At 61.4% G+C, this 57,053-nt stretch carries 54 protein-coding genes and 1 riboswitch (1 of these 55 running past the window's edge); of the genes, 9 read left to right on the plus strand and 45 right to left on the minus strand.

The genetic code is table 11. The features are described from left to right. Nucleotides 1-194: 194 nt before the first annotated feature. Nucleotides 195-1,091 (minus strand): nucleotidyltransferase-like protein, encoded by an 897-nt coding sequence (locus PTZ19_RS21930; protein ID WP_276357776.1) that lies wholly within the window; start codon nucleotides 1,089-1,091, stop codon nucleotides 195-197. A gap of 211 nt (nucleotides 1,092-1,302) precedes the next feature. Here PTZ19_RS21930 and PTZ19_RS21935 point away from each other — a divergent pair, with 211 nt between their 5' ends. Continuing rightward, a complete protein-coding gene (locus PTZ19_RS21935) occupies nucleotides 1,303-1,683 on the plus strand; it encodes a DUF2614 family zinc ribbon-containing protein (RefSeq protein WP_276357777.1) in 381 nt (126 codons plus the stop codon). 67 nt (nucleotides 1,684-1,750) lie between these two features. Here the strand turns inward: PTZ19_RS21935 and PTZ19_RS21940 are convergent, their stop codons facing one another. The 8 genes from PTZ19_RS21940 to gatC form a co-directional block, all read right to left on the minus strand. Next, entirely contained in the window at nucleotides 1,751-3,493 is a 1,743-nt protein-coding gene (locus PTZ19_RS21940) for a glycosyl hydrolase family 18 protein (RefSeq protein WP_276357778.1), read from the minus strand. Between the two features lie 141 nt (nucleotides 3,494-3,634). Next, nucleotides 3,635-4,066, minus strand: coding sequence for a Fur family transcriptional regulator (locus PTZ19_RS21945; RefSeq protein WP_276357779.1), 432 nt, complete (start codon nucleotides 4,064-4,066; stop codon nucleotides 3,635-3,637). Between the two features lie 118 nt (nucleotides 4,067-4,184). Continuing rightward, nucleotides 4,185-5,354, minus strand: a complete 1,170-nt coding sequence (locus PTZ19_RS21950) for a DUF4097 family beta strand repeat-containing protein (protein WP_276357780.1) — start codon at nucleotides 5,352-5,354, stop codon at nucleotides 4,185-4,187. Next, entirely contained in the window at nucleotides 5,338-6,102 is a 765-nt protein-coding gene (locus tag PTZ19_RS21955) for a TM2 domain-containing protein (RefSeq protein ID WP_276357781.1), read from the minus strand. Before PTZ19_RS21955 ends, PTZ19_RS21950 begins: the two co-directional genes overlap by 17 nt. Before the next feature lie 153 nt (nucleotides 6,103-6,255). Next, on the minus strand, nucleotides 6,256-6,717 hold the full coding sequence (locus PTZ19_RS21960) for a GNAT family N-acetyltransferase (RefSeq protein ID WP_276357782.1): 462 nt from the start codon (nucleotides 6,715-6,717) through the stop codon (nucleotides 6,256-6,258). A gap of 110 nt (nucleotides 6,718-6,827) precedes the next feature. Further along, nucleotides 6,828-8,267 (minus strand): Asp-tRNA(Asn)/Glu-tRNA(Gln) amidotransferase subunit GatB, encoded by a 1,440-nt coding sequence (gatB, locus tag PTZ19_RS21965; RefSeq protein ID WP_276357783.1) that lies wholly within the window; start codon nucleotides 8,265-8,267, stop codon nucleotides 6,828-6,830. Between the two features lie 17 nt (nucleotides 8,268-8,284). Then, nucleotides 8,285-9,745 (minus strand): Asp-tRNA(Asn)/Glu-tRNA(Gln) amidotransferase subunit GatA, encoded by a 1,461-nt coding sequence (gene gatA, locus PTZ19_RS21970; RefSeq protein ID WP_276357784.1) that lies wholly within the window; start codon nucleotides 9,743-9,745, stop codon nucleotides 8,285-8,287. Nucleotides 9,746-9,774: 29 nt separating this feature from the next. Then, nucleotides 9,775-10,062 (minus strand): Asp-tRNA(Asn)/Glu-tRNA(Gln) amidotransferase subunit GatC, encoded by a 288-nt coding sequence (gene gatC, locus PTZ19_RS21975; protein WP_276357785.1) that lies wholly within the window; start codon nucleotides 10,060-10,062, stop codon nucleotides 9,775-9,777. A gap of 199 nt (nucleotides 10,063-10,261) precedes the next feature. On the opposite strand from gatC, the gene PTZ19_RS21980 reads away from it, so the two are divergent. Beyond that, nucleotides 10,262-11,326 (plus strand): EAL domain-containing protein, encoded by a 1,065-nt coding sequence (locus PTZ19_RS21980; protein WP_276357786.1) that lies wholly within the window; start codon nucleotides 10,262-10,264, stop codon nucleotides 11,324-11,326. Nucleotides 11,327-11,414: 88 nt separating this feature from the next. On the opposite strand, the gene PTZ19_RS21985 is transcribed toward PTZ19_RS21980, so the two are convergent. From PTZ19_RS21985 to uptA, 14 genes are all read right to left on the minus strand, one after another. Next, nucleotides 11,415-11,795: an ATPase gene (locus tag PTZ19_RS21985; RefSeq protein ID WP_276357787.1), complete on the minus strand. Its 381-nt coding sequence runs from the start codon at nucleotides 11,793-11,795 to the stop codon at nucleotides 11,415-11,417. A 228-nt stretch (nucleotides 11,796-12,023) separates the two neighbouring features. Then, on the minus strand, nucleotides 12,024-13,247 hold the full coding sequence (locus tag PTZ19_RS21990) for a M24 family metallopeptidase (RefSeq protein WP_276357788.1): 1,224 nt from the start codon (nucleotides 13,245-13,247) through the stop codon (nucleotides 12,024-12,026). A gap of 84 nt (nucleotides 13,248-13,331) precedes the next feature. Further along, on the minus strand, nucleotides 13,332-13,817 hold the full coding sequence (locus tag PTZ19_RS21995) for a hypothetical protein (RefSeq protein ID WP_276357789.1): 486 nt from the start codon (nucleotides 13,815-13,817) through the stop codon (nucleotides 13,332-13,334). Between the two features lie 73 nt (nucleotides 13,818-13,890). Then, entirely contained in the window at nucleotides 13,891-14,319 is a 429-nt protein-coding gene (locus PTZ19_RS22000; RefSeq protein WP_276357790.1) for a hypothetical protein, read from the minus strand. After that, complete coding sequence (locus PTZ19_RS22005; protein WP_276357791.1) at nucleotides 14,316-14,462, minus strand: hypothetical protein; 147 nt, start codon at nucleotides 14,460-14,462, stop codon at nucleotides 14,316-14,318. The genes PTZ19_RS22000 and PTZ19_RS22005 overlap by 4 nt, the downstream gene beginning before the upstream one ends. A 16-nt stretch (nucleotides 14,463-14,478) precedes the next feature. Further along, nucleotides 14,479-14,637: a hypothetical protein gene (locus tag PTZ19_RS22010; protein ID WP_276357792.1), complete on the minus strand. Its 159-nt coding sequence runs from the start codon at nucleotides 14,635-14,637 to the stop codon at nucleotides 14,479-14,481. Nucleotides 14,638-14,658: 21 nt separating this feature from the next. Continuing rightward, the gene (locus tag PTZ19_RS22015; RefSeq protein ID WP_276357793.1) at nucleotides 14,659-15,552 is read right to left on the minus strand and encodes a hypothetical protein; all 894 of its coding nucleotides are present in this window, start codon (nucleotides 15,550-15,552) and stop codon (nucleotides 14,659-14,661) included. 65 nt (nucleotides 15,553-15,617) lie between these two features. Beyond that, on the minus strand, nucleotides 15,618-16,556 hold the full coding sequence (locus PTZ19_RS22020) for a type II secretion system F family protein (RefSeq protein ID WP_276357794.1): 939 nt from the start codon (nucleotides 16,554-16,556) through the stop codon (nucleotides 15,618-15,620). Further along, nucleotides 16,553-17,962, minus strand: a complete 1,410-nt coding sequence (locus PTZ19_RS22025) for an ATPase, T2SS/T4P/T4SS family (RefSeq protein WP_276357795.1) — start codon at nucleotides 17,960-17,962, stop codon at nucleotides 16,553-16,555. Before PTZ19_RS22025 ends, PTZ19_RS22020 begins: the two co-directional genes overlap by 4 nt. Further along, complete coding sequence (locus PTZ19_RS22030) at nucleotides 17,959-18,795, minus strand: CpaE/TadZ family protein (RefSeq protein WP_276357796.1); 837 nt, start codon at nucleotides 18,793-18,795, stop codon at nucleotides 17,959-17,961. Before PTZ19_RS22030 ends, PTZ19_RS22025 begins: the two co-directional genes overlap by 4 nt. Next, entirely contained in the window at nucleotides 18,792-19,514 is a 723-nt protein-coding gene (locus tag PTZ19_RS22035; protein ID WP_276357797.1) for an SAF domain-containing protein, read from the minus strand. The genes PTZ19_RS22030 and PTZ19_RS22035 overlap by 4 nt, the downstream gene beginning before the upstream one ends. A 173-nt stretch (nucleotides 19,515-19,687) precedes the next feature. After that, on the minus strand, nucleotides 19,688-20,317 hold the full coding sequence (locus PTZ19_RS22040; RefSeq protein ID WP_276357798.1) for an MBL fold metallo-hydrolase: 630 nt from the start codon (nucleotides 20,315-20,317) through the stop codon (nucleotides 19,688-19,690). A 6-nt stretch (nucleotides 20,318-20,323) separates the two neighbouring features. After that, on the minus strand, nucleotides 20,324-20,890 hold the full coding sequence (locus PTZ19_RS22045; RefSeq protein WP_276357799.1) for a thioredoxin family protein: 567 nt from the start codon (nucleotides 20,888-20,890) through the stop codon (nucleotides 20,324-20,326). 68 nt (nucleotides 20,891-20,958) lie between these two features. Further along, a complete protein-coding gene (gene uptA, locus PTZ19_RS22050; RefSeq protein WP_276357800.1) occupies nucleotides 20,959-21,600 on the minus strand; it encodes an undecaprenyl phosphate transporter UptA in 642 nt (213 codons plus the stop codon). A gap of 149 nt (nucleotides 21,601-21,749) precedes the next feature. Between uptA and PTZ19_RS22055 the strand changes: the two genes are divergently transcribed. Both PTZ19_RS22055 and PTZ19_RS22060 read left to right on the plus strand, forming a co-directional pair. Further along, nucleotides 21,750-22,214 (plus strand): cupredoxin domain-containing protein, encoded by a 465-nt coding sequence (locus PTZ19_RS22055; protein WP_276357801.1) that lies wholly within the window; start codon nucleotides 21,750-21,752, stop codon nucleotides 22,212-22,214. A gap of 552 nt (nucleotides 22,215-22,766) precedes the next feature. Further along, nucleotides 22,767-23,081 (plus strand): dehydrogenase, encoded by a 315-nt coding sequence (locus tag PTZ19_RS22060; RefSeq protein WP_276357802.1) that lies wholly within the window; start codon nucleotides 22,767-22,769, stop codon nucleotides 23,079-23,081. 200 nt (nucleotides 23,082-23,281) lie between these two features. Here PTZ19_RS22060 and PTZ19_RS22065 read toward each other — a convergent pair whose 3' ends face one another. The 7 genes from PTZ19_RS22065 to yyaC all read right to left on the minus strand — a co-directional run bounded on the left by PTZ19_RS22065 (nucleotide 23,282) and on the right by yyaC (nucleotide 31,668). Then, the gene (locus PTZ19_RS22065; protein ID WP_276357840.1) at nucleotides 23,282-25,471 is read right to left on the minus strand and encodes an O-antigen ligase family protein; all 2,190 of its coding nucleotides are present in this window, start codon (nucleotides 25,469-25,471) and stop codon (nucleotides 23,282-23,284) included. 101 nt (nucleotides 25,472-25,572) lie between these two features. Further along, nucleotides 25,573-26,298 (minus strand): PilZ domain-containing protein, encoded by a 726-nt coding sequence (locus tag PTZ19_RS22070; protein ID WP_276357803.1) that lies wholly within the window; start codon nucleotides 26,296-26,298, stop codon nucleotides 25,573-25,575. A 109-nt stretch (nucleotides 26,299-26,407) separates the two neighbouring features. Beyond that, a riboswitch (cyclic di-GMP riboswitch) is annotated at nucleotides 26,408-26,498 on the minus strand. A gap of 93 nt (nucleotides 26,499-26,591) precedes the next feature. Further along, complete coding sequence (locus tag PTZ19_RS22075) at nucleotides 26,592-27,275, minus strand: GGDEF domain-containing protein (RefSeq protein WP_276357804.1); 684 nt, start codon at nucleotides 27,273-27,275, stop codon at nucleotides 26,592-26,594. A gap of 31 nt (nucleotides 27,276-27,306) precedes the next feature. Next, nucleotides 27,307-28,962 carry a histidine kinase N-terminal 7TM domain-containing diguanylate cyclase gene (locus PTZ19_RS22080; protein WP_276357805.1) on the minus strand — a complete coding sequence of 552 codons (1,656 nt, stop codon included), beginning with the start codon at nucleotides 28,960-28,962 and terminating at the stop codon, nucleotides 27,307-27,309. Nucleotides 28,963-29,101: 139 nt separating this feature from the next. Then, nucleotides 29,102-30,286 (minus strand): class I SAM-dependent methyltransferase, encoded by a 1,185-nt coding sequence (locus PTZ19_RS22085; RefSeq protein WP_276357806.1) that lies wholly within the window; start codon nucleotides 30,284-30,286, stop codon nucleotides 29,102-29,104. Then, nucleotides 30,283-31,122 carry an alpha/beta fold hydrolase gene (locus tag PTZ19_RS22090; RefSeq protein ID WP_276357807.1) on the minus strand — a complete coding sequence of 280 codons (840 nt, stop codon included), beginning with the start codon at nucleotides 31,120-31,122 and terminating at the stop codon, nucleotides 30,283-30,285. Before PTZ19_RS22090 ends, PTZ19_RS22085 begins: the two co-directional genes overlap by 4 nt. Before the next feature lie 21 nt (nucleotides 31,123-31,143). Continuing rightward, the gene (yyaC, locus tag PTZ19_RS22095) at nucleotides 31,144-31,668 is read right to left on the minus strand and encodes a spore protease YyaC (protein WP_276357808.1); all 525 of its coding nucleotides are present in this window, start codon (nucleotides 31,666-31,668) and stop codon (nucleotides 31,144-31,146) included. A gap of 161 nt (nucleotides 31,669-31,829) precedes the next feature. On the opposite strand from yyaC, the gene PTZ19_RS22100 reads away from it, so the two are divergent. Then, on the plus strand, nucleotides 31,830-32,051 hold the full coding sequence (locus tag PTZ19_RS22100; RefSeq protein WP_276357809.1) for a DUF1128 domain-containing protein: 222 nt from the start codon (nucleotides 31,830-31,832) through the stop codon (nucleotides 32,049-32,051). Between the two features lie 338 nt (nucleotides 32,052-32,389). On the opposite strand, the gene PTZ19_RS22105 is transcribed toward PTZ19_RS22100, so the two are convergent. From PTZ19_RS22105 to PTZ19_RS22120, 4 genes are read right to left on the minus strand one after another with little or no spacing between them, the layout of a single operon-like run. After that, a complete protein-coding gene (locus PTZ19_RS22105; protein WP_276357810.1) occupies nucleotides 32,390-33,319 on the minus strand; it encodes a hypothetical protein in 930 nt (309 codons plus the stop codon). A gap of 39 nt (nucleotides 33,320-33,358) precedes the next feature. Further along, nucleotides 33,359-34,942: a UDP-glucose--hexose-1-phosphate uridylyltransferase gene (locus tag PTZ19_RS22110; protein ID WP_276357811.1), complete on the minus strand. Its 1,584-nt coding sequence runs from the start codon at nucleotides 34,940-34,942 to the stop codon at nucleotides 33,359-33,361. Nucleotides 34,943-34,960: 18 nt separating this feature from the next. Next, complete coding sequence (galE, locus tag PTZ19_RS22115) at nucleotides 34,961-35,947, minus strand: UDP-glucose 4-epimerase GalE (RefSeq protein ID WP_276357812.1); 987 nt, start codon at nucleotides 35,945-35,947, stop codon at nucleotides 34,961-34,963. Between the two features lies 1 nt (nucleotide 35,948). Next, entirely contained in the window at nucleotides 35,949-37,130 is a 1,182-nt protein-coding gene (locus tag PTZ19_RS22120) for a galactokinase (protein WP_276357813.1), read from the minus strand. 210 nt (nucleotides 37,131-37,340) lie between these two features. On the opposite strand from PTZ19_RS22120, the gene PTZ19_RS22125 reads away from it, so the two are divergent. Continuing rightward, on the plus strand, nucleotides 37,341-38,219 hold the full coding sequence (locus PTZ19_RS22125) for an AraC family transcriptional regulator (RefSeq protein ID WP_276357814.1): 879 nt from the start codon (nucleotides 37,341-37,343) through the stop codon (nucleotides 38,217-38,219). Here the strand turns inward: PTZ19_RS22125 and PTZ19_RS22130 are convergent. From PTZ19_RS22130 to PTZ19_RS22160, 7 genes are all read right to left on the minus strand, one after another. Continuing rightward, complete coding sequence (locus PTZ19_RS22130; RefSeq protein ID WP_276357815.1) at nucleotides 38,216-39,232, minus strand: asparaginase; 1,017 nt, start codon at nucleotides 39,230-39,232, stop codon at nucleotides 38,216-38,218. The two genes, PTZ19_RS22125 and PTZ19_RS22130, sit on opposite strands and share 4 nt — an antisense overlap. Nucleotides 39,233-39,234: 2 nt before the next feature. After that, nucleotides 39,235-40,242 (minus strand): glycosyltransferase family 2 protein, encoded by a 1,008-nt coding sequence (locus PTZ19_RS22135; protein ID WP_276357816.1) that lies wholly within the window; start codon nucleotides 40,240-40,242, stop codon nucleotides 39,235-39,237. Nucleotides 40,243-40,285: 43 nt separating this feature from the next. Then, on the minus strand, nucleotides 40,286-42,076 hold the full coding sequence (locus PTZ19_RS22140; RefSeq protein WP_276357841.1) for a phospholipid carrier-dependent glycosyltransferase: 1,791 nt from the start codon (nucleotides 42,074-42,076) through the stop codon (nucleotides 40,286-40,288). Nucleotides 42,077-42,228: 152 nt separating this feature from the next. Further along, nucleotides 42,229-43,011 (minus strand): sigma-70 family RNA polymerase sigma factor, encoded by a 783-nt coding sequence (locus PTZ19_RS22145; RefSeq protein ID WP_276357817.1) that lies wholly within the window; start codon nucleotides 43,009-43,011, stop codon nucleotides 42,229-42,231. Then, nucleotides 43,008-43,448, minus strand: coding sequence for an anti-sigma B factor RsbW (gene rsbW / locus PTZ19_RS22150; protein ID WP_276357818.1), 441 nt, complete (start codon nucleotides 43,446-43,448; stop codon nucleotides 43,008-43,010). Before rsbW ends, PTZ19_RS22145 begins: the two co-directional genes overlap by 4 nt. 45 nt (nucleotides 43,449-43,493) lie before the next feature. Beyond that, on the minus strand, nucleotides 43,494-43,817 hold the full coding sequence (locus PTZ19_RS22155; RefSeq protein WP_276357819.1) for an STAS domain-containing protein: 324 nt from the start codon (nucleotides 43,815-43,817) through the stop codon (nucleotides 43,494-43,496). A 21-nt stretch (nucleotides 43,818-43,838) separates the two neighbouring features. Next, entirely contained in the window at nucleotides 43,839-44,981 is a 1,143-nt protein-coding gene (locus PTZ19_RS22160) for a PP2C family protein-serine/threonine phosphatase (RefSeq protein WP_276357820.1), read from the minus strand. A gap of 434 nt (nucleotides 44,982-45,415) precedes the next feature. On the opposite strand from PTZ19_RS22160, the gene PTZ19_RS22165 reads away from it, so the two are divergent. Genes PTZ19_RS22165 through PTZ19_RS22175 form a run of 3 tightly spaced genes read left to right on the plus strand, consistent with a single transcriptional unit; the run spans nucleotide 45,416 to nucleotide 48,871 of the window. Beyond that, the gene (locus tag PTZ19_RS22165; protein ID WP_276357821.1) at nucleotides 45,416-46,456 is read left to right on the plus strand and encodes a nucleotidyltransferase family protein; all 1,041 of its coding nucleotides are present in this window, start codon (nucleotides 45,416-45,418) and stop codon (nucleotides 46,454-46,456) included. After that, nucleotides 46,453-47,640, plus strand: coding sequence for a glycosyltransferase family 4 protein (locus PTZ19_RS22170; protein WP_276357822.1), 1,188 nt, complete (start codon nucleotides 46,453-46,455; stop codon nucleotides 47,638-47,640). Before PTZ19_RS22165 ends, PTZ19_RS22170 begins: the two co-directional genes overlap by 4 nt. After that, on the plus strand, nucleotides 47,624-48,871 hold the full coding sequence (locus tag PTZ19_RS22175; RefSeq protein WP_276357823.1) for a hypothetical protein: 1,248 nt from the start codon (nucleotides 47,624-47,626) through the stop codon (nucleotides 48,869-48,871). Before PTZ19_RS22170 ends, PTZ19_RS22175 begins: the two co-directional genes overlap by 17 nt. Nucleotides 48,872-49,824: 953 nt before the next feature. Here the strand turns inward: PTZ19_RS22175 and PTZ19_RS22180 are convergent. The 4 genes from PTZ19_RS22180 to PTZ19_RS22195 all read right to left on the minus strand — a co-directional run. Then, a complete protein-coding gene (locus PTZ19_RS22180; RefSeq protein WP_276357824.1) occupies nucleotides 49,825-50,973 on the minus strand; it encodes an RluA family pseudouridine synthase in 1,149 nt (382 codons plus the stop codon). A gap of 90 nt (nucleotides 50,974-51,063) precedes the next feature. Continuing rightward, a complete protein-coding gene (locus PTZ19_RS22185; protein ID WP_276357825.1) occupies nucleotides 51,064-54,114 on the minus strand; it encodes a HEAT repeat domain-containing protein in 3,051 nt (1,016 codons plus the stop codon). 25 nt (nucleotides 54,115-54,139) lie between these two features. Beyond that, nucleotides 54,140-54,637, minus strand: coding sequence for a GNAT family N-acetyltransferase (locus PTZ19_RS22190; protein ID WP_276357826.1), 498 nt, complete (start codon nucleotides 54,635-54,637; stop codon nucleotides 54,140-54,142). Between the two features lie 46 nt (nucleotides 54,638-54,683). Continuing rightward, nucleotides 54,684-57,053: the 3' portion of a HAMP domain-containing protein gene (locus tag PTZ19_RS22195; RefSeq protein WP_276357827.1), read on the minus strand. It continues 381 nt past the right edge of the window; the window shows 2,370 of its 2,751 coding nt (coding positions 382-2,751); its start codon lies off the right edge, out of view — the gene reads right to left on this strand; its stop codon occupies nucleotides 54,684-54,686.

Raw genomic sequence — 57,053 nt, forward strand, 5'->3', positions numbered from 1 at the left:
GCTTCGCTTTATCGTCACCGCGCTAACGGCGACTTAAATAATATACCACAACGCGCTAGGCCGATGCAACAACTAATGTTTTCCATTCTTGCCGAACTTCCTAAAGCGCGGCCGCCGCATGAAGCCTGTCCGGGCGGCGAATGATAATTTATCACAGATCGACATGGCGAGTCAACCTCTTTTTCGGCGCCTTATTACGGCAAAATATGCTCCTCCTCCGCCGTATAACGCAGTTCCAGCTTCACCGCTCCCTGTCCCCGAGCGGCTTTCGCCACTTCGCGAACGAGGCCGCGCTGGACCAGCTTCTGCATCAGCAAGGAAAAATCGATCGGCAATTCGCGCAGTCGATCCTCTTGCTGCAGCTCGGCGACCGTCCAAGGGGTTTCGCGGCTGGCCAGTACATGTACCAGCAGCGCGCAGGAGGTGCGCATTTTCGTCAAGACGGAGAACTCGCAGGCCAGCACCACGAGCTGAACCCGTTTCTCCAGCGTTTCGGGGCTTGTCGTCAGCTCTTCGTACAATTTATAGATACCGGGGTTCACCCTACGCATTTGCTCCCATACGGTCAACTCGGGCAGCATGCCTTGCTCCACCAGGGAAATATGGGCCCAATGATGAAGCGAGGCCAGCACGTTGCTGTACGCGTCCAACACTTGCCCCTGCTGCAAATTCCGCTTGGCGTGCGAGTAAGTCAGCATGAACCGGGAAAATTCGCATAACAGCTTCTGCTCCCGAAGCAAGTCCGGCCATTCCTCCAGCCGGTTTCTCAATTCCGCCAAACGCCCCATTTCGTCGGACAGCACTTCCCCTTGCACGAGCCACTGCACGCCGTCCCGATCTCCTCCGATCACCCAGCGTTCCAGCGTATCGAGCGTGACCCGCCGGACCCGCACCCGCAAGTCGCCCAGCATCCACTGTTCGATTTCCTCGCCCGGGAGCACCCGATCCCTTACGACCAGGACCAACCGATCCGTTCCGTCGATCATCGGCATAGAGGAATAAGGATCGGCGATCAGCATCAGGCCGACCACCCCCTCCTCCCGTCCGAACAGATCGTGAAAGTACCATTCCTTGGAGTCCAAGCGATTCAAGACGCTCACCTTCCGAGATTTATCGGCATGTCCCCCCGGCACGAGGTGGTCTGTACGATAAATGTAAGCTATAATGATGAATGCGAAGCCGGCAACGACGATCGCCGGTTCTTGGTGTAGTTCTACAATCCCCTGCCGGTTTCCTGCCTGTCATGCCGGATGACGGAGAGAAACGCAAAATGACAAAGTATCGCGAACGGAGCCGATATCGATGAAATGGAAAACCAGCAAAATTTCGACCATGCGCACGTGGGGATTGCTTCTCGTCCTCATCGGGTTAGGCTTGTGCGTCTTCGGGACGAGCGGAATCATCCTGTTCGGAGAAGTGGGCAAAATCATCGCGGGCGTCTTCATGGTATTGGGCATGATCTCCTGCTTCGTCAGCATGGGCGTCTATTTCTGGGTCGGCATGCTGTCCACGAACGCGCCGGTCCTGGAATGCCCGGAATGCGGGAAACGGACCAAAATGCTGGGAGAAACGGACCGGTGCATGTATTGCCACACGATCCTGACCTGGAATCCGGACATCGCGACGACGACGCCGGCCGCGCCGAACGATTCCGAGTCCCGCTCCGTGCCGACTCAGTCTTAGAACCTCCTTGACCCTTAACGAAAAACCTCTTCGCCGGGCAACGCCAGACGAAGAGGTTTTTTCATGTTCAAGGCCTGCTTTGCAGATTCCGGTCGATCACGTCCCAAATCCCGTCCGACGCGAATATCCGCGCCCAAGATGCCGCTCCGGCAAGATTGTATTTTTTCACCAGCCTCATTCGGGCTTCCATGGACAGCGCATCCTCGATCCAGATCTTCTGCGTCGCGTCCCCGTCTTTGAATTCCACGTAGTGCTGGCCGGCCTCCGGAGAAACCTTGGGCGTGAGCTTCTTGTCGGCCAACAGTTTCGACACGGCGTCCATGCTCATCGTTTTGGACGTCACCTTGACGCCGCCTTTGCCGTCGGGCTTTTCCGTCCACATGCGCGTATAGAGGGGAATCCCCAATATCAGCTTGCTCGGGGGAACTCCGTCTTCTTCCAGAATCCTGCGGACCGAGGCTTCGGCCCAGGGCAGCGACGCGACGGAGCCCGCTTCCGGACTGCTGGCCCAATGCTCGTCATAGGCCATGACCATCATGAAATCCACCGTCGCTCCCAGCCGGGCGCGATCCAGGAACGCGGACCAGAACTCGCTGTTCGATTTCGGAGTCACGTCGATGGATACGACGAGATTTTGCTCGTGCGCCAGCGGCGTGAACTCCCGGACGAATTGCACGAGGTTATCCTTGTCGGACGTTTTGACGTTCTCGAAGTCCAGGTTGATGCCCTGAAGCTTGAACGTCTTGGCGTACGCCAGCAGCTGCCGGATCATGTTGAACCGCGTTTCGTAAGTGGCGAGCGCCTGCTCGGTGCGTTCCGGCTCGAAGCCGTTGCTGAACAGCGCCCATACCTGCGTTCCTTTGGACCGGTACCAACCGGAATAAGCGGCGTCCGCCTTGCTGCGGATTTTGCCCGTTCCGTCCGTCAATTCGAACCAGGTCGGACTCACCACGTTGACGCCGGCAAGCTCTCCGATGCCGCGGGCGTCCGGCGCTTTCTCGTAGACTGCCTCCCAAGTCAGGTTGATCCGCTGGCCGGCCGCTTTCCAAGCCGGATAAGGCTCGTCCTGCCGCGCTTGGGGAATCCGTTCGACCTGCCCCAGTACCGCGTCCTGCTTCCGCAAATAACCGATGTTCCCGGAAGCGGATTGAACCCGGTACCAGCCTTCCTCCTCGCCCCAAATCCGCAGCGATTCTCCCGCCGACAAGTCCTCGACGATGGCGAAGGACTTGTCGGGGCCTTCGCGGAGCTTGGCTCCTTTCCGCGCATCCTTCGGAACCGCGGCGCTTTGAACCGTTTGGTCCGGGGCGTACAACGTCACGATGCCGGACCCCGAATCGGTCTCTGCCTGGAACCCGAACAGTTCCTTAAGCGGCGCGAAAGGCAGATAAACCTCGCCTTCTTCCTTCACAGCGGCGAACTGCAGCTTGAACGGTTTCTGGTTCAGCGTGGCGGCGGCGTTTCCGACCGTCAAATGAAGCACTTTGGACGGCGTGGTCAGAATGACGGAGTCTGTCGCTTTCTCGTAAACGACGCCGTCTCCGGCAAGCTTCTGCGCGACCGGCAGCGGGATGCGGAGGCCTTCCCCTTCGCCCGCCGCGCGGGATTTCGTCCATTCTCCGCCGATCATGATCGGATTCGGCCCGGCCAAATAATCCGGTTTGACATGGCTGGCGTTGGGCTGGTCCTTCCAAGCGATCCAAGCGCCGGCAGCCGCCGAAGCCAAAAATAGAATCAAGATGAAAAACAGCGCGCCGGATCGGGACTTTCTGCGCCGTCTTCCGGTTCCGGGCGTTAAAGCCGTCGTCAATCTTGTCACGCTCCTATGATGTCAGCCTGTCGTTCGTATTGGACGATGACGGGCGGATGAAAGTTGCGTCGCGTTTCAATGCCTTATCCAAGCAACAAAAAAGCGCGCAGGAACTTGGTTCTCGCGCGCTTTGCCCATCCGTCAGTTTTTGACCCCGGCGCAGGCCGGGCACAAACCGTAAATTTCCAACCGGTGTCCCTGCACGACGAAACCCGTCGATGCCGCCGCCTCCGCCTCGATCGCCGTGATCGGGGGATGCTCGAAATCGACCATCGTGCCGCAATTCGTGCAGATCACGTGATAATGGTCGGAAAGGTCCGCGTCGAAACGGCTGGAGTCGTCTCCGTAAGTCAATTCCCGGACGAGCCCGGCTTCGACGAACAGCTTCAGGTTGTTATAAACCGTCGCGACGCTGAGACTCGGATATTGCGGGGACAGCGCCCGGTATATTTCGTCCGCGGTCGGATGAACATGGGAGTCCATCAAATATTCCAATATCGCGTAACGCTGCGGCGTCATGCGGACGCCGCCGGATTTGAGCTGGTCCACGGCATGATGAACCCGGGATTCCATGCTCTTCACAGCCTTTCGTATCGAAATGGCGTTTCCCCGCGAAGCGGGAAGCGCAGCCTTGGGATTTAGCCTCATTGTACGTTCAGTTTCTTGGCCTTGTCAATGGAAGAAACGTCCGTCAAGGCGCGTAGCGGGCCAAGTCGATGTCCCCGCGGGTCTCCGCCGTGATTTGCCAGGTCCCGTCTCCTAATTGTCCGGAAGCCTCATGATCGCCCGTTTGAAGCGGCCAGGAACAATCGACGTCGCCGAAATTCGCCTTGGCTTCCACCGTTACGTCCGCTCCATCCGGCCAAGCGAGCTTTACGTCGCCCAACTCGGCGTTCGCTTTCCAGTTGCCGTTTACGGCCGCCCCTTCGATCCGGATGTCCCCGGTAACGGTCTTCGCCGAAATCGCCGACGCGGGCCGAAGAACCGTTAAGTCGCCGTGCACGACTTCGATTTCCGCATCTCCGCGCAAATCGGCGAGCCGCACGTCCCCGTTCATGAGTTTCGCCTGGAGACGTCCCCCGATCTGTTCGCCGGAAACGTCCCCGTTTTTGACGTCCAGCTTCAGCTCCACGGCATCCGGGAGGCGGTCGATCCGCACTTCTCCGTTGACCGCATGCACTTCCAGCGAGGCCGGAACTTTGCCTTGCGGGAAGGTCACGACAAGGTCCACCTTGGTTTTCCGCATGCCGCCCATCCCGTACGCCGCGTGGCGCGAGACGATTTCGACGGAGTCGGTCTCCTTGACTTCGACGTTCGACTGATTGGCCAAGTCTTCCGCCTTCGACCGATCCGACACGTCCACCGAGACGACAGCCTTCACTTGAATATCGGCGACCGGTCCTTCCGTCAACGTAATGTCGCCGTTCTGATCGGATATGACGGTTTTCCGCCCGGGATCCCGAACCGGCACCTTCACGACCTCTTGTTCGAACTTGTGTTGGGCATTGAAGGTATCGAAGACGTTCAGGCCCAGCTGCCCCGCCCAATCCGTCCATGCGCCGGACCGCACCTCGTCTCCTTTGGCCGCGGCGAGCACGAATACGCCGAGTACGGCGGCCCAAAGCAAGGCGCCGACCGAGATGCGGACGCGGGTCCCCTGTTCCCGGTAGACCGATTGCATCAGAATGAGCTCGACCCCGAGTGCCACGAGAACGGCAGGCCACCAACGCTTCAAGATGCCGACGGCATCCGCCATCCCCGCGTGATCCATAAGCAGCAAAATCCCGAGCCCGATCAAAGACAGGGCCGCCGTATAGCGGCCGACCTTGACCGGCCCGGGTCTGTTACCTTTTCCCGCCATGCTGTCCGCGCCTTTCCCAAATCCAAAGTCCGACCCCGGCGGCAATCAGGATGAATGCTCCCGCGACGGAGCCCGAGGAGCGGAGCGGCCAGTTCTGATGGCCGCCTAAATTCGTGACCGCCAGCAAGATCGCCGCGGCCGCCGCCAACACGATGATGCCGGGAATGTTCACGCCGCGGGACAAACCTTCCGAAGACGGCATCGGTCCCGGCGGATAGGGGGGAGGCGGGGTTTCCTGCGCCGCTTCCTGGGAAGCCCTCGCCGCCTCCGCGAACTCCGGATTCGGCGCAAGCGGAGCCCGGAATTCCGGAGCGGGTCCCATCGGACCCGGACGCGGAATCGGTCCGGCTCCGTCCGGCATCCCGTACATCGGACCCGGTCCCGGCCAACCGGGCGCGGTCAAACGGTCGTTCACCGTTTCCGTGCTTTGGATGGCGTCGAACAGGCTGTAGAAATAAATGATCGGCAGAAGCAAGCTGAGCAGCACGATGATCAGCACGTTGTCCATCTGTTGGGACGCGAACGTGATCGCGCAAATGTCGAACGCGATGAGCAGCATGACGGAGACGCCTTTGGTCATCTGCCCCAAGTAGAAATGGCCCGTACCGGGAATGAAAAACGCCAGAAGACCGGCGATCCACTTCTTTTTCTTCGGCCGGGACAGGGGAACCTCCGCATAGCCGGGAGGATACGTTTGGGCGGCGTACCCGGCTTCGTACCTGCGATCGTTCGAGTGGAACTCGTTCATGTTTTCGTATTCCTCCAGACACCTGAACGGCGCGGAGGTTTTCGCTCCGCTTCCGATTTTTTCCCAATTGTAACACGGGTCACGATGCCCCTCAACGGAGAAAGGACGGGGGAACTCCTGGCCGAAGGTCGGGGTTTCTTTCCGGACGATCGGCTACTCCGTCTTTCTCGACAACCGAACCATCGTAATGTCCGGTGCCGGTTGAAACGTGCCTCCGGGGAGAAAGCCGTGCCGTTCATAGAGCCGGATCGCCGGCAAATTGCGGATTTCCGCCGTCACGGTCCATTCCCGGACGGAAGGAGTTTCCGACAAGACGTAGCTCATCAAGCGGCTGCCGATGCCTTGGCGGAAACGGGCGGGATGCACCATCATGCGGCAGACCGTCATCCCCCCGTCCTCCGCTTCCGTAGAGACGGCTCCGACCAGCTCGCCGTCGTCTCCGAAGCATCCGTAAAACGTTTCCCCGCAGTTTTGCAGGGATTGTACCGTATCCTGAAGCGGAGGCAGGCTTGGAACCCCGATCAGATCGGCTTCTTGCCGGTAAGCGGCGTGTTGCAGGGCCCAAAGCTCTTCCGCAAGCTCTCGGTCCCTCAGATCCAGCCTTCGAATGTCCACGGACGCACTCTCCTTTTGAAGAAAAAACCTTATTCCGAGCTGTCCGGGAGCGAGAACGCTCCCGATGGCTTGAAATAAGGCGGGATATGACGACGTTATGCCGGCTTAAGTTACCCTTTGAGCCGCTCCATGAGCAGCTTGTTGACGAGGCCGGGATTGGCTTTGCCCTTCGTCTCCCTCATGATCTGGCCGACGAGGAAGCCGATCGCCTTCTCCTTGCCGCCGCGGAAATCTTCCACGGATTGGGGATTGGCGGCGATGACCGCGTCGACAACGGACAGAATGGCGCCTTCGTCGCTGATTTGCACCAGGCCCTGCTCTTCGACGATTTGCTGCGGCAGCTTGCCTGTCTCCAACATCGACTTGAAGACGGTTTTGGCGATTTTCGTGCTGATCGTTCCTTTCTCGATCAGCTGGATCATCTCGCCGAGGCCTTGGCCCGTGATTTTGACGTCTTCGAATTCCAGGTTGTTGGCATTCAGGTAGGCGAGCAACTCGCCCATGATCCAGTTGGCGGACGCTTTGGCGTCGGACGTGTATTTGAGGCTGTCTTCGAAGAAATCGGCCAGCTTCATGGAGGCCGTCAACACTCCGGCGTCATAGGAGGACAAGCCGTATTCCTCGACGTAACGGGCTTGACGGGCATCCGGAAGCTCCGGAATCGTCGCCCGCACGCGCGTTTTCCACTCTTCGCCGATGTGCACGCGCACGAGGTCCGGATCGGGGAAGTAGCGGTAGTCATGCGCTTCTTCCTTGCTCCGCATGCTGAACGTCTTGCCCTGATTCTCGTCCCAGCGGCGGGTTTCCTGCACGACTTTGCCGCCGCTTTCCAGGACGTCGGCTTGACGCATCTGTTCGTACTCCAATCCGCGCTGCACGCCCCGGAACGAGTTCATGTTCTTGAGCTCGGCTTTCGTGCCGAATTCCTTCTGGCCGTAAGGCCGAAGGCTGATATTGGCGTCGCAGCGCAGCGAACCTTGCTCCATCCGCACGTCCGACACGTCGCAATATTGCATGATCGCCTTCAGCTTTTCCAAGTACGCCTTCGCTTCCTCCGGCGAGCGGATATCCGGTTCGGAGACGATTTCCACGAGCGGCGTACCGACGCGGTTGAAGTCGACGAGGGAGGCGTAACCGCCTTCCACGTGCGTCAGCTTGCCGGCGTCTTCCTCCAGATGAAGGCGGGTAATGCCGATCCGCTTCGTCTTGCCGTCCACCTCGATGTCGATCCAGCCGTTCTGGCCGATCGGCTGATCGTATTGCGATATTTGATACGCCTTGGGCGAATCGGGGTAAAAATAGTTTTTGCGGTCGAACTTGCTCCATTCCGCGATCTCGCAGTTGAGCGCCATGGCGGCTTTCATCGCGTACTCCACCGCCTGGCGGTTCAGCACCGGCAGCACGCCGGGATGCCCCAGGCAAATCGGGCACGTATGCGAATTGGGCGCCGCCCCGAACGACGTCGAGCAGCCGCAGAAAATTTTCGATTTCGTATGCAGTTCGACGTGGACTTCCAGCCCGATGACCGTTTCGTATTTCGTGAGTGACATAGGTCCCGGTAACCTCCTTAGGACAACGCCGGACGGCGGGTATGATGATCCGTCGCCGACTCGTAGGCGTGGGCGGCGCGCAGCACGGTCGTCTCGTCGAACGGCTTGCCGATGATTTGCAGGCCGACCGGCAACCCGTCCGCGAAGCCGCAAGGAACGCTGATCGCCGGGACGCCGGCCAGGCTGACCGGAATCGTCAGGATGTCGTTCATGTACATCTGCAGCGGATCGCCCACCTGCTCGCCCAGCTTGAACGCCGGAGTCGGTGCGGTCGGTCCGACGATCAGGTCGTATTTCTCGAACGCTTGGTCGAAGTCGCGTTTGATCAGCGTCCGGACTTTCTGCGCTTTCAGATAGTAAGCATCATAATAGCCCGAGCTGAGCGCGTACGTGCCGAGCATGATGCGGCGCTTCACTTCGGGGCCGAAGCCCTCGCTGCGGGAACGGCGGTACAGGTCCATCAAGTTGTCCGGGTTTTCCGCGCGCACGCCGTAGCGGACGCCGTCGAACCGGGCCAGGTTGGAGGATGCTTCCGAGGAAGCGAGCAAATAATAAGCCGCGACGGCGTACTCGGTATGCGGAAGGGACACTTCCTCCCACGCGGCGCCCAGCGATTCGAACTGCCCCAGCGCCTCCAGCACGCGTTCCTTCACCCGCGGGTCCACGCCTTGGCCCAAATATTCCTTCGGCACGCCGATGCGAAGGCCGCGGACGTCCCCCGACAGAGCGGCCGTGTAGTCCGGAATGTCCACGTCGGCGGACGTGGAATCCATCGGATCGTGGCCTGCGATCGCTTGCAGCACGAAAGCCGCGTCCTCGACGTTTTTCGTCACCGGCCCGATCTGGTCCAGCGAAGACGCGAACGCGACCAAGCCGAAACGGGACACGAGCCCATACGTCGGCTTTAGCCCGACTACGCCGCAATAGGCGGCAGGTTGGCGGATGGAGCCGCCCGTGTCGGAGCCCAGCGTGAAATACGCCTGGCCGGCCGCTACGGCGGCGGCGGAACCGCCGCTGGAACCTCCGGGCACGCGGGAGAGGTCCCACGGATTGCGGACCGGCTGGTACGCGGAGTTCTCGTTCGAGCCGCCCATGGCGAATTCGTCCATGTTCAGCTTGCCGACGGTCACGGCTTGCGCGCTGCGCAGCTTGCGGACGGCCGTCGCGTCGTAGATCGGGATATGGTTGTCCAGGAACCGGCTTGCGCACGTCGTGCGCAGCCCTTCGGTGACCATATTGTCTTTGATGCCGGCAGGCAGGCCGAACAGCAGGCCCCTTTCTCCTCCGGCGGCCAGCTGCTCGTCCAGCGCTTTCGCCGTCTGCCTGGCGCCTTCTTCGTCCAAAGTCAGGAACGCGCCGATTTTTCCGTCGGTCTCGGCGATCCTTTTCAGGGAAGTTTCCGTCAGTTCGGAAACCGAAAGCTCTTTGCGGGCCAGCCGGTCATGCACGTCCGAAAGCCGCAGGTCGAAAAGCGACAAAACGGGTTCCTCCTTCATCGTGAAAATCCTTACTCCAGCACCGCCGGAACCTTGAATTGCCCGTCTTCCTCATCCGGCGCGTTCGCCAGCACTTTCTCGATGGGCCAGGAGGGGCGCACCTCGTCCTCGCGCATGACGTTGGCCAGCGGAAGGACATGGCTGGTCGGCTCCACGCCGTCGGTGTCCAGCTCGTTCAGTTTTTCGGCGTATTTCAAAATAGCGTTCAATTGGCCGGCGAACCGATCCTTCTCCTCATCGGACAGATCAAGCCGCGCCAGATCGGCGACGTGTTCCACGTCTTTCGCGGAAATGCTCAAGCTCGTATCCCCCTTGCTTCCTCCGGTAAGTCGTCATTCCTATCATTATATCGGACAACCCCGGGGAACTCAACGACACCTCAACCATCGCGGCCGGCGTTCGCGTCCCGGCCCGTTCCGGTTCGCCGCGGCGATCATATCCTGCCTTCCGGGGTAATACTAATGAACATCCAACGCCAGCAGCCATGGAGGGATCCGAATGCCAAGCACTCATCCCGCTTCCGACCGTCCTTTGCCGTTCCGGGATCGGGGATCCGTCGAATTCGCGGCCGACGACTGGACGGCCCGGCCCAACCTACGGCGTCTCGTACGGGACATGGTCCAATCGTCCGGCGGGAGCTTGTCCCTGGATCGGCAAACGCTGCGATACGACAGCGGCCAGGCGCTCCTCCGGCTGATCCATGGTCTTCAGGCGGATCTCCTTCCGGATGAGCGCAGCGGCGTCCGCTTTCGCCGGGTCGGCGAAGCGCCCGAACCCGCCTGGCTCCTCCTGGCTTCTTTATTCGAGGAAGTGGGGGGGAGGAGCGTGTCCGAATATATCCTGCACCGCAGTTTCACGACCTATCTGCAGCCGATCGTGCAGCCCAGCGGCCGAATCGTCGGGTATGAATGCTTGCTGCGTCCCTTGCCCGAACAGGCTCCTTACCGGCCTGCCGAATTGTTCGCCAAAGCGCGGCAAACGGGGCTCCATTCCTTTCTGGACCGGCAAGCGAGACAGGCGGCGATTCGGGTCAGTTCCGCCCATCTGACGCCGGGCGTGAAACGGTTCGTCAACTTCCTGCCTTCTTCCCTGTACGGAGACGACGCCGGCGTGGAGGATACGTTCGAAGCGATGCGCGTAACGGGTACCGACCCCGGCGACGTCGTATTCGAAGTCGTGGAAACCGAGCCGCTGGACCATCCGGATTTGCCGGCCGTTATCGACCGCTGCCGCCGGGAAGGGATCCTGCTCGCGGTGGACGACGTCGGGACCGGCTACGCGACCGCGGAAGCGATCGACCGCTTGAAGCCGGATTACGTGAAGCTCGACCGCCGGTTCGTTCACCGCTGCGAGTCGGACGCCGGGAAACAGCGCCAGATCGACGAATTGCTGGGGCGGGCTTCCCGCTTTAACGGGGTCGTGCTCGCCGAAGGCGTCGAGCGCGAAGAGGAGCGGGACTATTTGCGTCGGGCAGGCGTTCCGCTCCTGCAAGGCTACTTGTTCGGTCCCGCCGCGCCGGTGCCGGCAGTCGAACCTGCCGCGTTCGTTCCCGCCGGGCCGTAACCCAATCTCCCGTTTGAGACATGAAAAAGCCGAGCGGCTGCGGATCTCCGCGGCCGTTCGGCTTTCTTGACTCGGCGACTCTATCGGATCAAATCCAGGCTTTCAGGTTCACCTGACGGATGAAATCTTCCCGGCTTTGCACTTCTTTCTCGCGTTCTTCTTCCGTCTGTTCCGCCGCATCGCCCCGCATGATTCTCCGGAACAATTCCTCGTTGCGGGTAGCCAGAGCGAAATCGATCAGCGCCTCCCGCTCGATCAGCTCCGCTTCCTGTTCGATCAGCGTTTCTTCCAGCTCCACGTCCGAAGAAGGGACATAGAATTGCCGATTGGCTTTGGGCACCCGGATGATGTATTCGAAAGCGCTGTCGGCATTCCGGTCGTACGCGATGATATAGCCGTATTCCCCGATCGGCAAGTTTTGCTCGAAACGGTCTCCGACGATGATGACCTTTTCTCCCAATTTCAGCACGCCGTTCTCCCCCTCCCTGTTTGAACGCGGTGTTACATTCATCCTACTAAAAAGCAACCCGCCGTGCAAATGGTGAAAGAGCCCGAAATCCCGAAACGCCTTGCCGGCCGTACGCCGAAAGGATTTTTGAGGCTACCTGCTTTCCCGCCGGAGAAGTATTTTCGAGCGGCGTCGGAACGCGAAAAAGACCGCTCCCGTCCCATGACGATCAAAGCAGTCCCGTTCCCATCATGGATGGTCCAGGGGCATTTCATACAAAGTCTCGGGAGATAACGTCAGTGCCCGGCATCCGTTCTCCGTCAGGAGATACGTATTCTCGATGCCGACCACGCCCGCGCCCGGAAACGTGAATTTCGGTTCCACGGCGATCACCATGCCCGGCTCGAGCGGTTCGGTGAACCCGCGGGCCAATACCGGCCATTCGTCGATTTCGAGTCCGATGCCGTGTCCGAGGAATTTGACCTGATCGCGGCCGAAGCCCATGAAATGCTCCGATAACCCCGCATCCTCCGCCATGGACAACGCCTGAACATACAACGCTTCCGGTACGGCTCCCGGCTTTAAGGAGGCTTCCGTGCGGCGAAGGATCGCGTCCGCCGTCCCGTAGGCCCTCCGAAGTTCGTCCGGCAGCCGGCCGATCGCCGCCGTACGCGTCTGGTCGATGACATAACCGTCGATGCAGCAGCCGATGTCCAGCAGGATCGGTTCCCCGCGCCGGATCGGCCGAAGGCTGGAGCTTTGCGGAAAGGCGGGCGTCAGCCCGGCGCCGCCCGCCGGCCCGTCGAAATAGGTCGGCACCGCGGCCGATTCCCCCGCTGCTACCATGCCGGCGGCGATCTCCTGGTTATACCCCCGCATCCGCATCAGCCCGATATGGCCCGCTTCCCTCATCTTCCGTTCGATGACGGTCATGAGCTCGAGCTCCGTCATCCCTTCCCGCAGGCTGCGCAGGCCCTCCTCCAGCGAAGCCGCGGCGACGCGGGCGGCGGCTTCGATCCGTCCGATCTCGTATTCGGACTTGACGCTCCGCTGACGCCTGAGCAGCGCGGACGCATCCCGCCAATCGGCCTGCGGAACCGCTTCGACGAACCGAAGATACTGCTGCGCGGGCATTACGTCCAAATCCGCGCCGATCTGGGGCCGTCCCGCTGAGCCGTTGCCCGCGAACAAAGCCGGGTAATCCCCTTCCAATTGGCCGCCGAACCGGCGCAGCGATCCGAGCTCGACGACCCGTACATGCGATTCGTCTTCGGCCCGCTTCAGGCTTCGCTTCACGTAATACGCCGCCGGGCCCTTTGCCGGAACGAACAAATACCCCGTCTGCATCGATCCCGCCAAATAATAGATCCCGACGTTTTGAGTGACCAAGCACCCGTCCAAACCGGCATCCTTCATCAACTGCTGCAATCCGGCGATCCTTCGTTCGGATTCCGATCGGGTATAGGCGGACAAGGCGAGTCGCTCCTTCTGCGAATGGTTTCCTCCATTACATCAGAATCCGGAAGCCTCCGTCAACGCCGGAATCCGGGACGGGGTTCAGTCATACACCATCTCCGCCGAGCCCTTCAAATCCCATTCCACGGGAGCGAGCACGCCGAACAAGCGGGGAAACGCCACGCGGACGATCAGCACGACGCCGGGCCGATCCAATGTCACCTCGTAATCGAACGCCTCGTTCCGATAGGTGAACGGATAGGCGAGTTCTTCCCCGAGCACGGCGAATTGTTCGACCAACACCCGATTCCTCAGGAAGCTGCCGGGCAGCGGATTCAGTTCGGCATCCAGACGCAGATTCTCGCGCAGGTACGTCAGCGCGGCCGCTTCGGCTTGTTCCCGGTCCAGCGAAAGCACGCCGATCTCGAGCTTGTCCCGATCGACCTGCTGGGCCGCCGCATGGGCCGCCCGGTTCACCGCGTGTTTGGCGTCGAAGACGGTGTTCATCGCCAACTCCTCGTCCATTTGCAGCGCATGGAACATCCACCATACGACGGTCATGAGAATCCCGAACACGAGCTTGGCCAAGCCGGCAGCCGTCCTTTCCCCGCCGGTACTCGGCCAAGCCGGCCGGCAGCGGTCATTCTGATCGGATCCCCCTTCAGGGGGAAGGAACATACTCGCTCATCTTGAGCCCTTGGGCGGAAAGGCGGGCGCCGGCAGGAGGCTCCACGCCGATGAGCCGGTCGATATCCAACAGGTTGTCATACGGATATCGGATCACGAGCCGCAGTCCGGTCCCCCGCGGGAGCGGCGCCGAAGGATCGTCAGCCGGAGCGCCCGTCGTGGAAGTCACTTCGTATTCCAATCCGCCGGACTGAAACCCGTATGCCGCGAGCCGATCCCGAGAAGCCGCCAGCATGCTGCCGTCGATGTATCCGAACCGCCCGCTGGCGCCCACCTCCAGCAAATAATCCGCTTCCTGCTGCAGCAGCGCCTGCCGGATGACCAGCACATGCTTGTAAATCGGCGAGAACATCAGCCAGCAGAACATGGCCGAAAACAGGATGAACACGAGCAGCTGTTTCATGGGCTGATCCGGGAAATGCCTCCCGCCATCCGTTCGCCGGAGGTTTGAAGCTGCTCCTTCATGCCCCCGTCTCCCTGTACGACGGCGGAATAAAGAGAGACGACGACCGCGATCAGCAGGACGGTCATGAGCAGTTGTCTCATCGGCGATCCCTCCCCGCTAGGGCTGCGACGACATGAGATTTCCGATTCTCGTGTTGGCGCTTGTCCCTTGGCTTTCGATTCGGGCCTTCGTCCCCGTTCCGTCTTGGGCGATAATCGTATTGAATAGCAGCGCTACCACGATCAACATCATCACCGTAATCAGAATGTTGCGCATCGCGTTCGTTCCCCTTTCCGGTTATGGATTCAATGCGTCGAACAGATTGGCGGCTTCCTGCACCCACGGATACAAAAAGACTTGAAACGTGTAGAGGATGGGGACGCCCGCCAGCACGAACAGCAGATAGGAGGCCGTTTCCTTCCGGCCTTCCCGCGCCAGTTCGATCCGGGCTTTATATTCCTGCACCATCGCCCGGAGCAAATCGTACACTTCGCCGCTCTCGTGGAGCCGGAGAGAGCGGAGGCTCTCCGCGAAACTGCCGGCTTCCTCGGTCCCCAGCCGTTCACGGAACCTCCGCAGCGCCCGGTCCGGGTCGTGGTACCATTCGTTCAGCAGCAATCCCAGCTCCGGCCGGATGATCCGGGTGAGCGGCAGCATTCTCAGCAGCTTGCCGTGCAAATGCAGCCGCGAACCCGAATAATAGAGCAGTTGCCGGGCTACGGTCATGATTTCCCGGCGAATCCGGTCGGTTCGGTACCGCCGCAGCGCGTTCAGCATCATGCCGTCGAAGCAGGCGGCTGCCGATAACGCCGCGGCGATCCCCGCCGCCGCTCCCCGATTCGAAAGCGCCAAACCTCCCCCCCGTTCCGCCGCTCCCAACGAAAGCGCGATGAAGGCGAGAACGAAGATCGCCACCCGGCGAATGGCCAAATACAGACGGGGGTCGATTCCTAAACCGCAGCCGGCCAGCCAGACCCGGCGCGCCTGGAGCGCGACGCTTTCCCGATCCGCCCTCCACAGCTTCAGAAACCAAATCGGCACCTGCCGGTTTCTCCAGCCTTTTCTCGAGATGCGCCACCGGTACCTCTGGCGCAGCGCCGCGCCGAGCAGCGCCGCGATCCCCGCGAACCCAAGAGCGAACTGGATCAGCCGCCACAGCCAGGCGTAAAGAATCATTCCGGTGTCCGTCATATCACCCTTCTCCCCTCTAATGCCTCTAATAGGGAGTTTGGCGGAGGCAAGCTCTCCCCGCTTCCTTACATCTTCCTGCGGGACAAATAGATTCCCATGATGAACGAACCGAACATGAGAGCCAACGCGTTCAGCAGCATGCCGCGGCCGGTCGGATCGAGCACGTAATAACGGTAGCTTCCTTCCGGGCTCATCCGGAAATTGATCGCCAGAAACAAGCCGAGAAACAAAGCGGGAGTAAAGTTGGCCAGGCGGATTTCGAGCAGCCGGTGCCGTTCCTGTTGGTTGGCCAGCTGGGCTTTCCGCATGTCGTCGATCAGCTCCTTCAGATTAGGCGCGATCGGGTTCCCTTCCGTCAAAGCCACCTTCAGGATGCTCGCGAAATGGTCGGCCCAAGTGTGGCCGAACGCCAGACAGAACCGCCGCAAACTCTCTTCGTCATCTTCCCGAAGGGAAAGGTGGCGGGCCAGTTGATCGAACACCGCTTGCACCTCCCCCGGAAGCCTCCGTTCTTCCACCGTTTTTTGCAGCGCCGTCCGGATTTGGCGTCCGCCCGTCAGCAAATAGCATTGATAGAAAAGCTCCACGGCCGGCAGGAATTCCAGGCGAACCGCCAGTTGCCTGCTGACGAGCCGCATTCTCAGCAAAACGTAGGGCAGCAAGCCCATCATCGCGCCAAGAAGCGCGGCGGAACGCGGCGTCCGGAACAAGGCCATCCCTGCCGAGACGCCCACAAGCCCCAGAAAAACCGAAGCCGCGTAAAACGGCCCCGGATTGACATTCCAGCCGACGGCAGCCATCAGGTCGGCCGCGTGCGAATGAAGCTTGCCGAATCGGCGCCAACGCCGATGGCCGCGCTCCGGCTCGCGCCCGTAGCCGGCACGGGCCGACAGCCGCCTGCGGAGCGACATCCGGTCCCAGACGGCGGAGAAACCGAATCGCAGGCTTACGTATGCCAGCAAAAACAGCAACACGCACCACGACAGCAAAACCTCGCCCGTCATGCGGTCACGATTCCTTTCTCCCGGAACCGTTCATACGTCTCCGGGTCCATCCGGCGGATCCGCGCCGACCCTTTGGGCGTGAATGGCAGCGGAAACGTCCACGTATCCTCGGCCTCGTCATAGCGAACCAGGTCCCGTACGACGATTTCCCCGCTTTCCCAAGTGAATTCGCCGACGCGCACGAGCCTCCGCATACCTCCGACGATCCGCATTTCCAAGCCGATCTGCGTCACGTGTTCGGCGATGCGGCGGGTCAAACGCATCGGGTTCATGCCGCGGCCGTCGAGCATACACATGTCCGCGATCGCATCCGGCACGTCCTCCAGCGCGCTGACATGCACGGACGTAATGCTCCCCTCATGCCCGCGCGTGCAGGCTCGGACGTAAATGTTCGCGTCCTCGTCGCGGATCTCGGCATGGCAGATGCGCTGGGGGGACTGACGCAAGGCCAGCTTGAACGCCTGCCTCGGCCCGTGCGCCGCATCCTCTTCGTCCGCTTCGTATTCCACCACGTTTTTTTCGGGAAAATCCCTCGCCAGCATCAGCTCGTACCGGGTTTCGATCGTGACGATTCTCTCCTCGTCCGGCATGGCGGCAATGAGCGCCTTGATCAGGTGCGTCTTGCCGGTATTGGTCGGCCCGATGACCACCATGTTGAAGCGGCAGCGCACGACGGCCAGCAGCAGCTCTTTGACTTTCTCGTCGATCGACCGGTACTCCGGCCGGCAGAGCGTATCCAGGTCGAACCGCCGGACCGTGTAGAAACGGATGGTGAGCGTCGGCCGGGAAGTAAACCCGAAACCCGTCATCGTGACCCGGGAGCCGTCAAGCAGGATCACTTCCGCCCACCGCTTGCGCGGGTTGATGCGGTCGTTATTGAACAGTACCAGGTTTTGCTGGATGCGCTCGACCTGCGCCGCGTCCTGAAACCGAAATGGTGAAGGAACGGCCCGTCCGTCCCTCACCTCGAAAATCCGGGTGCCGACGACTTGGACCTCCTCCAGGCCTTCCCGGTTCCGCAGCACCAGCTCCAGCATGTTCATCCCGATCACTTCGGCGAACAAAGCTTCGGCCAGCGTCGCGTAGGGAAGCCCTCCCAGGCTGACGTGCTGGAGCCGCTTTCGGATGATCCAATCCGAGATCACCGCCAGCATTTCCGCGCGTTCCTGGGGAAAGCCGATCACCGCCCGGTTCAGCTTCTCGGCGTATTTGCGGCGTTCCTCCTCGCTGTATCCCCGGGGAGCGGCCAGCATATGCCGGACTTCCTCCGTCAACGTCCGTAGCGTGGAATGCCCCTCTTCTTCGGGATAGGCGGATCGTCCGTCTTGCGCACGAGAGCGATCTCCCCGCTGCATGAGATCCGCGGCGTACGCCGTCGCCGAAAAACGGGTTCCTTCCGCTTTCATCCTTTTCGCTCCCTATGGCGCATCAGTCTCCTCAGCCATGGCCGATCCGTTCTCTGCAAACGTTCCTGCCAATTCAAACGGTGCAACAGCGGGCCGGCGACCGAATCGAATGCCGACGTTTCTTTGCCCTGCGAGGCCAGCCATTCGTCCAACCTGCCGCTGTCCAGCTGAAGATGGATGCTCTCCGCCAGCTTCAATTCCGCAAACGAAGAGCAACCGGTTTCTTTGCGGATCTCCTTCATTCCGAATCCTCCCGTCGATCGTTGGTTTCCTTGCAGGAGAACCAGACCGAAGCTCTCGGGCGAAAGGCCGAACATCGCGCCGACCTGCCCCGTCCACCTTCGAACGTCCTCCTGAAAATGGCTTAAGCTTCCCGTCGTCACGAGATAACGGTGATCGGCTTCCTTCATCGCGCATACCGTCGCCGCGTTGTCCCAGTACGCGCTGACGTCCGCCACGGTTAGATCGAACGCTTGGCGGGACGCCGCCAGCAGCGTTTCCATGTCCTGCGGCTCGTAATATTCCGCCTGTTCCCTGGCCATATTGCCGAACAGGACGTGCAAACCTCCCAATCGGGGCGAACCGAAAGCGTATTGCCGCAGCTTGTCCGCGGTAAGCGTGCCGGCGCGAAGCTCGGGCCGGAGTCCGTCCAGAGTGACCTGCGGCTTGTCGACGCCCAAATACAGGTGCGTTTTGGCGCTTTTCAAATTCAGGCACAGAAAGCCGATTTTCCGTCCGCTTCGGGCGGCGATCCGGTAGGCGCTCCCGAACGCGGCAAGGGTCGTCCCGATATTGGGCGTGGAGCCCGCGAAGACCGCCAGTTTCCCGTTCAACGTCCCGCATCCCCTTCCGCGACCGGCCGAAGGGAAGCCGAGTCGAACGCCACGACCAGCTTGGCTTCGCCCGACTTGCACGCCGCGTCGAGGGACAGCCACTGCTCCTCGCTCAAATTCAAGTTGATCGCGTCGATCGCCCCGTTCGCGTCCCGTCTGGAGGCATACATGCTTTCCTTGTCGCCGTTCGCCATGGAAAGGAGGTTCGGATTTTTGGGATTGTCGATTTCCAAGTTCGCGGCGCTTTTCACCCCGGCGACGACCACCGGATTCGGAAACAGCCGGCGGGAGGACGAGTCGGCGCCGGACACATACACGATGGCCAAGTCCCCGGCCCGAATGCCGCTCGAGATCGATTTGACGTATTCGCGCGGAATCTGAAACGTCGCCTCCCCAGGTCCCGGCAACAGCCGATAACGGTCAAGCTTCCAACGGAGCAGCGGCTCTCCGGCCCCGAGCGGCACGGATACTTCCATTCCGGCCGCCTCGTTCAGATCGGTCATCATCTCCTCCGTCAGCGCGCTCCGGGGAATCGGCTTCGTCTCCAATTGGTCGGCGGACAGCCGGACTCCCGCGGGAACGAACTGCCTGGGAACGACGACCATCAGCGATTCCTGCTGCCTCAGCTGGCGAAGCTGCACCCAGTAGACGCCGTACACGAGCATGCCCGAGAGCACGGCGGCCGAAAGGCTGATCGCCATTTGCCTTTTGCGATTCATTCCATCACCCCGTATTCGTCGAAAAATAAAAAACGCAGGCAAAGGAGAGACATTCTCCTTGGCCTGCGTGCTTCGCAGTGCGTGATCGCGATATAGGCACTTCTTGGTAAGGCCCACTATATCAAAAGCGCAACGGCGTGTAAAGACTTTTTTTGCATTTTTTAGAAAATTCCCTATCCCCGCACGAACGGATTTTCCCGCCGTTCCTCGCCGATCGTCGTATCCGGACCGTGACCGGGCAGCACGATGACGTTCTCCGGAAGCACGTACAGCTTTTCCCGGATCGAGCGGGTCAGCTGGTCCGCATTGCCGCCTGGAAGGTCCGTCCGTCCCACCGAACGTCGGAACAGGACGTCGCCCGCGAACAGCAGGTCCCCGCAAAGAAACGAGGCGCCGCCCGGCGAATGCCCCGGCGTATGGAGCACCCGGAACGTCTCTCCCAGCAGCTGCAGTTCATCGCCGTCCTTCAACAGATGGTCCGGCGCGCGGCCGGACACGGGCGGACCGGCTTCCGGCCACAGCAGGGATCCGTTCTTGGCGGGATCCGACAGCCAGTCTTTCTCCGCGGCGTGCAAATACACGGGGCACCCGAATCGCTCCCGGACCGCTTCGACGCCCCCGATATGGTCGAAATGGGCGTGCGTGAGCAGCACGGCTTCGACCTCGTAAGACTCCAGACGGCGCAGCAGCGTTGGGTCCGGGGTGCCGGGATCGATGACGACGGCGCGCTTGCGCTCCGCGTCCGTCACGAGGTAGGCGTTCGTGGCCAGCGGCCCGAGCGGGAAAGTTTGGAACGTGAGCATCGGCCATTACACCCGCGACAGCAGGTCGCGCAGCTCCTGCAGCACGAGCGTCTGGTAGCCGGTGCCTTCGCCGTAGCGGCGCATGATTTCCTGGCGGGCCGCTTTCAGATTGTCCTGGTAATCCGGCGCTTCGCGGTCCGGATTGTCCCGCTTGAACTCGACCATCGGCTCTTGAACGTACTGCGGACGCGGCCCCCACTTGCCTAAAATCACGCCGCCCGTATCGACGATGAACACGACGGGAATGGATCGACCGCCCAACGTCAGGTGCTGATCCATTAAATCCAGATGCTCTTCCATGATGAGGATGCGGGTCGGAATGCCCGCGGTTTCCATGGCCCGCAGCACGACCGGCACGTTGCGCACGACGTCCCCGCACCAGTCCGCCGCCAAAATGGCGCAGCGCAAGTCGTCCCTATGGTTCAGCGATTCGAAAAATTCCCGAAGTTCCTCGTCCGGCCACGCGAAGTTGTCGTACCAACCCGCGAAAGCGTCCTGGTTTTTGGTCATGCCGTCCCGGAATTGCTTCGGATCGATGCCTTCGCTCCATTTGTTGCCGATTTGCGTGTTCATGCCGATCGCCTCATTTCTGATCAATTGAAGGTAACGCGATTAGACGAAAATGACCGTAGCCGGCTGCGTTAGGCCGTTTTTTTGCTGCGGCTCCGCCAAATGGCGTAAACAAGGTAAAGAACGAACAGCGCGAGCGCCGCCGGGATGATGATATGCGTGTACGGCGCCGCTTTCTCGCCGATTTGCTCCCAATTGTCGCCCAGCTCCCGGCCCAGAATCACGAACAAGATGGACCACGGGATCGAGGCGATCAAGGTCAGCAGCGTATACACGGTGAAATTCATGCGCGCCATGCCGGCCGGGATCGAAATGACCTGCCGCATGACCGGAACGAAGCGCGCCGTGAACACGATGACCGGTCCGTACCGCTCGAACCAGCGCTCCGCGAGGTCGACGTGTTTTTCTTTGATATGCAGGAACTTCCCGTACTTGAGCAAAAACGGCCTTCCGCCGTATCTTCCGATCGCGTACAGCAGCCATTGCTGGATCAGCGCGCCCAGCGTGCCGCAAATCACGGCTCCGAGCGTCGTGATCTGCCCCTGCGAGACCAGATAGCCGCCGTAGGAAAGCACGATTTCGCTGGGAATGACTTCGATCGCCAGCCCGATGACGATGCCGAAATACCCGAGATTCTCCAACCACTGCAAAATTTGTGCCAGTACGTCATGGATCACGCCCATTCCCGCGGCAGCACCTGCTTTCTCTCCCATTTCCAAAGCTTTTCTTATTCTAGCACAGCCTGGGACGGGGATTCCAGCCGACGAAGGTTTTGGAAGACTTTCGAGCGGGCTTGTCATGCGCGGACGGGCCCACGCATAGACATCGGATAGAGGGACAAAGTCGAGGAGGGATTTACGGAATGAACAAAGTGGTCTTTATCGACCGCAAGAAAATGCAGCTGTACGCCTTTTTGGCGGTGGCGGTCATTTTGGCGGGGGCTTATATCGGCTGGCAGCAGTCCAAACCCGCATCGTCGGCGCCCGCTCCTGCCGCCGCGTCCTCGGAAGGCACGCAAGTCCGCCAGCTCGTCACCGGCGAGTTCACGACCACGTTGGACGGCAAGCAACTGGAATCGTACCGATGGGATCCGGGAACGGTCATCGTGAAAAAAGGCGTGCCGGTCGAGCTTCGCATCACGGGGGTCAACGGGCAATCCCATCCGTTCGTGATCGAAGGGCTGGACATTTCCGGCGAGGTGCATAAAGGCAAAACGACGGTCGTCCGCTTCACGCCGAAAACGGCAGGCACTTATGCGATCATTTGCGAGACCCACAACGATCCTTCGGAAGGCATTCCGATGGTCGGTTACCTGGTCGTCCAATAACGAAAGCGCCCCTCGCGGGCGCTCAGCCTGTTGGCGAAGCCGTTACCAGGATTCCTCGACCCCCTGGGGGAAAACATCAACAGAGCAGATGATTTGATGATTCTGTTTGAAATTTCGAATACATTTCACTCTGTGGCCCCTAAGTCGAGGATTGTATGCGATTTTTCATATAGAATACCGACGAATTGCAGTTATACCAATATTTGAACGCGAAAAATCGAATATAAAATAATAAATAGCTTCTGCAAATCAGCATGTTGAAGGTTCTTCAACAGCCTGGGCGCCCCTCGCGGGCGCTTTTTTTGTACCGTTGCCCAATTGGACGTTCGATTGGACACGCGCGGGTTTCGGAGAAAGGGAGGTGCATCCCGAGCTGAAACGCTCGTTCCACTACTGTACGCTCCAACCGCAAGATTTGAACTTACAGGCCCGGCATCGACATTCCGGTCGATCCCCTTTCTCCTCCGATCCGTTTCCGGCGCTTGCTGGACGGCGGTTGCCGAATCCCCCCGATCCGCATAGGGTATGGCAGGAAAGCGAGGTGCGGCCGAAATGATACGGGAGAATCAGGAAAAGCACGCAGCATCGCTGCCCACTCCCCGGGGGATCCGGAGGGCGTGCGGAAAGGAACTGTACCGGACGCTCAAACGGTTGAAGCATTACGTGCCGGAGGAAAAGGTGCAGGAAGCCGTCGAACTTTACTATAAGCGGGTCGTCGGCCATTTGGAGTGGATCGCGCAAAACCACAGCAACCGCAAGCGGCTGGCGGATTGGTGGGACGAAGCGGTGTGCGGCGAAATCGCGAAACTGTGGGGCGTGGACCGGGACCGTCTGTCGAGAGCTTTCCGCGACGCGTTCGGGGGGTGACGCGCGAATCGGCAGCAAATGGCTTGCCGATTCGCGTTCGTGAGGTAACTAGGGATCGGCGGAAACATGCGGCTTTTGCGCATTGTTCCGCCAGGCTCTTAGGTGCAGGCTATCATGTGTAGACGATCGCGCGTGACTCAGCAGTTCAGGGTTCATGATCCTATCGATAAATGGCTAACCGAAAAATCGGCTTGATAGAGTCACCGGCCCGGCCTGTCCAGCGTATCCAGAAGCTGCCGGGCTTGATCGCCCCAATCCGTCGTCCCCTCGGCCAGCCGTGCCAGGAGCCCCCTTGCCTCGTCCAAACGGCCGAGCTCCGCATAGGCTCGAGCGGCGTGGTATTCCGCGGCGTCCGTCATCTCGAACCTCCGATCGTTGGCCGGATGGTCCATCGCCTCCACTTGTTGCGCGAGACGCCGGTATTCCTCGTAGAACGAAACGGCGGCTTCCGAGGCCATGCGGGCTTCCGCGTCCCGGTCCTGAAAACGGAGCGCGTCCGCCAGCCGCATCATGCCGGCGACCGCAGCGGTCTGCGCCTCCCGGTTGAACCGGTCGAGGCGCAGCGCCTCCCGCAGGCTCGTCTCCGCCTGCGCCTCAAGCCCCAGCTCGGCCTCCGCCAGGCCGAGCTGCAATTGCAGCGGCGCGGACGACGGCTCATACCGCCGTCCCGCCGCCAGCACGCTCGCCCGCTCCCCCGCAAGCGGCAGGAGCGGGGCGAGCGCCAGGCGAATCCGCCCATCGGCCGGATTCGCCGCAAGCGCCGCGCGCAGCTTCGCTTCGCGCGCGGCCGGGGCCGCCTCCCGGTCGGCGGCGGCGTAGGCGCGGGCGGCGGCATCCGCATGCCAAGCCGCCCAAGCGCCCCACGCCGACGCCCCGAGCAGCAGCGCGGCGGCCCCTCTAGCGGCCAGCCGCCGCAGAGCGCCCGGCGGCCGGGCCGCCTCCGTCGTCCGCTCAACGGAGGCAAACATCGCGATCCATGCCAAGAGCAGCAGCCAAGTCCATCCGTAGGACATGTCGAAGTCGACGGCCGCGTGAATCAGCAACACCGCTGCAGGGGCGATCGCCACGCGGCTATGGTTGTTTTTCCACATGCTCCATAATCCGTATGCCAACAAGCCGGCCAAACAGGCAAGACCGAGCATCCCCACGTCCAGCAAAACGTCCAGATACCCGTTGTGCACCTCGCTGCCGACATAGGGCAACGATTGGTATAGACCGAACAAAGACCCCCAGCCGTCCCCGCCCCAGCCGAGCCAGGGAGAGTCCCGGAATAGGTTCCATCCGTCCCGGTAAAACAGCATCCGCGACGAAGCCGTTTCGTAGTTCCCCCCGGCCAGCCTGCCCCCCGGCAGCCAGCCGGACCGCCACGCATAGATCCCGGCAGCCAGCAGCAAACCCATGACCGGCCACAGGCTCTCCCAACCGATGGAGAGCCGGCGCGTATTTCCGTCCCGCCGTTCGAGCTTCTCCAACCAAAGCCCCATGGCGTACATCACGGCGATTCCCGCGATCAGCGCCGCCGCCGTCAATCCGCCTCCCCAGGCGGCGGATTCCTCCGTGCCGATCACCGCTCCGCGCGCCGCCGCCCAAGCGGCGACCGCCGTCCAGACGGCGGCCAGCGCGAGCCGGATCCGGGCCTGCCGGCCTCCGGCCAGCAGCAGCGCCAGCAAGAAGCCCGCCAGCAGCGCGGCTGTCGATCCCCGGGACTCCGTCAGCGCGAGAGCCCCTCCGTACGGAATCGAGAACAGGCTGGACAGAGCCAGCCGCACCCTGCTCGAACGGCCGCCTGTCCGATTGTCGGCCGTCCCCGCGTCGCTGCCCGCCCATATTTGCCACCATCGGAGCAGGAAAAAAGCGAGCGCGGCCCCGTAAGCATTCGGATACTGCAAAAACCCGGCCAGCCGAACGCCCGTTGCGGAAAGCTCCGGATCGTCGAAACGCTGCACGATATCCGGAAAAGACAGCACCCCGTACCAGCCCAGCCAACCCCCGAGCAGCAGGAACAATCCGGAAACGTGGATCGCGGCTTCTCCCCACGGCCGGCTCCCCGGAAGCCGGCGCCAAACCGAGAGCGCCGCGAACCACCCGGCGAGCGCCGTCCATCGGAGCATCGCGTCGACCGTCCCCTGCACGGAGGCCGGTCCGGACAACAGCGCGGCGCCGTAACAAGCCGCCATGGCGAGCGGCAGCAGCCAAACCAGCGGGTCTCCCGCATCCGCAGGCCGCGGCGGATGCCGCATGACGTACGCCGCGGCTGCGATCCCGGCCGCGAACAACGTCCATTCGATCCGATAGGCATCCGCATCGAAAAACCATCCGTACCTCCACGCCGCCAGTCCCATCACAGCCGCGATTCCCGCCGCTCCCGCCGCCCGAAGCGCCGTCCCCATTTTCACCCGTATGCCCCCCGAAACAAAACAAATGACAGGTCCAGTATGACGGACCTGCCGGAATTCGGCAATATGCGACTAGACGAGCGGCGCGCTTTCGCCTATCTTGCCTTTTTATATCCGGACTTCTTCTGAAGATCCCGATCTCCCTGCTTGCGGGTCTGCACGTTCCGCTCGACCTGCTGCCGCAGGATCAACGCGCGGAGCGGACGCATCATTTCCGGCTCCAACACCCGCATGACGGCCCCGCACTCCACCCCGTCCTCCTGCTTCTCGCGCCGGACGATTTCCAGCTCGCAGCTGAATTCGAACCCGAGCGCCACGCTGGCTTTCAGCTTCGCCGACCGGAACAGTTCCGGCATATCGGGCACTTGGAAGCCGAGACCGGAAACGCTGATGTTCTTCAGCGGTACTTCCAGCGGTTCCTCGAGCGTTTTGGACTGGCCGTCCTTGTCGACGATATCCATGATCCGCAGGCTGCCCTTCACTTCGACGCGCGGGTGTTCGCGCTTTTCGTGGAACCGTTTATGCATTTCGGGCGGCTGAATGAGCGCGATTGCCCCTTCGTATTTGGCGAACACGTTGGACGGAAAACTCTGGATGCCCGCCGGCGTATACACCGTCAGCTTGACCTTCTCCCCCAGCTCGAACGCGTCGTATTCGCTGATCTCGACTTCGAACAATTCGCCTTCCACATGCGTCATGAGACCCGTCGTCACGAAATTTTGCGACTCCACGACCGTTCGGCAGTGCAGCAAAATGCCCAGCGGAAGCAGGTCGCCGTTGCTGTTCCGGAAATCCGATGGCGTACTCGTACCTTGGCTCACCTACGATACCTCCTTGCATCCCATGCTTAAATCTCCTAAAGAAAATAAAAAGGCGGCTTCCATTGGAAGCAGCCTGTTCGCCAAGTATCCCGGTTGATGTCGGGGACGGTTCGGCAGCCAGGCTGTCGTGGTTCGCGAAGCGAACGTTAGACCCTGTGGCTTTGCGTCCTTGCCTTTCGGCAAGTTTGCCATTTTCGACGTCGTTCTTTCTTATTCCGCAATTGATTCCATATTACCACATTTGTCCTAAATGCGTAAGCCCCCCGGGACCAAAGTCCCGGAACCTTTGTCCCTTAAGCTTTCAGTCTTTGCGCAGGCGTCTCTTTGCCGTGCTTCTTCTCGGCGTACATGCGGCGGTCGGCCGCCTGCATCAGTTCTTCCAGGACGCGGCCGTCATCCGGATAGACGGCGGCGCCGGCGGAGACGCCCAGATTCTCGCCGCCGCGCAAGGCGATCCGCGAGGCCAGTTCCCCGATGTCCCGGCTCAGTTGGTCCAGCGAAGCGCGGTCTCCGTAGGGACACAGCAGCATGAATTCGTCTCCGCCCCATCGGGACGCGATTTCGCCATGCCGGGAAATGTCCCGCAGGCCGCGCCCGAATTTGCGCAGCACCTCGTCGCCTTTCGCATGGCCCAGCGTATCGTTGATCGCCTTGAAGTCGTTGAGGTCGACCAGGACGACGGAGAACCGTTTCCTTCTGCGGTCCGCCTGCGCCACGAGTTTGGGGAAACCCTGCTGCACGAAGCGGCGGTTGCAGACGCCGGTCAGCGGATCCTTCTCCGCCCAATCTTTCAGACGGTCGTAGCGGAAGCCGAGAAACCATCCGAGGGGAACCGACGCGGAAAGCAGCGCCGCCCCGCTCCACAACGCGTAACGAAGGGGCTCCGCCCCTCCGTCCCTCCCGAAGCAGAGAACGGCGGCCGCCGCACTGAACGCCAGCGCCAAACCGATTCCGATCGCTTGTCCGTTTCGTCTCATCCCGGCACCTCCGACAAGGGCTCAATCACCGTCAATGGGCGACCACGACGCGGTTTCTTCCGCCGTTCTTCGCCTGATACAAGGCGGCGTCCGCCCGGGCGAACACCTCGCGCAAAAACTCTTTCGGATCTTCGAATTTCAAGTCATCGCCGTCCTCGGACACGACGCCCATGCTGATCGTCACGTTCACGTTCTCGTCTCCCGCTTCGACGGCGTTCTGTTGGATGGCATGAAGAATGCGTTCCGCCAGCAGCATGGCCTGTTCCCGGTTCGTGTGGGGCAGGTAGACGGTGAATTCTTCCCCGCCGTACCGGGCCAGAATATCCGTCCGGCGAAGCTTCCCGCGTACGGTTTCCGCCGTTCCGCGGATCACTTCGTCTCCGACCAGATGGCCGTAGCGGTCGTTGATCTGCTTGAAATGGTCGATATCGAACAGGAACACGGAGAACGGTATCCGGTACCGCATGTTGAGCAGCACTTCGTGCTCCAGCTGCTGCATCAGGTAGCGCCGGTTGTAGCACCCCGTCAGGCTGTCGGTGATCGCCATCTGCTCCAGCTTCTGGTTGACGCGGAACAGCTCTTCCTGGATTTTGATCAGCTCCAGGTTTCTTTCGTGAAGCGCTTCGTTCTTGCGGTTCATTTCGTCCACCAGCTTGCGCAGCTCGGTCACGTCATGGAAAGCGATGACCCTGCCGATCAGCGTCTTCCGGTCGTCAAGCACCGGGGAAATCTGGATCGTCACGTGGCGGACGGAAGGATCCTGCAGTTTGATTTCGGTCTGCATGCGCTCTTGAGGATTATGTCGGTATTTATACAGAAATTCATTAGTCTCTTCTTGCGTTTGCAGCGCGGAAAGGAATTTGCCCAGATCGAAAATTTCGCCTTGGGCCGTGCGGAGAAACGGGGATGCCCCCCGGTTCACCTCCAGCACCTTGTCTTCCTCGTCCACCACGATGATCCCCATGGCCATATGGGAGAGAATGTCCCGTTGGGCTACGCTGAGGATATCGAACATCCCGAATCGGTAGATGGCGAAAACAAAGCAGCAATCCGAAAGAAAAATGCCTAGGGAAGTCAAGCCCGGAATGACGGGCAGCCAAGGAGCCAGCAGCACGTTAATGAGCAGATCCAGCACGCTGAAGCCGGTCAGCACGAAAATGCCGATGACCGCGATCGCAAGCTGCTTGCGCTTGTTCATGGAGTTCACCGTCTTCAGGGCGTTGAACATGATGAGCAGCGCGATGATGAAATAGACGTATTCGGCCACCACGAGCAGCCAGAATAAAGGCCCGTATTCCCGGTGCAAGTAAGAGCCGCCGACCGGCGAGAGGAACACGCCGCGGGGATTGAAGATGACGCCTGCGGCGCAGACGAGAGAGGGGAGCAAGTATAGGAACGCCTTATAGGGCTTCAGCGAGACGGCTCTGCCCGTCAAAAACAGCACGAAAAACAGCCATCCCGGTCCTAGCAGCGACAACGCGGTAAAAGAGAGCTTCACGAAGCCGAGTTGGAAACCCGGATAGCCGGTCGTGCTGGTCATGAACTGGCCGAACGGCCAGATCATCATGACGAAGTGGAAAACCAAATAGACCTTATGGGTGTGCGAGATGCGATTGAACGCCAGCACGCCGAAGAACAAAAGGAGCAAACAGGCGAACAACAGCATGTCCGGCCAGACAAGCGCCAAGGCGGTCACCTTTTCTCCAAAGGAAGGAGTCTCTTTCTCCGTATAGGCAAGCTTCCTGCAATTTTACCATATTGTAGATTTTTCCGACAATCGATATTGATTAATTTTTTCCTAAATTATGGTTACGGAATGGGGGTTTTTACCTGCCGGCTTCACGATTCCGCATTCTGTCCATATACGGGGTGACGGAGAGGAAATCCCGGAACGCTTCGTACTCCCGCCTTGCTTCTTCCGCGCTCCCGCCCTTGCCTTTAACCGCGCGGATCAACAGGTTTTTGGGCGTATGCTCCAGGTCGATGAACTCCAGAATCTGCGTCCGGTATCCCGCCGTTTCCAGCAAATTCGCCCGGATGGCGTCCGTCGCCAGCGCCGCGAATCTTTCCTTCAAGATGCCGTGTTTCAAAATGGGCTTCAGCGCCGGTTGGGAAATTTGGCGGAACAGCTCGTGCTGGCAGCAGGGGACGGACAGGATCACGGATGCGTTCCATCCGATCGCTTTCAGCAACGCGGCGTCCGTCGCCGTATCGCACGCGTGCAGGGTAACGACCATGTCGACGGACGTTTCCTTCTCGTACTCGGCGATATCCCCGACGGCGAACGCGAGTCCGCTCCATCCCAAGTCTTCCGCGAGACGGGAACAAGTTCGGATGACGTCAGCCTTCAAGTCGAGGCCGATAATGCGGACGGGGAACTTCTCCCGCACCGCGAGCAAATGGTAGAGGGCAAACGTCAAATACGATTTGCCGCATCCGAAATCGACCACGGTCAGCTGGCGCCCGCGGGGAAGCTCGGGCACCGTGTCGGCGACCATCTCGAGAAACCGGTTGATTTGCCGGAATTTATCGTACTTCGCTTTGACGACCTTGCCCTCCGGCGTCATCACGCCGAGCCGGACGAGGAACGGGACGGGTTCGCCCTCGGGGATGACATACGATTTCGCCCGGTTGTGGGAGCCGGCGTTCGGCGCCGCCTTGGCGGTCGGTTTTCCTCTCCGCACGGCGACTTCGCCCTTCTTGTTCGCCAGCAGCTGAATATCCGCCTCGGGCGTTTTGATCAGCGCTTGCCGGTATTCCGCCATCGCCGCGATCAGCCGGCCTGCCGTCTCGGCCAGGGGTACGTTCTCATGAAATGCCTTGTTGTCCCGGAACCGCTCGAATTGGTAGAACATGCCGTCTTTCAGCCGCAGCGGCCGAACGGCCGTTTTATTCGCGGTCTGTCCGTCCTTCCTGCGGGGCTGGCTGAACGTGGCCTGGAGCAGCTCTTGCTTCGCCGCGGCGTCCCGGAGAACGCCCTGCCAATCCGGTTGTTGCCGCTTTTCCGTCATTCCGCGTTCTCCCCCGCTCCCGGGATAGCCTCCAGGAAAGCCGTCAGTTCGCCTGACAACCGCTCCGGATCCTCCATCATGCTCATATGCCCGGAGCCGGGCAGCGTCACGGCGCGGATATGGGGCAGGTCCACCGGAAAACGGCGCTCCGGCGGCACGACTTCGTCCAACTCACCGGCGAGCAACAGAATCGGCAGGGCGGTACGGCGCAGCACGGCCGTGCGGTCCGGGCGCTCGCGCATGCCCAATGCGCAGCCGACGGCGCCCCGCGGGGAGGTGCCGTAGCCGATCTCGAGCGCGGCGTTCACCCGGTCGGCCATCGACGTCCGATGCGCCGGCGCGAACAGCTTCGGCACGAGCCCGTCGACGAACGGCTTCACGCCTTCCGTCCGGATCCGCTCGGCGGCGGCCAGCCGCCCTTCCTTGCCCGCTTCCGTATCCGGCAGCGGCGTGGAATGGATCAGGCCGAAACCGAGCAGCCGTTCGGGATGGCGTTCCGCCAGGGCAAGGGCGACGTAACCGCCGAGCGAATGGCCGAAAAGGAACGCACGGCCGATCCCCAGCCTATCCATCAGCCGGATGACATCATCGGCCAGGCTCTCCATGGAGTAGACGCCGTCCGGGGCAGGCGAACCTCCGTGCCCGCGCAAGTCCGGCACGATGACGCGGTATTTGGCCGCCAGAGCCGGGACGACCTCGGACCAATAACGGCCGTCTCCGCAGTATCCGTGAAGCAGCACGAGGGGAAAGCCCCCGCCGCGGTCCTCGAAGCGGAGCTCGACTGCGTCTGTCTTATCGGCATTCGGAATATGCGGGTGAATCGAAGGGTTCGGCATACGGAACACATCCTTATCCATTTATCTTTCTTCGGCCTGCCAGGCGCGCCCGATGGCGTCCGCGATGACGCGGGCCATATTCATGACGCGGAACAGGGAGGTCGTCTGCAGCGTCCAGTACGGTTTCGGCCCGGCCGCGTTCACGATCCCGGCAATGCTGTAAGCGCCGACCGGCGGCAGGTTTTTCCCGATGGAGCGGGCCGGGACGAGCGGGCGGGCAGCCGCCAAGTACAGCCCCACCGACTCCGGGCGTCCGAGGCAGGCATCGATCGCGAGCACGGTTCCCTCTTGCGGCAGCGCCCGGATCACGTCCGGCAGCTTCTCGGCGTCGCAGGGGCGCTCGAGCGTCCCGATCACGCGCGGCAATCCGGCTTCCGTCAGCAGCGTGCCCGCCCAAGGCCCCAGGCAATCGCCGGACGACCGGTCGGTGCCGATGCAGAGGAACGTCATCTCCCGAAGCGGGTGACGCTCCGCGATCCGCCGCGCGAACGCCGCGAGGCCCGCCTCGTCCACCCGCGCCGTTTGTTCGTGCCATGACTCCGCCATCGTTTCGTTCCCGTCCTCCGTTTTCGTATCGTTTCTTCTTATCAGGTTACCATGCGGAAATCCATTCCGCCAACGGATGTGGTACAATAGCAACATCCCGCGGCCCCGGCCCCCTACGGGGCAAGGACGCCGGCCGCGAATTCGAACGGAGGTTTCCCCGAATGGATTTATCCGTGCCGACCCAAGCCAACGTGGAACATATGATCGAAACGATCAAAACGAAGCTGAGGATGGCTTCCGGCGCCGCCATGCAGGCGTCCGCTTTCGACGCCTCCAAATACGAAGACTTGAAGGATATTTACGACATGGTCGTCTCCAAGGACCGCTTCAGCATCAGCGAGGTGGAAGCGATCGTTTCGGAGCTGGGCCGCCTGCGCGGGTAAGGCTGCCTCCGCACGACCCCAATGACAAGCGAAAGGACCTCAATCCCACCGTAAAGTGGAGGTTGAAGTCCTTTTCTTTGCCTAACGGACACCTTGGCCGCTATTCGACAAGAATCGGGCATTCCCGAGACGTAACGGACAGAGATGACCTTACCGGCAACGTTTTGCGGCAACAAGCGACGTTTTCGTCCCCATAAGCGCAACGGTGTCCGTTAGAACGCGAAAGATCGGGGAACGACCCGGATAACGTCCGCCGCGTCCCTTAGCTTTATCCCTCTCGCGCTATTGAACGATGGATGCCCGCCGCGCGGCGGCGTTCCGGTTTCGAGTTCCGGCGGTCACGATACGTAAGCTTTCAGCCGCGACACGGCTTCCTCCGGGCTCCCTTGGCGCAAATCCAGGCCTTTGACGACTTGCCAAGTCTCTTCGTGCACGACGGTCTCTTCCGATTCGACCTCGCGCAGTTCGCCGAGCGTCTCCAGCTCCAGCATCAACGCGTTCGTGTACAATTCGAAGGATACGCCGAAATCCGGATACGAACCGCCGGGCACGGGACGGTAGCGTTTGATGAACGTGTCTCCGTGATTGCTGTACGCGGCCCAGCCCGCTTCGTTGTCGATCCCGACTTTGTAAGGCGTCGGGCCTTCGCCCTGGTCGACCACCATTTCCGACTCGGTGAACTTGATGCGCGGATCGTTCAGACGGTTATAAGGCCAGTGAATGAAGCGGCGGTTAGGCAGCAGCCCGGTATCCGCGCCCGTAAGCGGCACGACCGCGCGCCCGCCCGCGCCCATGACGGACAGCGCCCAAGGCGCGAAACGGATCGGCCATGGCCCCCGGTTCGTCACCCGGTGGATCGCCGTGACGTTCGGTCCTTCCGGATCCAGCCGCAGCTCGATTTCCTTGACGACCTGGTTCCATTGCTCCTGGGGAGCGCGCAGCACGATGCCGTTATCGCCGGCTTTCTCCCATTCGACGGGGTTATTGTCCGGATAGGTCGTGCGGGGCGCGCGTTCCGGACTCGTCCACAGCCGATGTCCGCCATAGATGTGCCACGCGCCTCCGCCCACCGGTTCGAAGTGCTCCCCGGACTGGACGATGTTCTTTTCCCGGTCTTCGAAGAACAGGTTGGTGCCGCCCGCCGATGACAGGTGGATGATGCGGGGACCGAAATCCAGGGTGGCGAGCAGCTCGACGCTTCCGTTCTTCAACGAAACGCAGCGTCCCCACCGCTCATGCTGAATCGTTTCTGCCAATACCTTGGACATGTTGCTGCACACGCTCCTTTGTCGATAAAAAAACGAACCTTAAACGAGTGACGCCGCGGCGAGAAAACGGCGGAACGCTTCCCGTCCCCGGGCATCCTCCTTGAACACGCCCGCGTCGCGAAGCACGGCCGCGAATTTGTCCCCCACGGCGGCCCGAAGCGCCGCGGCGGCCTCGTCCGGCGCGAGCGACCGGCCGAAACGGCCGACGAGCTCCGCGATCCAGGGCGCGTGGCCGCGCAGGGGATGTCCCGGCGCCGAGATCGCTTCCGGATCGTAAGCCGTCGCTCCGGTCAGGAAAGACGCGATCTCCGACAGCTCCTGCTGAAGCCGTCCGGGCAGAACCGCCAGCCCCATCACTTCGATCAAGCCGATGTTTTCCTTCTTGATGTGATGGAGTTCCGGATGCGGATGGAAAATGCCGTCCGGGTACCGTTCGCTGGTCCGGTTGTTGCGCAGCACCAGGTCCAGCTCGTATTCTCCGTTGTCGCGCATCCGGGCGATCGGCGTAATCGTGTTGTGAGGCGTCTCGCCCGTAAACGCGACAATGTCGGCATCGGGATCCGAGTAACCCCGCCACGCCGCCAGTACGCCGTCCGCCGCGCGGAGCAAAGCGTTCCGGTCCGCGGAGCGCAGCCGGAGCACCGACATCGGCCACCGGACAAGTCCTCCGCGCACGGCGGGCTCGGAAGCGACCGGGAACCCATCCTCCACATCGGCCTTCTCCATCGGAAAGACATGCCGCCCGGCCTGGAAATGGTCGTGGTTCAGGATCGAGCCGCCGACGATCGGCAAATCCGCGTTCGAGCCGATGAAATAATGCGGGAACGCTTCGATGAAGTCCAGCAGCCGCGCGAAGGTGGCCGGCGAAATCTTCATCGGCACGTGTTCGCCGCGGAAGACGATGCTATGCTCATTATAGTACACGTACGGCGAATATTGGAAATGCCATTCTTCGCCCTGCAAAGTCAGCGGCAGCACCCGGAGGTTCTGCCGGGCCGGATGGTTCAGCCGCCCGGCGTATCCGACGTTTTCTTTGCAGAGCAGGCATTTCGGATAGCTGGATTGCGGCAGCGTTTTGAGCAGGGCGATCTCCTTCGGGTCTTTCTCCGGCTTGGTCAAGTTGATCGTGATTTCCAACTCGCCGCTTGGGAAGGCATGGCGCCAGTACGCGTTTTTGCGCACCCGGTCCATCCGGATGTAGTTGACGTCGATGTTCAGGCGGTAAAACCAATCGGTCGCCGCCATGATGCCGCCGGCTGCCGCTTTCTCGCGGAACAGCTTCTCGGTCTCCGATGGACGCGGCATGAGCAGCCCCATGATGCGGGCATCGAACAAATCCCGGTACGTGAGCGTGTCGTCGGGCAGCAGCCCCAACCGGACCGCCTCGTCCAGCAGCGGCTCCAGCAAAGCGGCGGGGCCTTCGTCAGCCGACGCGGCGTTGCCCGCGTCCGCGCCCGCCGCCGGTTCGGACAGCCGGAACAAGTCCAGCAGCGCATTCCGCGCGAACTCCGTATCCGGGAGGGCGATCAACCCTCTGTCCAGGGCGAACGCGACGAGCCGCTCGATCGCGGCGTAAATGCCCGTTTCGCCCGCCGTCTCCGTCCGTTCCGTGATGTCAGCCATGATGTGCGGTACCTCCGTTCAGTTTCCGTAGCCGTTCGGATGGGCGCTGTGCCATCTCCAGGCGCTCGCGATGATGTCTTCCAGGTTGTCGCGTCTCGGCTGCCAGCCCAGCTCGCGCCGCGCCCGGTCGGACGAAGCGACCAGCACGGCCGGATCGCCGGCGCGCCTGGGCTCGATTTGAACCGGAATCGGATGCCCGGTGACCTTGCGGGCAATGTCCACGACCTGCCGGACCGAATACCCCCGGCCGCTCCCCAGGTTGTATACCGCGCTTTCGCCGCCGGCGCGCAGACGCTCCAGCGCGAGCAGATGGGCGTCGGACAAATCGCCGACATGGATATAGTCCCGGACGCAAGTTCCGTCCTCGGTCGGATAATCGTCGCCGAACACGGAGATGGTTGCCCGCTGGCCGAGCGGCACCTGCAGCACGAGCGGGATCAGATGGCTTTCCGGACGGTGGTCCTCGCCGATCCGGCCGCTGTCGTGCGCGCCGGCCGCGTTGAAGTAACGCAGCGAGACCGATCGGATTCCGTGGGCGGCGTCGAACCAGCGGATCATTTTTTCCATCGCCAGCTTGGTCTCGCCGTACGCGTTCGTCGGCACCGTGCGGTCATACTCGTCGATCGGGACGCGCTCCGGCTCCCCGTACGTTGCCGCCGTGGAGGAAAACACGATGCGGGAGACGCCGGCTTTCTTCATCTGCTCCAGCAGGCACAACGTGCCGTACACGTTATTGTGGTAGTATTTTCCGGGGTCTTTCATGCTTTCCCCGACCAAAGAATTCGCCGCGAAATGGATGACGCCGTCGATGTCGTTCTCCGCGAATACCCGGGACAAAAACGCCTCGTCGCGCAAGTCCCCTTCGTACAGCTTGCCGCCGAGCACGGCCTCCCGATGGCCCTGATACAGGTTGTCGACGACGACGACCTCTTCGCCTTTCTCGAGCAGGGCCGCTGTCGTATGGGAGCCGATATAGCCCGCTCCTCCCGTCACCAATACCGCCATGTCACGCTTCCTCCTTCAACTGCCGGACGCCGTCCCCGATGTCGCAGACGTAGAAATCGGGATGCAGGCCGGTCGCCTTCTCGTATTTCGCTCCGACTTCGGAGATGAACCGGTCCACCGAATCCTGATGGACGAGGGAGATCGTGCAGCCTCCGAATCCCGCGCCGGTCATCCGCGAGCCCAGCACGCCGGGCACTTCGCGCGCGGCGCTGACCATCGCGTCCAGCTCGTCGCCCGTCACTTCGTACAGATCCCGCAGGGAGTCATGGGAAGCGTTCATCAGCTGTCCGAATGCCGCCAAGTCGTCCTTCTTCAGCACGTCCATCGAACGGGCGACACGGTCGATTTCCTCCGCCACGTGGCGGGCGCGGCGGCGCACCGTCCCGTCCTTGATCAAAGCCTCGTTCGCGTTGAACTGTTCCAGCGTCAGCTGCCCCAGCAGCCCGAGGTCGGGGAAAGCCGCCCGCAGGTCCCGAACCGCCTGTTCGCATTGCGCCCGGCGTTCGTTGTATTTGGAGTCCACCAGGCCGCGCCGCTTGTTCGTGTTGCCGATGACCAGCCGGTACGCGCCCGAACGGAACGGCACGAGCTCGTATTGAAGCGAATCGCAGTCCAGCAGGATGGCATGGTCTTTCTTGCCGTTGGCGACCGCGAACTGATCCATGATGCCGCATTTCACGCCGATGAACTCGTTCTCCGCGTGTTGCGACCAGAGGGAGATTTGCACGGTGTCCGTCGCTTTCCCTTCCAAGGTCAACAGCGCGTAGGCGGTTACCACCTCGATCGAAGCGGAGGAGGATAAGCCCGCGCCGTTCGGGATTTCCCCGTGGTACAGCAAATCATAACCTCTCGAGAGCGGGATTCCCCGCTTCTCCAGCTCCCACACGATTCCTTTCGGATAGTTCATCCAATCGTCGGACTCGTCGAACGCGATCGATTCCGTCGAAATTTCCCGGGTAATGGAAAAGTTCGTCGAAGCAAGCGCGAGCTTCCGGTCCGTCCGCGGCCGAATGAGCAGCGTCGTGCCGAACGTCAGCGCCGCCGGGAAGACGGAACCTCCGTTGTAGTCGGTATGCTCGCCGATCAAATTCACCCGGCCGGGAGCCTGGAATGCCGAAATGTCCGATTCCGACCCGCCGTACCGTTGCACAAAATTCTGTTTCAGTTCCGCCAGCTTCGTCATGACCGATCTCCTTCGATTCATCAGATTGTACGAGATTTCTAAAATCAGTATAAAGAAAAACACGCGGCGGAAAAAATGGCGGGAAGTGCTTTTCGCATGGAGAAATGTGACTTTCATTGCGGTCGGATCCGAGGAGAAATGTTACAATGGGATGAGCCGAAGCGGAGGAAGTTTGACGCCGTCAAACGCCCGATGACAGGAGGAGTCGGAATGCGGAAAACGCCGACTTACCGCGTGGTGTCCAATCCGGTCACCGTGGTGCCGGAAGAGTTTACGGTGCTGTTCGCGGGCGAAAGCCAGACGAAGCCGAATCATAAAGTCGGCCCGAAGGTCGCCGATTATTACCTGCTGCATCATGTGACTTCCGGGAAAGGCCGCTTCCGGCTGGGAGAAGCGGGGGAGGCCGAACTCGGTCCCGGCGACTCGTTTCTCATTCCGCCGAACCAGCTGGCCAGCTATGTATCGGACGAGGAAGATCCGTGGCGTTACCGCTGGGTCGCGTTCGCGGGCCGTTCGGCAGCCGCCGCCGCGGAGTCGGCGGGCCTGAGCGCCGCGCGTCCCGTCGTCCGCACGGGCGTCAGCCGGATTCCGGCGGAACGGTGCAAAAGCATCTACGAGGCGTTCTGGAAGCGAAGTCCCGCGGCTTCCCTCGAAGCTTCGGGCCATCTGCTGCTGCTGCTCGCCGCGCTCCGGGAATTGGCGGAAGACGAGGCCCCCGCCCCGCTGAGACCCGAGTCGCACAACGAGGAATTGGTCCGCCAAGTCATCGGGTATCTCTCGGCGCAATACGCCGAGCCGGTCACGATCGAAGGCATGGCGGAAGCGCTCGGGTACAACCGGGCCTATTTGTCGCGGCTGTTCAAAGCCCGCACCGGCTTTTCCCCGGCCACCTTCCTCTCCCGCATCCGGGTCGACCACGGGAGGCGGCTGCTGCGCGAACGCCCCGAGCTGACGGTAGAGCAGGTCGCCTCATCCGCGGGGTTTCAGGACGCGCTCTATTTCTCCAAGCAGTTCAAACGCTGGTACGGGCAGTCCCCCACGGAATACCGCGCGTCGGTCGCGCGCGCCATGCCGCACGGGAGCGCTTAGAATACGGCTTCCCAGCTCCCCGCTTCCATGTCCGCGTCATTGCGGAACGTCGCGGGAAACCGGGACCGGAGCGCGGCCATCGTCTCCTCGGAGGCGCCGCCGTAACGCTCCAGCAGTTGCATGACGATATAGGGCCAAGCCGCTTCCGTGCCGTCGGACACGTGAACGGCGATGCCCAGCCGCTGCCGCCGGAGGCCGATGGCGAACGCTCCCTGGGCTCCGCTCTTGGCGACCAGGTTCAGGTCCGCCAGCAGCAGGCTCGCGAGCCGGCCGGGACCTTCCACCAAGTCGGGGTGCCGGTTCATGGCGTCCGCGACCTTCGCGGCGACGACGGCGGCCTTCGGATCCGGCGCCGCGTCCGGGATGGCTAACCGCGCGTACCCGAGCGCGATCGCGCGCAGCGGGACCGCGAGCGTCGGCAAGCCGCAGCCGTCGCGGCCGACGGCGCAGTCTTCGGCAGCCGCGCCGGTCCATTCCCGCACGCGCCGGAGAATTTCGCGCTGCGCGGGGTGATCCGGCTCGAGGTAGCCTTCCAGCGGCCAGCCTTCCCGCCGGCACCAGGCCAGCATGCCCAAATGCTTGCCCGCGCACGTGTAATACAGCTTCCGCGGCGGAAGTCCCGACCGCGCCCATCCCTCGCGGGGCCGCGAAGCGGTCGGCTTCGCCGCGTGAAAAGCCAGCGCCTCTTCCGGCACCCCGGAGGAAGCCAGCATCTCTTCGAGCGCGGCGACCTGCTCCGGGTACCCGCGCTGGGACGCCGCCATCATCGCCAGATGCCGGGCGCCCCAGCCGCAAGCCTCGTCGACTCCGGCCAGCAGCGAGGCGATGGCCTGCAGTGGCTTGGCCGTCGACCTCGTATAGGTCAGGGCCTCCGCGTCGCCGATCGATTCCAACACGCGGCCGTCGTCCGCCGATACGACGGCGATCCGTCCCCGGTGCACGTTTTCGGCAAGGCCGCCACGGGCGGCGACGGCCAGCGGAACGTCGCGGATGTCCGATTGGATCTTGTCCATCTCTACCTGCTCCGTATCATCATAGAATCGGTTTCATTCCGCTGCACGCCATCGGACGCCGGATTTTCCGACTGTTCGAAATTGACCTCGTCGGAAACGACGTACAGGGGCCGGCCTTTGGCTTCTTCGTAAATGCGGCCGATGTATTCCCCCAGCACGCCGAGCAGCGACAGCGTAATGCCGTGGAACAGCAGGCTGATCACGATGAGCGAGCTCCACCCCGGCTGGGTGTTGTCCGTGAACAGGCGCAAATACAGCACGACGATCAAGTACACGAACCCGGCCGCGGACAGCAGGAATCCGAGAATGCCCGCCAGCTTGAGCGGCTTGGTCGAGAAGGAAGTGATCGCGTCCGCCGACAGGCGGAGCATTTTGCGAAGCGGGTATTTCGTCTCCCCCGCGAACCGCTCTTCCCTCACGTAGTCGACCGACGTCTGGCGGAACCCCGCCCAGCTGACCATGCCGCGGATATAACGGCTTCGTTCCCTCATCCGGGACAGCGTATCGCACACTTTGCGGTCCATCAGCCGGAAATCTCCCGTATCCACGGGAATGTTGACGGAAGTCATCATTTTCAGAAACCGGTAAAACAAGGTCGCCGTCAGCTTCTTGAACCACGTCTCCCCCTTGCGGGCGATCCGGCGGCCATAGACGACGTCGTAGCCTTCCCGCCAGCGGTTCACCATTTCGGGGATGATTTCCGGCGGATCCTGCAAGTCGGCGTCGATGAGCACCACGGTCCGCCCCGACGTATAGTCCATGCCCGCGGTAACCGCCAGCTGATGGCCGAAATTCCTCGAGAAATCCACCAGCCTGACGCGGGGATCCGACTCGCAGAGCCCGCGGACGATCGAGGCGGTCCGGTCGCGGCTGCCGTCGTTGACGAACACGATTTCATACGACTCGCCCATCGCTTCCAGCACCGAAGTGAGCCTCCGGTACGTCGTTTCGATGACTTCTTCTTCATTGTACATAGGCACTACTACGGACAGGAAACAAGCCTTGCGCATGTCGATCCCCTTTTCCAAACCCCGTCTCTTCCGAATGAAGCGGTCAGAAGCCCCAGCTGGGCAGCCACCGGAGGGCGATATTCATCCATTCCCGGCTGATCGTGACGCCCGCCAACACCGGATAGAACCATAGGAACAGCGCGGCCGCGGCCGTGACGGCGAATGCCGTGAACCGCCGGCCGCCGCGGTACTTCTCCTCCCACCAGCGCATCATCCACACGAGAGAGAAAATGAGCAGCGGCACCATCGGGAAGTAGTGGTACAGGAACGTGATGCTTCGCGGCGCCACGATCCAAGGGACGTAGAACGATAAGTACATGACGGCGATCGTCAGCACGATCCGGTCCCTTCGGCGCCAGCCGATCCACCAGGAGGCCAGCATGGCCAGCAGGCCGCCCCACCAAACGAGCGGATTGCCGATGGCCGCGATGCTCTGCCCCGTGCCCGGCGCCAGGTCCGTACCTCCGTAGTACCAGACCGGACGGAGCATCAGCGGCCACGTGTACCACTTGGAAGAATACGGGTGGACTTCCTTGACACCTTTATGATAGTCATACATGTTTTTTTGATACTGCCACAGGTCTTTGATGCCGTCGTTTGCTTTCGTGGCCCGCTCGAACGGCATGTACGAAGCGGTATAGATGCCGGCGGGAACCGCGACGAAGAACACCGCGGCCGCGAGCAGGGTCAGCGCCGTGCGTCTCGCGGTCCTGCGCTGTCCCTCGCTTCGGGCGGCGCGCAGGTGCCGGAGCAGCGACAGGACGAACAGAACGGCCAGTCCCGCCCCCCCGTACAGGTAATTCCACTTGACCGCAGCCGCGCAGCCGAAGAAAACGCCGCTCAGCGCCAGCCAGCCGAGCCCCGCGCGGAATCCTCTCCGCCACGACGTTTCCCCGTACCGGTACATGGCGTAGTACATGACGACCGTAAACGTGACGCCGAAAACGTCAACGTTGGCGAACCGCGATTGGACGAAGTGAAACGACTCCAATACGAGCAGCAGCCCGGCGAGAAAAGCGTACCTCGTTCGGCCGAACATGCCTTTGGCCGCGGCATAGACGACCGGAACCATCAGCGTGCCGCACACGGCCGCCGCGAACCGCCAGCCGTACGGCGTCATGCCGAAGAGGCGAATGCCGAACTCCAGCAGCACTTTGCCAAGCGGCGGATGCGTGTTTTCGTACGGTTCCATGGCTTGGATGAACTCGTACGCGGTTCTTCCGTGATAGATTTCGTCGAAGTACATGCTGTTCCGGTAATCCGGCCGGAACGGCGCGTACTCCTGCTCGTCGAATACTTGCGCGCCGCCGCCTTCCGTCCCGGAGCCGGCTTTTCCGTTATCCGTCACGCTTTCGACGGGAATCGGAACGGTGACGCCCCGGGTGAAAAACGCGGCTTCGTACAGCGTGTATCCCGTGCTGACCGCCGTAAAGCGCATATACCGGGCGGACACCGTCTTATTCTCGGATTTCCAGGTGAACACCCGGTTGTATTTATGTTCGATTTCCGCATAGAGTTCCCATTTTCGGCCGTCGGCCGACCACTCGACCCGCGTTTTGCCTTTGGCGCCCGGCCCTTCGTACAGGTTGAACCGGTCCACCGTGCGCGTTTTGCCGAAATCCGCGGTGAATCCTTCGCCGACGACGCTAGGCCGCCAATACGTCTGCGCGCCGGTGCGATTGCCCAGATCCCAGAAAGACAGGACGGCGGCGATCAAGGTCAGCAGAAGGATCAGCGCCGCATCCTTCCGGCCCCATCTTCGATCCGTTCCGCCCGTTCCCGCGGCTCCCCCGATCGAAACCGGCGAAATTCTGACACTGCTTGCCCCATCCATCCCCGTCAACCGCTTCCTCTCCTGCTTCTCGTACAGCCCATATCGAATCTTTTCCTATTGTAGTCGAAAGCGTCCTTACGGGAAAGGGCGGGTTTATCGGCGAAACGCCGCGGCAAAACCTCCGGCCGAAAGCCGGCCGGAGGCGGAGTCGTTCATGGATCGCCGATGCTTTCCTGTTCGGTCAACAGCCGCTTCAGCTTGTGGATGGCCCTTCTCTGGATGCGGGAGACGCTCATTTGCGACACGCCGAGACGCTCCGCGATCATGCGCTGCGACAACCCGCCCTCGAACGCGTGCCGCAGCACCTCCCGCTCCTCCGGCTGAAGGACGGACATCGCGTCCAACAGATCCAGTTTGTTTTCCAACTCCGCGTAATCGTCGCTTTCGGAGCCGATCCATTCTCCGATCGCGGCGGCATTCTCCTCGTCCGATATCGGCGTATCGAGCGACACGTAATGATAAAGCTCGCGGCCGGCCAAAATTTCCAGCGTCTCCTCGACCGTAAGCCCGAGCCGTTCCGCGATCTCCTCGACGTTCGGCGAACGCTCCAGCTTCACCGTCAGCTCGTCGACGGCTTGCTGGACGAGAAGCCCTTTTTCTTTGATCCGGCGGGGCACCTGGACGTACCAGGACTTATCCCGCAAATAATTTTTCATATGGCCGATGATGCTCTTCATGGCATAGGGTTCGAACGGCATGCCCAAGCCCGGGTTGAATTGGCCGAGCAGGCGGAACAGCGACATCTGTCCCGTCTGGAATAAATCGTCGTATAAGTCCGGCCGGTTGCGCGACATTTTGTTCGCCGCCATCCGCACGATGGGCTCGTAGTGCCGAACCAGCCATTCCGCCAGATCCTTGGACCTCGTCTTCTGATATTCGAGCAAGACGGAATTCGCGTCGTCGGGCAAACGCGCGGGGGGCAAGGGGCGGTTCACGCTTGTTCTTCGAAATTCGACCGCTTCTTGACCAGCGTCACCGTCGTGCCGCCTAGGCGCTTCACTTCGACGCGGTCCATCAGCGCCTGCATCAAGTACAACCCCAATCCGCCCGACTGGATTTCCTCGATGGACTTCCCGTGCAGGGACGCGGACTCCGTGTCGTCCGCCGGCGCGAAGCTGATCCCGTTGTCGCTGACCCGGATGGTCAGTTCCTGGGCCGAGGCCGTAAACACGACCTCGATCAAGCCGTCTTCTCCCCCGTAAGCGTGCAGAACCGCGTTGTTGACCGCTTCCGATACCGCTACCTTCATGTCTTCGATTTCTTCGAACAAAAATTTCATTTTGCTGGCAATGCCGTAAAGGGTCAGCCGGATCAAATCCACGAACTCCGCTTGCGCCGGCACCGTTAACGTCACTTTTCTTTCCTTGGCCATTGGGGAGGTTATCCATTCCTTTCCTTGTGATGAATGGCGGCTTGATCAAACGTCCCGGATGATCAGAAAAGGAGTAATGCCGGTCATGTCGAACAGCTTGCGGATTTGGCCCGGCACCTGCTCGACGTCGAACGGCGCGCTCTTGGCATGCCGCGCTTTCAGCACGGAAATCAGAATGCCGATGCCGGTGCTGTCGATATAGGTCAGGTCTTTGAGGTTCAAGGTCAGGCGGCGGTCCGTCAGCGAAAGGAGCGGTTCCATGGCGGTCCTGAGCTGCGAAGCCACCTCCAGGTCGAGCTCTCCTTCCAGATAGACAACGGTTTGTCCGTCCCGGTTTTCGGTGCGGAGCGAAAATTTGTTCGGCAGCATGACAAAACTCCTTTCGGCACGTCAGCCCATGTCGATTTTCACGAGGCACCGGTCGTCGGAGCGGCCGTCCAGGGGGACTTGATCCAAGAGCGCTTCCAGCCGGCCGGCCTCGCCGGACGACTCGAGCAAATACTCGGACAGCCGTCCGATCCGCTCCTCGTCCTCCCCTTCGAACGGCCCCAGAATGCCGTCGGTGAACAGATAGAGGCGGTCCCCTCGGCGAATCGGCCTGCTTTCGGCCTGGTACTCCAGTCCTTCGAACATTCCGAGCGGGGCGGAAGTCGCGCCCAGCCGTTCCGGCCGTTGCCCGTTCCCCGCGAATACGAAGCCCGGAGGATGCCCGGCGTTGGCATACTCCAGTACGCCCCGGTCCAGGTCCAGCGTGACATAGATGCCGGTGCAGAAGTACCGAACCAGCTCGTTATCGGGGCGGATCCCCATCAGTCTCCGGTTTACCTCCCGGAACACTTTGCTCGGAGTCCAAAGCTCCTGCATGGCCTCCTTAAGCACCGAGGCGGCGAACATGCTCACCAAGGCGGAAGAAATCCCGTGTCCCATCGCGTCGATGACGGCGAACGCCCAGCGGCGTTCTCCTCCGCGATGCCAAGCATACAAATCGCCGGCAAGCTCTTCCGAAGAGCGGAAGAACGCCCGGACCGACAGCCCGCGTTCTTCGGCGTTCGCCGGCAGCACCGCTTCCTGCACTTGACGGGCCAAATGCAGCTCTTCCCGGAGCCGGCGGTCCCTCTCTTTGTGCCAGTCCAACTCGCTTTTCAGCCGCAGGGCGGAACGGATCCGGGCAAGAAGCTCGGTTTTATTGATCGGTTTCGTCACGAAATCGGTCGCCCCCGCGTCGAGCGCTTCCGCCAGCTTGCGGGAATCGCCGATCGCGGTCACCATGATCACCGGGATGTCGCGGAACCGGCTGTCGGCTTGCAGCAGGCGGCATGCTTCGATTCCGTCCATGACCGGCATCATCATGTCCAGCAGGATCAAGTCGATTTTAAAGCCGGGTATCGATTCCCCGCCGTCCGGAGACTCCAGCAGACGAAACATTTCCTCGGCCGAATAGGCGACGCTGATCTTCGCGTAACCGGCGCGCTTCATCATTTCCTGGATGACCATGACGTTCATGGCGTTATCGTCTACGATCAGAACTCGCATACCGCTTTCACCGTCTCCTTGTTCTGGCCGAGAAAAACATACGGACCTATTATCGGATTCTATAGGGGATAACCGATAGACCTTCGGCGTGAAATCTTTATTTTCTTACCCGAATCGCGGGAAGATGAAACGGAAATTCAGGCTTGGCATGGGACAAACCCCTCATAAGGATTGCATTTTTTTCCTGATTCAGGTAAAGTAGGCAGTAGCCGAAGCGGCTGATTCCGGATAGGCGGGAGAAGCAATATTTGCGTTCGCAACCGATTCGCACCCGATTCCGCTGCCCTTTTCGCGTCATACCGATGCACCCCGCGCTGTCCGCGTGAGTGGGGCATCGTTTTTTTATCCCTTGATTCGGCAGCGAAAATTTTGTATATAAAAATTTTGCCGACCCTTAGGGGATTTGAAATCTAAAGACGGAGGCTGATCCTGGCATGAAAGCACTATTACTCGCTGGAGGACTGGGAACGAGGCTGCGCCCGCTGACGGAAAATCTTCCGAAACCGATGGCACGGGTAGGGAACCGGCCGTGGCTGGAGCATCTGATTCTCCACTACAAAGCCCAAGGCGTGAGCGATTTCGTCTTGGCGGTCAAATATTATCGCGAGCTGATCGAGAGCTGCTTCGGAGACGGATCGAGGCTCGGGGTCCGCATCGAATATTCGGTCGAAAAGGAACTGCTCGGTACGGCCGGCGCCGTGAAAAACGCCGAACCGTTCCTGGACGGCCGGTTTATCGTCGTCAACGCCGACATCATCCATCAGGTCGACCTCGCGTCCGCCCTCGCGTTCCATGAGCGGCGCGGCGCGGACGTCACGATCTGCCTGACGGAGGTCGACGATCCATCTCCTTACGGCGTAGTCGAGCAGAACGAAGACGGACGGATTCTCCGGTTCGTCGAAAAACCGAAAAAAGAAGAAGCGCCGTCAAATCGGATCAACGCCGGCATATACATCATGGAGCGGAGCGTGCTGGAGCGGATTCCCGCCGGCGTGGCGGTTTCCATCGAAAAAGAAACGTTCCCGCAATGGATCGCAAGCGGCGCCGGCGTCTATGGCCACCCCATCGGGGGCTACTGGATGGACATGGGCACGAAAGCCCGTTACCGGCAGCTGCATTGGGATTTGCTCGACGGGCGGTTTCCGCTGCCGACGGACGGAGAGGACGCCGGAGAGGGGATTTGGCTCGGCGAGAACGTCCGCACGGGGCAAGGCGTGCTCTTCGTGCCGCCCGTCATGATCGGCGACGACGTGACCATCGGCGACCGCGCCGTGATCGGTCCTTATGCCGTGATCGGCAGCGGATCCCGGATCGGCAGCCAAGTCCGGCTGTCCCGCTCCATTCTGTGGGACCGCTGCAAAGTGCACGGCGGAGCCCAGGTCAACGAATGCATTCTCGGATCGGGAATGCGGGTGGGACCCCACATTTTGCACGAAGCGGTATGCAATCGAATTCGGGAGGTGCAGCGCCCATGATCGCGAACGGACGTTTTCCCCAGATCGCCTACGTCAGCACGTATGTACCGAAAAAATGCGGGCTCGCCACGTATACGTATCATCTCCGGGAGGCGGTTCAGCAGGCCAAAGGAAACCGCCAGCAGGATCCCGTCGTGGCGGTCTGCAACGAGGAAGAGCGTTCGGATTACCGCGAGCCTTGGATGTGGCCGCTTCTCAAGCCCGACCTCGAGGACTATCGGCGGACGGCCGAAACGATCAACCAGAGCGCCGTCGACATCGTTTCCCTGCAGCATGAATTCGGCATTTTCGGAGGAGACGCGGGCGTCCATGCGGTGGAATTGCTGAAGCGGCTGGAAAAGCCGGCCGTCGTCACCTTCCATACGGTGTTCGAAAAGCCGGCGGAGCCATACGCGTCCGTCCAGAAGCAAATCGCGGAGCTGAGCGACCATCTGATCGTCATGAACCGCAAAGCGATCGGTTACTTGCATGACAGCTTCGGCATTCCGCTCGAGAAAATTTCGTTCATTCCCCACGGCACCCCGCTTCCCAACCGTTCGGGCCGGGCAGCGACACGGCGCGCGCACGGCTGGGAGAACCGCAAGGTGCTGTTCACCTTCGGCCTATTGGGAAGAAGCAAAGGCATCGAGTTCGCCCTCCGGGCGGTCGCGGGCGCCGTGCAAGCCGTGCCGGAGCTGATGTACGTGATCGCGGGGGCCACCCATCCGGAGGTTCGGCGCACCGAGGGCGAAGCTTACCGGGAAGAACTGACCGCTTTGATCCGCGAGCTCGAGCTGGAGCATCACGTGCAGATGATCGACCGGTACATTCCGGAGGAGGAGCTGTCTGCTCTCATGACCGCCGCCGATTTGTACGTCACCCCGTATCCGGGCATGCAGCAGATCACGAGCGGCACGCTCGCCTACGCGGCGGGCCTGGGCCGGCCGATCTTGTCGACCCCGTACTGCTACGCAAGGGACTTGGTCCAAGGACATGAAGAGATGCTGCTCCCGTACGGGGACGTTCACGCTTGGAGCGCGAAGATCATCGAGCTTTTCTCTTACCCCGGAATGCTCGGCAGATGGGAGCGAATCGTGGGGGAAATCGGGCGGAGCATGCATTGGCCGCAGGCGGGGGCGCAGCACTTGCGGCTGTTCGACCACATCCTGAACGAACAGAGGGCCAAGGTTGCCGGCGTCGGCTGAACGGCGCCCGCTGCGGCGCGGCGGCCCGCCATCGTTCGCGCACTTGCGCCGACTGACGGACGATACGGGACTGCTCGAGCATGCGCTCGGGCGCATCCCGCGCCGAAGCGAAGGCTACACGACGGATGACAACGCCCGCGCGCTATGGCTGGCGACCGAATGGCTGTCGCTGGGCGGGGAAGCGCTGCGGGACGACGATCGCGGACTGCTGAAAGAGCTCGCGGAAAATTATATGGCCTTCTTGTTATGGACCCAAAGCGACGAGGGCTGGTGGCATAACAATATCGCCTATAACCGTACGCGGGAATCCGAAGTGCTGTCCGCCAACCAAGATTGCCAAGGCCGCTCGGTCTGGGCGGCCGCGGACGCCTGGGTCCGGCTGGAGAGTCCGTTGCGGGACACCGCGAGGATCCTCTTCATGCGAACGTTGCCGATCCTAGGCGAAATCGACTCGCTTCGCGGCCAAGCCTTCGTCATGGCGGCCTGTGCCCACGTTCTCGAAGCGGGCGGCCGGGGAGACATCGAACTGCCAGAGTCCTGGAGGCACCAGCTGACCGACAACATGCAGCGGACGGAACGGATGATGAACGAAACGTGCCGCGCGATGTTCGGGAACGGCTGGCGGTGGTTCGAGCCGGCGATGACTTACGGCAACGGCACGCTGCCGTGGGCGATGCTGCGGACCAGCCGCGTTACCGGAAATCCGGAGACGCTGCGCAACGGGCTGGAGAGCCTCTCTTTCCTGCTGGAACGGATGACGGCGGAGGAAGGATGGCTGCGTCCGATCGGCAACGACGGCTGGGGGACGCCGGATGCCGTCAGCCGCTGGGACCAGCAGCCGCTGGAAATGTTCAAGCTGGCCCTGGCGTTGGAGGAAGCCGCCCGGGCCGTGGAATCGGCAGAGGCTGGCGCGGAGGGGCAAGAAACGGACCGCCTCGTAGGCAGTACCCGGGCTTCCGCGGCGGGCCGGAGCGGAGACCGAGGCTCCGGCGGCTCGCTTCGGGAACGCGAGGCTTGGCCGGCTTCCGTCCGGAAATCGGAATATTACCGGGCCCAGCGGGACCTCTGCCTGGAATGGTTTTACGGTTACAACGACAAAGGCGTGCCGATGTGCGACCCCGTCGACGGAAGCTGCTGCGACGGGCTGATGGAGACCGGCCCCAATATCAACTGCGGCGCGGAATCGACCTTATCCTATTTAATGACCGAAGCGCTCTGCCGGCGGGGTTGATCGCAGGCCTGAATAAGAAAACCGTCAGGGAGAAATTCGTCCCTGACGGTCCTTTGTTTCGTGCTTCTGAAGTCCGTTTGTCCAGAGGGGCGGGGGGTTAAGCTTGCGCGGCAAGCTTAATCAGCGGTTGCCCCACGCGTCTTGGCGGGGATTAAGCTTGCNTTCTGAAGTCCGTTTGTCCAGAGGGGCGGGGGGTTAAGCTTGCGCGGCAAGCTTAATCAGCGGTTGCCCCACGCGTCTTGGCGGGGATTAAGCTTGCGCGGCAGGCTTAATCAGCGATTGCCCCCTACGTTGGCGAAGGTTAAGCTTGCGCGGCAGACTTAAGTCAATCCCACTACCGCCTGCTCTTGGTCATGGTTGATCCCGCCTTCCTGCCCATGCGGTAACGTTTTTCACCGAAACCCCATCCTCCCCGTCACGGGTTCCGATTCTAAAGGACACAGCAGCCGCAATTGGATAAAATTCCCTCATTTTAAAAACGTAACGGAAACCAAGGACCTTATCAGTAACCTGTTTCGTATATACGTGTGGTTTTTCACCCAATAAGCGCAACTGTGTCCGTTACAATGCGCTTTGCCGAGGAGCGACCCGCATAACGTCCGCTGTGTCCGTTAGCGTTACCGCCTCAGCGAATGGGGCAGCCGGCGTCGGTCGCTCTCAGAAAGGGATGGAGCATGGCTTCACCCGAAAAGTCATAAATTCTGATCGGTTCAAAAAGGGTTGTCTCCGGAGACTTGATTCTCCGCGACAACCCTATTTGCTAGGAGCAGCGCAATTAACGGCACCCTGCTCCTCTGCATCGAGATCCGCCTCACCCGACCAAATATCGGAACTCCGTTCCTCTATTTCTGACTCAGGACGACGTAATCTCGGCGAAAACGCGAAGCACGCGCAAGCAAATCGTGACTCTCAGGAAAACGATTTTAGGCGGAACTCCAAACCCTCAGCCAAGCTTACCGCCCCCGCGGATCTCCGCGACCCCGAAGAGATTCCAGCGCCTGGGCGAAATCGTCAGGCAGCGGGGCGCGTACCTGCTGCTTCTCGCCGGTCCAAGGATGCCGCCAAATCAGCTTTTCCCCGTGCAGCGCCTGGCGGGACATCACTTTGCGCGATCCGCCGTACATGCCGTCGCCCGCGAGAGGGTGTCCGATCGCCGACAGGTGAACGCGGATCTGGTGGGTCCGCCCCGTCTCCAGCCGAAGCCGGACGAGCGTATGGCCGCCGAACCGCTCCACGACTTCATAGTGCGTCACCGCAGGGTCGCCGGTCTCGCTGATCCGCCGTCGCGTGGAGTGGTGGCGGTCCTGGCCGATCGGCTTGTCGATCGTCCCTTTGTCCTGCGGGATCACGCCTTCCGCCAGCGCGAGATAGATGCGCTCGATCCGCTTCTCGCGCATGTCCTTATCGTACTGGTAGTGGGCGAACTCGTTCTTGGCGTACAGCACCGGGCCGGTCGTGTCCTTGTCGATCCGGTGGATATGGCGGATCCGGACCTCCTGCCCGGTCATCTCGTAGTACGACGCCACGGCATGGGCCAGCGTTCTCCGCTGCCCCTGCTCGCTCGGATGCACCTCGATGCCGGCCGGCTTGCCGACGACGAGCGTGAACTCGTCCTCGTACAGCACGTTCAGCTCCATCCAGTCCGCCGGAAAATCGATGCGCTCCTTCGGAAACAGATGCAGCCGCAGCGTCGCGCCTTGCAGAAGCAGCCCTTTGCCGTGCATCAGCTTATTCAACAGCTTGGGCGGCAGCGGCACGTGCCGCAGCACCGCCTGCATCGGCGCGCCCGCCAGCCCGTCCGGCAGCCGGATCTCCATCCATTCCCCTTTGATCCGGCCCATTTTGAGCGGAGCGGCCGCACCAACCGCGGCGGAAGCCGCCCTCCGGCCCCGATCCGCCGCGGCGCCTCGGCCGCCGATCGCCGGCGTTCCTTTGCGGCCGAAGGATTCCGCCTTCGGCTTGTCCGATCGCCGCCCCTCCGAACGAGGCTTGTCCGTCCGGCGATTCTCCGCTCCCGGTCGGCCGCCGGCCGACCGTCCTCTGCCGTCGCCCGTGCCATGATGGCCCGGCTTGCGGGGGCCGTTCCTTCCCGTACCTCTCAATACCGCCGACCTCCGTTCACGCTCACGCCCCGCACGATCGGGGCTGTCGCCGATCAATATACGGGAACGCCCCCGCAAAGTCAAATCGGCTCACGAGTCGAACCTCATCATCATTTCCTCCAGCAGGCGAATCCTCGCCAAGGAGGCGCGCAGCAGACCGATGCCGATTTCCGGGTATAGGCGCACGAGGCGCGTGACGTCGTCCCGCTCCAGCACGAGCACCCGGACGTCTCCGAAGAACGCCTGCGCGGACACCGCGGACGGCGAACCGTCCAGCGCCGAGTTGGCGCCGCACACCTCTCCCGGTCCCAGCACGCCGAGCGTGCCTTCCCAACCCGCCGCCGACACGCTGGTCAGTTCCAGATTGCCTTCCACGACGACATAGAAAGCGGTATGCTTCTCGCCGCGGCGCACCAGAAAATCTCCGTCCGGGTACGTCTTCTCCGCAGCGGCTTCCGCGATCAAGCCCAGCTCTTCGAGCGAAAGATCGGCGAAAAAGGGGACCTTCTTGAGAAACACGACTTTGTTCAGCCGACCCAACATCCCTTGTTCTTCCATCATCGCGCCCTTCTCCTCCCCCCGTTTCCATTCCGCCGCCATCTCGCGCCACCAGTCGTCCGTCGATTCGGACGCCGCGGCCATGGCTTCCCGCGCGGCGCCCGGCTCCCACTCGCGCCGGCCTTCGCCGTCCGCCTGCAGGGCGGCCGCCAGCCGCTGGGACAAGCGCCGCTCCCCGACGCCCTCGGCGAGCACTTCCAGTCCGCCGCCGCGCGTCTCTTCGTCTTCGCTGGCCAGCGTTTTCCGGATCGCCGCGACGACCTGCTCATCCGCCAGTCGTTCCATCACCGCCCAGACGCCATCCAGCACCGTTGCCTGTACGTCTAGGACATGCATCTCCGCCAATTCCGCCAAGTCGGAGCGCCCGAGCGCGCGGAAAGCACCCGGGAGCAACGTCCTTGCTTCTTGCTCCGTCAATTTGAGGATCGCCTGCTCGGCGAGCCAGCCTTTGGCCTCCTCGTCCGTCACCAACCGGGAGAGAGCCCGTACGGACGCCTTCCACGCTTTCGGAGGCAAGCCCGGCAGCCGCTCCCGAAGCGGCGCGGCCGCCTCCGGTCCCATCGCCTCCAGCGCTTCCGCCGTCACCCGCTGCAGTTCCAGGTCCGCGGCCGACAGACGGCCCAGCAAACCCGGGAGCGCCTCGACGCGTTTCAGGGCGCCCAAACAGGCGGTCGCGGCCACGCGCACGGATGGATGCGGATCGTCCAGCAGCCGTTCGACTTCGCCGGCGAACCGGTCCAACTGCAGTTCCCCGACGACCCGGCAAATGTGCACCGCCGGCTCGCCGCCCGCCTCGAGTATTTGCCCGATGACCTCGAAGCAGGCTTCGTAGCTTTGCGCGCTCTCCAAGGAATACATCGCTTTAACGGCTTCGGCCGCGACGGCGGGATGCGGGTCGAGCAGCTTCGACCGCAGGAAGAAGAACGCCTGCGCCTGCAGATGCTTCATTTGGGCCAGCTTGCGCACGGCTTCCACCCGAACCGAAGGCTCCGGATCTTCCACCAGCCCCGCCACCCGGATCATGGCCTGCAAATCGGCTCCCGTCAGATTCATCGCTTTGAGCGCCGCGGCCCGGACTCTCACGCTGTCCTCCCCGATCGAATCGAGCAGCTCGGGCAAATATCTCGCGTCCTTCGTCCGCCCGATGATGTCCAGCGCGACGATTTTCGCCTCTTCTCCGGGCTGGCGGAGCATCGCTTGTATCGACGCCATGGTCCGCGCGTTCCGGAAAAATTCCCGGAACGATTCGGCGAGCTCCCGCTCCGCCAATCCGACCGTCTGCACGCTGCGGACGAGCTCCTTCATGTACGCGCGCCGAACGCCCCAGGCCAACAGCAGAAGCGCCGCCGCGATGGCCGTCCCCGCTGCCGCGAGCGCAGGAAATCCCCAGCCGAAGGCGGTGTGCAACGCCTGGAGGCCGGAACCGAGCAGGATGCCCGCGAAGCTGGAAATCCCTTGCGCCACGTAACGGAAGCCGTCTCTTTGCTGCAAAGGCAGCGTTTTATAGAACAATTGGTAGGACGGCTCCGCCGAGTAGTAGATCAGCAGATACGTCAGCATATAGCCGCCGGAAACCGCCGCCAGCGCGGCCGCAGAGTCCAGGAAAACCGACGCGGCCGCGAAGGACAGCACGTAGACGCCGGAGATGGCGGCCAGCATGCCGCTCGCCCCGAGCCAGGCCATCAGCTTGCCGGAGACGGTCTGCAGCAGGAAAGCCAGCGTGAACAGGATGGTGGTGACGACTCCGAACATCCTTCCGAACGCGGATTCGTCGGGATAAGCCGTATGGGCAGTGTTCAAGAAAACGTACTCCATCAGGAAATACAGCGCCGGCATGACCGTCATCAAGCCGAGGATGCCGAGCAGGAACGGCGATTTCAACGTCCTCCGGAAGTATTCGAAAGAAGAAAGCGGATCCCCGTCTTCGTCCGCGGAAATCGCGGTGCCTTTCAGCGTCAGCGGAACGAGAAAACGGGCGATCGCTTTGCGGTAGTTGAAAGAAGCGGCAAGCAAAAACAGCGGTCCGAGCGCGTATACGACGTCCGGCCCGAACCAGGGGTTGACGAGCTGCGTGATCAGACCGGCCGCGATCCCGCCCAGCGTTGCCGCCGCGACGAACACGGGCATCAGCCGTTTGGCCTGCTGGGTCGGGCACAGATCCACCGCCAGGCTCCACAGCAGGATCGTTTGCTGTCGGACGACGAAGTTCGAGGAAAGGAACAGGATCGGGTAATACAGCCGCAAATCCGCTCCGCTTACGCGGAATCCGATGAGCACCATGGCGTTCGCCGCGACGATGCCGAACATGACGGCGTACATCGCGCGCATGAGGCCCGGCTTGGACAGCCGGCCGGCCAGCCAGCTCATGAACCACGCTTCCGCGGGCAGAATGACGGCTTCCGCCGCGTAGACGTAGGGCAGATACTCGCTGCCGAAGCGTTGGTTGAACAACGTCATGAACCCGTTATAGTTCAGCGACTCGGCGATCCCGCAGACGAGAAAAACCGGCGCCATCAGCCAAAGTTTGCGCCGGTCTTCCGATTTGACGCCGATGCGGCGAAGCAGACGCGTGATTCCTTCCATGTTTCCTCTCATTTCCTCATGCGGTCTAGGAGATTTTGCGGTAGTAAATCATCCGGTCTTCCCCGTCGAAGTAGTAGTCCGGCAGCCGTCCGACTTCTCGAAAGCCGTTGCGGGCAAACAGCCGGCGGATCGCGTCGTACTCCGGCAGCGAGCACGTGTAAGTGATCAAGTAACGGGCCGGAATGCTTTCCATGTAACGAAGCATCTCTTCGATGAGCGCGGACGCCAAGCCGGACTTGCGGTAATCCCGGTGCACCGCGATATAGTCCCAGCTGTAACCGCCGGTTTGCTGTTCGTTCTGGGCCACGCTATTGACGCCGATCACGTTGCCGCTATCGTCGGTCACGTACCAGAAGACGGTTTCCCCCTGAAGCGCTTGATAGGGCAGCGAGCGGAAATGCTCCATTTCCCCGGGCGTATGGCGGGTATCGTCAAACGAATCGGGCGAAAAGAAAAAATCGACGATTTTCCCGGCTTCTTCCGCCGTGCTCAGCTTGCGGACGCGATAAGATCCCGCGATCATGGCGCAACTTCCTTTCGCTAACGGATTGACGTCCCGGCACCCGCGGTCAAACGGCAAGCGTGCCGTTCCAACCGGACGAAGTTCCCTTCTGGTAGTACTCGTCGCAGAGGTAGAAGTACAGCTTGGCCGCCTTGTCCAGCCGGTTCAGCTTCAGAACTTCCACGAACGTTTCCCTCGCGTCGTAGAAGCGGCCTTCCTGGCAGAGGAACAACCCGCGCTCGAACAGTGCCTTGGTGCGTTCCTTCGCCAAACGCATCGTTTCGGGATCGCCTTCGTAGACGTCGACCAGCTCGATCGCTTCGTCTTGCCCTTCGGGGGTAATCCGTCCGAGGTTGCGATGGCGGAAACGCTCCGGGGCTCTCAGCTTATTGAAATACTCCTTCGTCACCAGTATGGATGCGCCAAGCGGCTCCGAGAGCCGTTCGAGCAGGGAAGCCATGTGCACGTCCTCGGAAATCACCCGGCCCTCCCAACGCTGCTCCTCCCCGATGATCCCCATCATCAGGGGCCCGTGGTGGATGGCGATGCCGACGTCGACGAGCGCGTAACCCGCCCGTCTGCGTCCTTCGTTGTAGTCGACCAACGTTTTCCGGATCGCGACCGCGGTGCGGAGCGCCTGCTCCGGATAACCCGGGTAGAGCGCCATGAATCCCGCTCCGAGATATTGGCTGATCAGCCCATCCTCCTGGCGGACGAGCGGGCCGAACCGTTTCAGGAAGGAGTTCATGAAATTGAAATTCTCTTCGGGCGAGAGCTGCTGCGAGAGCCGATAGAATTCCCGCAAATTCGCGACCATGACGGGCATGCTCCGCTGCACTTGATCCCCCAGTTGGATATCCAAGATGCCTTGCTTGCCGAGCGAACGGAAAAACGGCTGCGGAACGAAACGGTACGAAGCTTCGGAGATTCGCGTGATGTCGGAGATGTATCGCCGGATATAACGGGCCATCCGGTTGAACTGTTCCCCGAGATCGCCGACTTCGTCGCGGCTCCGGACGCGGACCTCGGCGTCCCAATTTCCGTCCGCCATCTCCATGACGCTGCGGCGCAGCCGTCGCACGGTCGACAGCAGCAAATACGTCGCGATCAAAATGACCACGATCAGCACGGAGGTGATGATCAGAATGTTCTTCACGATGCTGTCGTAAATTTTGCGGTTGGCCTGGAACAGGACGTTCAGATCCCGGCCGGTCTCATAGATGCCGACCGCCTTGCCGGAACTGTCATAGACCGGCCCGATCGCGTACATCCATTTGCCGCTGGCGTCCTCCCATTCGCCGGTCCGGACTTCGCCTTTCAAGGCCGCTTCGTTTTCCTCGTTCATTTCGAACGGCTTGAACATGTTGACCCCGTCGTCGTCGTCCATGATGATGTACAGCTGGCCGTCTTCGTATTTGTACAGCGTGCTGTACAGCCCTTGACGGTCCGCCGCCTGTTCGCCTTCGAACAGGAAGTTCAAGCTCCGGCTGATCGCCTCATAATCCGGATTCCGGTAATCCGCCGGGGAATGAAGGTTTTGGAGCTTGTCCCCGTCGATCAGGTTTTTGCCGTTGCGCGCCAGCAAAGCCAGTTCCCGCTGCATTTCCGATTCCATCCGGCTGGAAAAGCTGTCGTAAATGAAGTTCGACAGCAAAATCATGCTGATGACGATCAGCGGAACCGTGATCAAGACCATTTTCAGGAAAAGGGAGAAACGGCGCTGCATCAAGTGGACGTAGAACATCCTTAGCGAGGCGGCGAGAAGCAGCAGCCCGGCGGCCAATCCGGACCAGCGGAGCCAGGCCGCGGAAATTTCGCCATGCGTCCGGTAAGCGTGCGCGAGACCGCCGGTCAACCGGCCGCTTCCGTCGTACCGAAGCAAGCGATCGTTCAGCAAGAGCACCGTGCCGCCGTCCGGCAGCGGATGCGCGTTCGTGATCTCGTAGCTTTCGGCGTCCGGAGCCGCTTCTTCCAGCTCTTTCGTTTTGATCCGGACTTTCAGGCCGTCGGGCTTCTCCGGATTCATGACGGTCACCGAATTGAGCAGCCGGTCGACGAACATCAAGTTCCCGGCCGCGCCCATCGCCAATCCTTCGGGAAAATTTTTGCGCGTCCGGTCCATGTTGGCAAGCGGATAAATCGAAGTGGAGGTGCCGTCCGCCTCGACTTTGAAAATCGAGCCCCTCTTGGTCGAGTAGAAGATTTCGCCCGGCGCCGTTCCGACGATTTCGGACAAATAACGGTTATCCGGAAGCTCGAACTCAAACGCCGCGGCAGCTTTGCCTCCGCTGAGCGGCAAACGATTCAGCGTGACCTTGTCCGACCCCGTCTCGAAGAAATACAGCGAATCCCCGCTCACTTGCAGTCCTTTGAGCTGGCCGATCCTTTTGCTTTGCCCGTTCCCCTTATGCTCGTAGAGAACCGCGTCCTGCCGCCC

Origin of the sequence: Cohnella caldifontis, assembly GCF_029360585.1 — a bacterium.
Classification (GTDB): domain Bacteria; phylum Bacillota; class Bacilli; order Paenibacillales; family Paenibacillaceae; genus Cohnella; species Cohnella caldifontis.

Bases quoted from the DNA above. Each gene is read 5' to 3' on its own strand.
- PTZ19_RS21935 (WP_276357777.1), top strand. From the start codon at position 1,303: ATGAAATGGAAAACCAGCAAAATTTCGACCATGCGCACGTGGGGATTG.
- PTZ19_RS21945 (WP_276357779.1), bottom strand. From the start codon at position 4,066: ATGGAATCCCGGGTTCATCATGCCGTGGACCAGCTCAAATCCGGCGGC.
- PTZ19_RS21950 (WP_276357780.1), bottom strand. From the start codon at position 5,354: ATGGCGGGAAAAGGTAACAGACCCGGGCCGGTCAAGGTCGGCCGCTAT.
- PTZ19_RS21955 (WP_276357781.1), bottom strand. From the start codon at position 6,102: ATGAACGAGTTCCACTCGAACGATCGCAGGTACGAAGCCGGGTACGCC.
- gatB (WP_276357783.1), bottom strand. From the start codon at position 8,267: ATGTCACTCACGAAATACGAAACGGTCATCGGGCTGGAAGTCCACGTC.
- PTZ19_RS21980 (WP_276357786.1), top strand. From the start codon at position 10,262: ATGCCAAGCACTCATCCCGCTTCCGACCGTCCTTTGCCGTTCCGGGAT.
- PTZ19_RS22000 (WP_276357790.1), bottom strand. From the start codon at position 14,319: ATGAAACAGCTGCTCGTGTTCATCCTGTTTTCGGCCATGTTCTGCTGG.
- PTZ19_RS22005 (WP_276357791.1), bottom strand. From the start codon at position 14,462: ATGAGACAACTGCTCATGACCGTCCTGCTGATCGCGGTCGTCGTCTCT.
- PTZ19_RS22010 (WP_276357792.1), bottom strand. From the start codon at position 14,637: ATGCGCAACATTCTGATTACGGTGATGATGTTGATCGTGGTAGCGCTG.
- PTZ19_RS22015 (WP_276357793.1), bottom strand. From the start codon at position 15,552: ATGACGGACACCGGAATGATTCTTTACGCCTGGCTGTGGCGGCTGATC.
- PTZ19_RS22020 (WP_276357794.1), bottom strand. From the start codon at position 16,556: ATGACGGGCGAGGTTTTGCTGTCGTGGTGCGTGTTGCTGTTTTTGCTG.
- PTZ19_RS22025 (WP_276357795.1), bottom strand. From the start codon at position 17,962: ATGAAAGCGGAAGGAACCCGTTTTTCGGCGACGGCGTACGCCGCGGAT.
- PTZ19_RS22035 (WP_276357797.1), bottom strand. From the start codon at position 19,514: ATGAATCGCAAAAGGCAAATGGCGATCAGCCTTTCGGCCGCCGTGCTC.
- PTZ19_RS22040 (WP_276357798.1), bottom strand. From the start codon at position 20,317: ATGCTCACGTTCCAAACTTTCCCGCTCGGGCCGCTGGCCACGAACGCC.
- PTZ19_RS22045 (WP_276357799.1), bottom strand. From the start codon at position 20,890: ATGAACACGCAAATCGGCAACAAATGGAGCGAAGGCATCGATCCGAAG.
- uptA (WP_276357800.1), bottom strand. From the start codon at position 21,600: ATGGGAGAGAAAGCAGGTGCTGCCGCGGGAATGGGCGTGATCCATGAC.
- PTZ19_RS22055 (WP_276357801.1), top strand. From the start codon at position 21,750: ATGAACAAAGTGGTCTTTATCGACCGCAAGAAAATGCAGCTGTACGCC.
- PTZ19_RS22060 (WP_276357802.1), top strand. From the start codon at position 22,767: ATGATACGGGAGAATCAGGAAAAGCACGCAGCATCGCTGCCCACTCCC.
- PTZ19_RS22065 (WP_276357840.1), bottom strand. From the start codon at position 25,471: ATGGGGACGGCGCTTCGGGCGGCGGGAGCGGCGGGAATCGCGGCTGTG.
- PTZ19_RS22075 (WP_276357804.1), bottom strand. From the start codon at position 27,275: ATGAGACGAAACGGACAAGCGATCGGAATCGGTTTGGCGCTGGCGTTC.
- PTZ19_RS22085 (WP_276357806.1), bottom strand. From the start codon at position 30,286: ATGACGGAAAAGCGGCAACAACCGGATTGGCAGGGCGTTCTCCGGGAC.
- PTZ19_RS22090 (WP_276357807.1), bottom strand. From the start codon at position 31,122: ATGCCGAACCCTTCGATTCACCCGCATATTCCGAATGCCGATAAGACA.
- yyaC (WP_276357808.1), bottom strand. From the start codon at position 31,668: ATGGCGGAGTCATGGCACGAACAAACGGCGCGGGTGGACGAGGCGGGC.
- PTZ19_RS22100 (WP_276357809.1), top strand. From the start codon at position 31,830: ATGGATTTATCCGTGCCGACCCAAGCCAACGTGGAACATATGATCGAA.
- PTZ19_RS22105 (WP_276357810.1), bottom strand. From the start codon at position 33,319: ATGTCCAAGGTATTGGCAGAAACGATTCAGCATGAGCGGTGGGGACGC.
- PTZ19_RS22110 (WP_276357811.1), bottom strand. From the start codon at position 34,942: ATGGCTGACATCACGGAACGGACGGAGACGGCGGGCGAAACGGGCATT.
- galE (WP_276357812.1), bottom strand. From the start codon at position 35,947: ATGGCGGTATTGGTGACGGGAGGAGCGGGCTATATCGGCTCCCATACG.
- PTZ19_RS22120 (WP_276357813.1), bottom strand. From the start codon at position 37,130: ATGACGAAGCTGGCGGAACTGAAACAGAATTTTGTGCAACGGTACGGC.
- PTZ19_RS22125 (WP_276357814.1), top strand. From the start codon at position 37,341: ATGCGGAAAACGCCGACTTACCGCGTGGTGTCCAATCCGGTCACCGTG.
- PTZ19_RS22130 (WP_276357815.1), bottom strand. From the start codon at position 39,232: ATGGACAAGATCCAATCGGACATCCGCGACGTTCCGCTGGCCGTCGCC.
- PTZ19_RS22135 (WP_276357816.1), bottom strand. From the start codon at position 40,242: ATGCGCAAGGCTTGTTTCCTGTCCGTAGTAGTGCCTATGTACAATGAA.
- PTZ19_RS22140 (WP_276357841.1), bottom strand. From the start codon at position 42,076: ATGGATGGGGCAAGCAGTGTCAGAATTTCGCCGGTTTCGATCGGGGGA.
- rsbW (WP_276357818.1), bottom strand. From the start codon at position 43,448: ATGGCCAAGGAAAGAAAAGTGACGTTAACGGTGCCGGCGCAAGCGGAG.
- PTZ19_RS22155 (WP_276357819.1), bottom strand. From the start codon at position 43,817: ATGCTGCCGAACAAATTTTCGCTCCGCACCGAAAACCGGGACGGACAA.
- PTZ19_RS22160 (WP_276357820.1), bottom strand. From the start codon at position 44,981: ATGCGAGTTCTGATCGTAGACGATAACGCCATGAACGTCATGGTCATC.
- PTZ19_RS22165 (WP_276357821.1), top strand. From the start codon at position 45,416: ATGAAAGCACTATTACTCGCTGGAGGACTGGGAACGAGGCTGCGCCCG.
- PTZ19_RS22170 (WP_276357822.1), top strand. From the start codon at position 46,453: ATGATCGCGAACGGACGTTTTCCCCAGATCGCCTACGTCAGCACGTAT.
- PTZ19_RS22185 (WP_276357825.1), bottom strand. From the start codon at position 54,114: ATGGAAGGAATCACGCGTCTGCTTCGCCGCATCGGCGTCAAATCGGAA.
- PTZ19_RS22190 (WP_276357826.1), bottom strand. From the start codon at position 54,637: ATGATCGCGGGATCTTATCGCGTCCGCAAGCTGAGCACGGCGGAAGAA.